At 52.8% G+C, this 56921-nt stretch carries 55 protein-coding genes (2 of these 55 cut by a window edge); 18 read left to right on the forward strand and 37 right to left on the reverse strand.

Annotation, left to right across the window (positions count from 1 at the left end; genetic code table 11):
- Positions 1–25: the 3' portion of a DNA polymerase III subunit delta gene (gene holA / locus JWZ98_RS06230; RefSeq protein WP_205453668.1), read on the forward strand. The gene continues 1004 nt to the left of window position 1, outside the view; only the last 25 of its 1029 coding nucleotides appear in the window; its start codon lies beyond the left edge, outside the window; it ends in the stop codon at positions 23–25.
- Positions 26–78: 53 nt separating this feature from the next.
- On the opposite strand, the gene pepA is transcribed toward holA, so the two are convergent.
- Positions 79–903, reverse strand: a complete 825-nt coding sequence (gene pepA, locus JWZ98_RS06235; protein WP_205453669.1) for a flocculation-associated PEP-CTERM protein PepA — start codon at positions 901–903, stop codon at positions 79–81.
- Positions 904–1459: 556 nt separating this feature from the next.
- Here pepA and cysK point away from each other — a divergent pair.
- The 3 genes from cysK to JWZ98_RS06250 all read left to right on the forward strand — a co-directional run bounded on the left by cysK (position 1460) and on the right by JWZ98_RS06250 (position 3394).
- Positions 1460–2410, forward strand: coding sequence for a cysteine synthase A (gene cysK, locus JWZ98_RS06240; RefSeq protein WP_205453670.1), 951 nt, complete (start codon positions 1460–1462; stop codon positions 2408–2410).
- A 136-nt stretch (positions 2411–2546) separates the two neighbouring features.
- The gene (locus JWZ98_RS06245; RefSeq protein WP_205453671.1) at positions 2547–2963 is read left to right on the forward strand and encodes a YeeE/YedE thiosulfate transporter family protein; all 417 of its coding nucleotides are present in this window, start codon (positions 2547–2549) and stop codon (positions 2961–2963) included.
- 14 nt (positions 2964–2977) lie between these two features.
- Positions 2978–3394 (forward strand): DUF6691 family protein, encoded by a 417-nt coding sequence (locus tag JWZ98_RS06250; protein ID WP_205453672.1) that lies wholly within the window; start codon positions 2978–2980, stop codon positions 3392–3394.
- Positions 3395–3418: 24 nt separating this feature from the next.
- Here the strand turns inward: JWZ98_RS06250 and JWZ98_RS06255 are convergent, their stop codons facing one another.
- The 6 genes from JWZ98_RS06255 to JWZ98_RS06280 form a co-directional block, all read right to left on the reverse strand.
- Complete coding sequence (locus JWZ98_RS06255; RefSeq protein WP_205453673.1) at positions 3419–4777, reverse strand: DASH family cryptochrome; 1359 nt, start codon at positions 4775–4777, stop codon at positions 3419–3421.
- A 61-nt stretch (positions 4778–4838) separates the two neighbouring features.
- The gene (locus JWZ98_RS06260) at positions 4839–5384 is read right to left on the reverse strand and encodes a glutathione peroxidase (RefSeq protein WP_240348241.1); all 546 of its coding nucleotides are present in this window, start codon (positions 5382–5384) and stop codon (positions 4839–4841) included.
- 71 nt (positions 5385–5455) lie between these two features.
- The gene (ureG, locus tag JWZ98_RS06265) at positions 5456–6073 is read right to left on the reverse strand and encodes an urease accessory protein UreG (protein ID WP_205453674.1); all 618 of its coding nucleotides are present in this window, start codon (positions 6071–6073) and stop codon (positions 5456–5458) included.
- 241 nt (positions 6074–6314) lie between these two features.
- Complete coding sequence (locus tag JWZ98_RS06270; RefSeq protein WP_205453675.1) at positions 6315–6989, reverse strand: urease accessory protein UreF; 675 nt, start codon at positions 6987–6989, stop codon at positions 6315–6317.
- Positions 6979–7410, reverse strand: coding sequence for an urease accessory protein UreE (ureE, locus tag JWZ98_RS06275; RefSeq protein WP_171694564.1), 432 nt, complete (start codon positions 7408–7410; stop codon positions 6979–6981). Before ureE ends, JWZ98_RS06270 begins: the two co-directional genes overlap by 11 nt.
- Positions 7411–7818: 408 nt before the next feature.
- Positions 7819–9486, reverse strand: a complete 1668-nt coding sequence (locus JWZ98_RS06280) for a hypothetical protein (RefSeq protein ID WP_033158907.1) — start codon at positions 9484–9486, stop codon at positions 7819–7821.
- 575 nt (positions 9487–10061) lie between these two features.
- On the opposite strand from JWZ98_RS06280, the gene JWZ98_RS06285 reads away from it, so the two are divergent.
- A complete protein-coding gene (locus JWZ98_RS06285; RefSeq protein WP_129871365.1) occupies positions 10062–10418 on the forward strand; it encodes a hypothetical protein in 357 nt (118 codons plus the stop codon).
- 85 nt (positions 10419–10503) lie between these two features.
- Positions 10504–11073, forward strand: coding sequence for a hypothetical protein (locus JWZ98_RS06290; protein ID WP_033158909.1), 570 nt, complete (start codon positions 10504–10506; stop codon positions 11071–11073).
- A gap of 94 nt (positions 11074–11167) precedes the next feature.
- On the opposite strand, the gene ureC is transcribed toward JWZ98_RS06290, so the two are convergent.
- From ureC to JWZ98_RS06355, 13 genes are all read right to left on the reverse strand, one after another.
- On the reverse strand, positions 11168–12871 hold the full coding sequence (ureC, locus tag JWZ98_RS06295; RefSeq protein ID WP_205453676.1) for an urease subunit alpha: 1704 nt from the start codon (positions 12869–12871) through the stop codon (positions 11168–11170).
- Positions 12868–13185, reverse strand: a complete 318-nt coding sequence (locus tag JWZ98_RS06300; RefSeq protein ID WP_205453677.1) for an urease subunit beta — start codon at positions 13183–13185, stop codon at positions 12868–12870. Before JWZ98_RS06300 ends, ureC begins: the two co-directional genes overlap by 4 nt.
- Before the next feature lie 9 nt (positions 13186–13194).
- Positions 13195–13497 (reverse strand): urease subunit gamma, encoded by a 303-nt coding sequence (ureA, locus tag JWZ98_RS06305; protein WP_026601519.1) that lies wholly within the window; start codon positions 13495–13497, stop codon positions 13195–13197.
- Between the two features lie 348 nt (positions 13498–13845).
- Positions 13846–15411, reverse strand: coding sequence for a DUF262 domain-containing protein (locus tag JWZ98_RS06310; protein WP_205453678.1), 1566 nt, complete (start codon positions 15409–15411; stop codon positions 13846–13848).
- 540 nt (positions 15412–15951) lie between these two features.
- Positions 15952–16803, reverse strand: coding sequence for an urease accessory protein UreD (locus JWZ98_RS06315; protein WP_205453679.1), 852 nt, complete (start codon positions 16801–16803; stop codon positions 15952–15954).
- Positions 16804–16823: 20 nt separating this feature from the next.
- Positions 16824–17126 (reverse strand): hypothetical protein, encoded by a 303-nt coding sequence (locus tag JWZ98_RS06320; RefSeq protein WP_205453680.1) that lies wholly within the window; start codon positions 17124–17126, stop codon positions 16824–16826.
- Positions 17127–17221: 95 nt separating this feature from the next.
- Positions 17222–17995 (reverse strand): ABC transporter ATP-binding protein, encoded by a 774-nt coding sequence (locus JWZ98_RS06325; RefSeq protein WP_205454399.1) that lies wholly within the window; start codon positions 17993–17995, stop codon positions 17222–17224.
- Positions 17995–18714: an urea ABC transporter ATP-binding protein UrtD gene (gene urtD, locus JWZ98_RS06330; RefSeq protein ID WP_346015198.1), complete on the reverse strand. Its 720-nt coding sequence runs from the start codon at positions 18712–18714 to the stop codon at positions 17995–17997. Before urtD ends, JWZ98_RS06325 begins: the two co-directional genes overlap by 1 nt.
- Before the next feature lie 86 nt (positions 18715–18800).
- Positions 18801–19919 (reverse strand): urea ABC transporter permease subunit UrtC, encoded by a 1119-nt coding sequence (urtC, locus tag JWZ98_RS06335; protein ID WP_205453682.1) that lies wholly within the window; start codon positions 19917–19919, stop codon positions 18801–18803.
- A 379-nt stretch (positions 19920–20298) separates the two neighbouring features.
- Positions 20299–20649: a hypothetical protein gene (locus JWZ98_RS06340; RefSeq protein ID WP_205453683.1), complete on the reverse strand. Its 351-nt coding sequence runs from the start codon at positions 20647–20649 to the stop codon at positions 20299–20301.
- Between the two features lie 486 nt (positions 20650–21135).
- Positions 21136–22713 carry an urea ABC transporter permease subunit UrtB gene (gene urtB / locus JWZ98_RS06345; RefSeq protein ID WP_240348346.1) on the reverse strand — a complete coding sequence of 526 codons (1578 nt, stop codon included), beginning with the start codon at positions 22711–22713 and terminating at the stop codon, positions 21136–21138.
- 242 nt (positions 22714–22955) lie between these two features.
- The gene (gene urtA / locus JWZ98_RS06350) at positions 22956–24257 is read right to left on the reverse strand and encodes an urea ABC transporter substrate-binding protein (protein ID WP_205453684.1); all 1302 of its coding nucleotides are present in this window, start codon (positions 24255–24257) and stop codon (positions 22956–22958) included.
- A 161-nt stretch (positions 24258–24418) separates the two neighbouring features.
- The gene (locus JWZ98_RS06355) at positions 24419–25669 is read right to left on the reverse strand and encodes a hypothetical protein (protein WP_033158976.1); all 1251 of its coding nucleotides are present in this window, start codon (positions 25667–25669) and stop codon (positions 24419–24421) included.
- A gap of 183 nt (positions 25670–25852) precedes the next feature.
- Between JWZ98_RS06355 and JWZ98_RS06360 the strand changes: the two genes are divergently transcribed.
- The 6 genes from JWZ98_RS06360 to JWZ98_RS06380 all read left to right on the forward strand — a co-directional run bounded on the left by JWZ98_RS06360 (position 25853) and on the right by JWZ98_RS06380 (position 33036).
- On the forward strand, positions 25853–26596 hold the full coding sequence (locus JWZ98_RS06360; RefSeq protein WP_205453685.1) for a hypothetical protein: 744 nt from the start codon (positions 25853–25855) through the stop codon (positions 26594–26596).
- Positions 26597–27127: 531 nt separating this feature from the next.
- Positions 27128–27649, forward strand: coding sequence for a hypothetical protein (locus JWZ98_RS06365; protein WP_033158918.1), 522 nt, complete (start codon positions 27128–27130; stop codon positions 27647–27649).
- A gap of 83 nt (positions 27650–27732) precedes the next feature.
- On the forward strand, positions 27733–27942 hold the full coding sequence (locus JWZ98_RS23490; RefSeq protein WP_343221768.1) for a transposase: 210 nt from the start codon (positions 27733–27735) through the stop codon (positions 27940–27942).
- Between the two features lie 49 nt (positions 27943–27991).
- Entirely contained in the window at positions 27992–28273 is a 282-nt protein-coding gene (locus tag JWZ98_RS23495; protein WP_343221769.1) for a hypothetical protein, read from the forward strand.
- A gap of 453 nt (positions 28274–28726) precedes the next feature.
- Entirely contained in the window at positions 28727–32104 is a 3378-nt protein-coding gene (locus JWZ98_RS06375) for a response regulator (RefSeq protein ID WP_205453686.1), read from the forward strand.
- Complete coding sequence (locus JWZ98_RS06380; protein ID WP_101051682.1) at positions 32101–33036, forward strand: response regulator transcription factor; 936 nt, start codon at positions 32101–32103, stop codon at positions 33034–33036. Before JWZ98_RS06375 ends, JWZ98_RS06380 begins: the two co-directional genes overlap by 4 nt.
- 69 nt (positions 33037–33105) lie before the next feature.
- Here the strand turns inward: JWZ98_RS06380 and fabG are convergent, their stop codons facing one another.
- The 6 genes from fabG to JWZ98_RS06410 form a co-directional block, all read right to left on the reverse strand.
- Entirely contained in the window at positions 33106–33894 is a 789-nt protein-coding gene (gene fabG, locus JWZ98_RS06385) for a 3-oxoacyl-ACP reductase FabG (RefSeq protein WP_205453687.1), read from the reverse strand.
- Positions 33827–34783 carry an ACP S-malonyltransferase gene (gene fabD, locus JWZ98_RS06390; RefSeq protein WP_101051678.1) on the reverse strand — a complete coding sequence of 319 codons (957 nt, stop codon included), beginning with the start codon at positions 34781–34783 and terminating at the stop codon, positions 33827–33829. Before fabD ends, fabG begins: the two co-directional genes overlap by 68 nt.
- Positions 34784–34785: 2 nt before the next feature.
- A complete protein-coding gene (locus tag JWZ98_RS06395; protein ID WP_101051677.1) occupies positions 34786–35754 on the reverse strand; it encodes a beta-ketoacyl-ACP synthase III in 969 nt (322 codons plus the stop codon).
- Positions 35751–36779, reverse strand: a complete 1029-nt coding sequence (plsX, locus tag JWZ98_RS06400; protein WP_101051676.1) for a phosphate acyltransferase PlsX — start codon at positions 36777–36779, stop codon at positions 35751–35753. The genes JWZ98_RS06395 and plsX overlap by 4 nt, the downstream gene beginning before the upstream one ends.
- Before the next feature lie 210 nt (positions 36780–36989).
- Positions 36990–37172: a 50S ribosomal protein L32 gene (gene rpmF / locus JWZ98_RS06405; RefSeq protein WP_033158926.1), complete on the reverse strand. Its 183-nt coding sequence runs from the start codon at positions 37170–37172 to the stop codon at positions 36990–36992.
- 1 nt (position 37173) lies between these two features.
- Positions 37174–37692, reverse strand: a complete 519-nt coding sequence (locus tag JWZ98_RS06410) for a YceD family protein (protein ID WP_033158927.1) — start codon at positions 37690–37692, stop codon at positions 37174–37176.
- A 69-nt stretch (positions 37693–37761) separates the two neighbouring features.
- On the opposite strand from JWZ98_RS06410, the gene JWZ98_RS06415 reads away from it, so the two are divergent.
- Positions 37762–38340 carry a nucleoside triphosphate pyrophosphatase gene (locus JWZ98_RS06415; RefSeq protein ID WP_205453688.1) on the forward strand — a complete coding sequence of 193 codons (579 nt, stop codon included), beginning with the start codon at positions 37762–37764 and terminating at the stop codon, positions 38338–38340.
- Between the two features lie 43 nt (positions 38341–38383).
- Here JWZ98_RS06415 and JWZ98_RS06420 read toward each other — a convergent pair whose 3' ends face one another.
- The 9 genes from JWZ98_RS06420 to JWZ98_RS06460 all read right to left on the reverse strand — a co-directional run bounded on the left by JWZ98_RS06420 (position 38384) and on the right by JWZ98_RS06460 (position 46426).
- The gene (locus tag JWZ98_RS06420; protein WP_171694584.1) at positions 38384–39247 is read right to left on the reverse strand and encodes an HDOD domain-containing protein; all 864 of its coding nucleotides are present in this window, start codon (positions 39245–39247) and stop codon (positions 38384–38386) included.
- Complete coding sequence (locus JWZ98_RS06425) at positions 39248–39823, reverse strand: transglycosylase SLT domain-containing protein (RefSeq protein WP_033158930.1); 576 nt, start codon at positions 39821–39823, stop codon at positions 39248–39250.
- A 24-nt stretch (positions 39824–39847) separates the two neighbouring features.
- Positions 39848–41044 (reverse strand): formate-dependent phosphoribosylglycinamide formyltransferase, encoded by a 1197-nt coding sequence (purT, locus tag JWZ98_RS06430; protein ID WP_205453689.1) that lies wholly within the window; start codon positions 41042–41044, stop codon positions 39848–39850.
- The gene (locus JWZ98_RS06435) at positions 41041–42633 is read right to left on the reverse strand and encodes a DNA mismatch repair protein MutS (protein WP_205453690.1); all 1593 of its coding nucleotides are present in this window, start codon (positions 42631–42633) and stop codon (positions 41041–41043) included. Before JWZ98_RS06435 ends, purT begins: the two co-directional genes overlap by 4 nt.
- Positions 42634–42666: 33 nt before the next feature.
- Entirely contained in the window at positions 42667–43650 is a 984-nt protein-coding gene (gene hemH / locus JWZ98_RS06440; RefSeq protein WP_205453691.1) for a ferrochelatase, read from the reverse strand.
- Positions 43651–43652: 2 nt separating this feature from the next.
- Positions 43653–44198 (reverse strand): GTP cyclohydrolase I FolE, encoded by a 546-nt coding sequence (folE, locus tag JWZ98_RS06445; protein WP_033158934.1) that lies wholly within the window; start codon positions 44196–44198, stop codon positions 43653–43655.
- A 39-nt stretch (positions 44199–44237) separates the two neighbouring features.
- Complete coding sequence (gene dusA, locus JWZ98_RS06450) at positions 44238–45242, reverse strand: tRNA dihydrouridine(20/20a) synthase DusA (RefSeq protein WP_205453692.1); 1005 nt, start codon at positions 45240–45242, stop codon at positions 44238–44240.
- Positions 45243–45723: 481 nt separating this feature from the next.
- Positions 45724–46032 carry a hypothetical protein gene (locus JWZ98_RS06455; RefSeq protein ID WP_205453693.1) on the reverse strand — a complete coding sequence of 103 codons (309 nt, stop codon included), beginning with the start codon at positions 46030–46032 and terminating at the stop codon, positions 45724–45726.
- A 205-nt stretch (positions 46033–46237) separates the two neighbouring features.
- Positions 46238–46426 (reverse strand): hypothetical protein, encoded by a 189-nt coding sequence (locus JWZ98_RS06460; protein WP_171694590.1) that lies wholly within the window; start codon positions 46424–46426, stop codon positions 46238–46240.
- Positions 46427–47117: 691 nt separating this feature from the next.
- Here JWZ98_RS06460 and JWZ98_RS06465 point away from each other — a divergent pair.
- From JWZ98_RS06465 to JWZ98_RS06480, 4 genes are read left to right on the forward strand one after another with little or no spacing between them, the layout of a single operon-like run.
- Complete coding sequence (locus JWZ98_RS06465) at positions 47118–48137, forward strand: hypothetical protein (RefSeq protein ID WP_101051673.1); 1020 nt, start codon at positions 47118–47120, stop codon at positions 48135–48137.
- Positions 48134–48592: a hypothetical protein gene (locus tag JWZ98_RS06470; RefSeq protein ID WP_205453694.1), complete on the forward strand. Its 459-nt coding sequence runs from the start codon at positions 48134–48136 to the stop codon at positions 48590–48592. The genes JWZ98_RS06465 and JWZ98_RS06470 overlap by 4 nt, the downstream gene beginning before the upstream one ends.
- Positions 48589–51237, forward strand: coding sequence for a hybrid sensor histidine kinase/response regulator (locus JWZ98_RS06475; RefSeq protein ID WP_205453695.1), 2649 nt, complete (start codon positions 48589–48591; stop codon positions 51235–51237). Before JWZ98_RS06470 ends, JWZ98_RS06475 begins: the two co-directional genes overlap by 4 nt.
- Before the next feature lie 42 nt (positions 51238–51279).
- Positions 51280–53067: a sigma-54-dependent Fis family transcriptional regulator gene (locus JWZ98_RS06480; RefSeq protein WP_205453696.1), complete on the forward strand. Its 1788-nt coding sequence runs from the start codon at positions 51280–51282 to the stop codon at positions 53065–53067.
- Positions 53068–53073: 6 nt separating this feature from the next.
- Here JWZ98_RS06480 and lolA read toward each other — a convergent pair whose 3' ends face one another.
- Positions 53074–53700, reverse strand: coding sequence for an outer membrane lipoprotein chaperone LolA (gene lolA / locus JWZ98_RS06485; protein WP_205453697.1), 627 nt, complete (start codon positions 53698–53700; stop codon positions 53074–53076).
- Between the two features lie 2 nt (positions 53701–53702).
- The gene (mrcB, locus tag JWZ98_RS06490; protein WP_205453698.1) at positions 53703–56030 is read right to left on the reverse strand and encodes a penicillin-binding protein 1B; all 2328 of its coding nucleotides are present in this window, start codon (positions 56028–56030) and stop codon (positions 53703–53705) included.
- A 159-nt stretch (positions 56031–56189) separates the two neighbouring features.
- On the opposite strand from mrcB, the gene JWZ98_RS06495 reads away from it, so the two are divergent.
- Positions 56190–56921, forward strand: the 5' portion of a protein-coding gene (locus tag JWZ98_RS06495; protein ID WP_205453699.1) for an NrdH-redoxin. The gene runs 510 nt beyond the window's last position; only the first 732 of its 1242 coding nucleotides appear in the window; its start codon is at positions 56190–56192; the stop codon falls past the right edge of the window.

A 56921-nucleotide genomic window follows, 5' to 3' on the forward strand; every position in this document is an offset into this window, starting at 1 on the left:
AGGTATCCGCGCAGTGGAATATTAAAGCTACTGTCCAAAAGAAATTTGAGCGGTAGCTTTAAGATGGAATTGAATGCCTTAACCAGTGATTTTTTTACGTTTGCCGGTACTGAGTAAACCAAGCAAGCCGCTACCAAATAACCATACGGCGGTTGGTACGGGTACCGCTGTCAGTTGCATGTAACCGTCGGATACAAATTTTTGACCGTCTGCATGTCCCTGAACGCTGTTAAAGTTAACACTTTGCAGTCCTTTAGTGGTAATGGAAAAGAATGCGTCTGCACCGCCGATTGTATTTGGACTATACACAGCCTGGTCGGAACCCGATGCAGCACCAGCAAAATTCAGGGTTAGTTCTTGGCCTCCAGTACCTTTGAACAAACTGCCGTTTCCGGAGTTTATACTCCCCCAAAGAATTCGTTGTGAGTTAACGTCAGAAAAACCGGTGTCGTTGATGAAGCTGTGATCAGGAGTAGTGTCAAAATACAGTGCTACGTCGCCTGTCATGTTATCCACAGACTGGGTATTACCGTCGATGCTGTTGGAATAGTTACCAAAAAAATGAGCTACCGCAGTCAATTCATACGTTGATCCAAGGCTACCGTTTGAGACGGCGACGAAGCCTAGGTCGTGTGACCTCACATAGGATTGATACCAACCCTCTACCGTTCCAGATGTGGCACTATTGGGTGTGAATTTTATCATGGCGGCGCCAGGGGCAAAATCGTAGCTGTCAAACGGTCCAATTGCGGGCCCTTCATCACCGGCAGCTCCTGGTGCTAACTTATAATCTGCAGTACCAACCCATTGTGTACTCGCGATCGCAGCAGGGGCGGCAATAACCAGTCCTGCCGTTAAAATTGCATTTCGCTTGAGATGCTTGCTTAAAGTTTTACTGCTCATTGCTGTACCTCATAAAAGTTAGATTGTATTCCCCCAAAATGCGGTTATAGCTGATTTTGTGAACCAACACAAATTACAGTTCTATTACTGAAACTCCCCGAATGGGCTTTCAGTTTAGACGCAATGGAAAGCGCAAATCATCTGAGCCGGGGCTCACTACAAAATCGTGTGCAATGTTCAATAAAAACAGCGTCCTGCTTGTACAAGATTTTTCTGGAAAATGCCCGCTAGAAGTCGTGGGAAGCTTGATAAAAGCCGGTTGTTCTAAAAAGCAAATGATCGACGATACACTGAATCGTCGGAATCTTTACGCCGGGTGTTCTGGGGCAATTAATGATTTCCCAAGGTGTCGATGGCAACGATTGTTGGTATTGTTGTTAAATGGGCCCGAAATGACGAAGCCAGGAAATTTGGCGGCGTTACTAAACACAAACACAAACACAACTGCAGCCATTTTGTTTGAAAGACTATCCGTTAATCGTCTTAGAATCCGTCACAATAGCCCGGATCATTTTTATCATGCAAAGTAAACCTCTTATCCCACAGGAAGCCCTCGATGCCTGCTTGGTACGCAGATAATTCCCAATCGATAGGCAGGACGCCTTTAGTACGGATCAATCATATTAGCCAAGGATTGAACGCGACCTTGTTGGTGAAAATTGAAGGCCGTAATCCTTCTTATTCGGTGAAATGCCGGGTCGGTGCGGCGATGGTCTGGGCGGCGGAGCGTCAAGGCCTGTTGACGCCGGGCAAGACTTTATTGGAAGCCACCAGCGGTAATTCCGGTATTGCATTGGCTGCGGTGGCGGCTGCGCGTGGCATTCCGATCACATTGACGATGCCGGACAACATGAGCCAGGAGCGCCGCACGTTGTTGTTGGCGTATGGCGCGAACCTGCGGTTGACCGATGGCGCGCTCGGCATGCGCGCGGCGGTGGAGCAGGCCGAGGCTATTGCCGCAGCCGACCCTGAGCATTATCTATTGCTGGAACAGTTTAAAAACCCGGCCAATCCGGCGATACACGAACAAACCACCGGCCCGGAAATTTGGCGCGATAGCGGCGGTCAGGTCGATATATTCGTAGCCGGCGTCGGCACCGGCGGCACGATTACCGGTGTGTCGCGTTATCTGAAAAAGCATTGCGGCAGGCCGGTGCTCAGTGTCGCGGTCGAGCCGGCCGGCAGTCCGGTCTTAAGCCAGACTCGCGCGGGCTTACCCGTGCAAATTGGGATACACGGCATTCAAGGCATAGGTGCCGGCTTTGTACCGCAGAATTTGGATTTGTCGTTGATTGATTTGATCGAGCCGGTGGAAGACGCCGAAGCCATTGCCTATACACGACGGCTTGCCAAGGAAGAAGGGATTATGGCCGGGATTTCCAGTGGCGCGGCGCTTGCGGTTGCGGTGCGGCTAGCCAAGCGTCCGGAACATGCCGGCAAAGTCATTATCGCGATGCTGCCGGATTCCGGTGAGCGCTATTTGAGCTCGTCTTTGTTTGGTGAATAACCCCCGCTGTCAATGTGAACAAGCCACGTGCTATAAGTGGCTGGGCCGGCCAACTTAAATCGGGCGTTAAAGCTAGTAAATCTGGTTTGGTGTTGCGGTTTCTGCTTCAATAGCCCATTTTTGGCAAGAATGACGCATGAACGATTTGACGATTTTATCCGCGCTGGCCGGGGGAGCCATGATTGGGCTGGCCGCCGCTTTGTTGTTGTTTACCCATAAGCATACCGCCGGGATTTCCGGCATCGCGGCGGGCATGCTACCGCCTTGGAACGAGAGCAGTGTCTGGCGCGGTTGGTTTCTGGCCGGCCTGCTGGTCAGCGCGCCCCTATATCGCTTGAGCGGCGCAGACATTACGTTGGATTTGGCAGCCTCGCCTGGTTTGCTGGCAATTGCCGGCCTGCTGGTGGGTTACGGCACCCGGCTAGGTGGCGGCTGCACCAGTGGGCACGGCGTTTGCGGTATCGCCCGCTTGTCCATGCGATCCATCGTCGCGACGCTGACTTTCATGCTGACAGCCGGCATTACGGTATTTATTGTTCGGCATCTGCTCTAAACCGGAAATTCTCGATGAAAAATACTGTTTATTTATTTGCCTACGGGCTGTTGTTTGGGCTGGGCTTGATCGTGGCTGGTATGAGCAACCCAGCCAAAGTATTGGCGTTTCTGGATGTGGCCGGGGCTTGGGACCCCAGTTTGGCCTTGGTTATGGCTAGTGCCTTATTGACGCTGGGACTGGCGCGCTACTTTATGCATCGCAATAACGACGCGGCGGATCGCGAGCAAGAACCTTCGGCTATCGTGCCGGCCGGGATTGATGCCAAACTGATTGCCGGAGCGGCGATATTTGGTGTCGGTTGGGGCTTATCCGGCTTTTGTCCGGGGCCGGCTTTGCTAGGGTTAACTGCTGGCGTGTTGGGTAATTATGCGTTTGTTGCGGCAATGTTTGCCGGGTTTTGGTTATTTCGCTTGTTGCATCAACGCTAACAAGCCACTCCTATCAGTTAAGGATTAAGCCCTTAGGATTGATGCCAATTTCGCGTTAGCCGGGTCCACGGGCCAATCTGCGGCATCAACAGAATCCAATGGCAAATTGCGGACTTCAGCCTGCCACTTGCGGATAAACTTGCCGTCCGGATCATACAGTCGGGTTTGTTTTTCCAGATCAAAATGCCGCTGACCGCGCGGGTCCGCACCCACACCGGCCAGATATTGCCAATTTCCCCAATTGCTGGCCACATCGTAATCCAGCAATTGCTGTTCAAAGTAAGCCGCGCCGAAACGCCAATCCACCGCCAATTCATTGACCAAACAACTGGCGACGATTTGCCGGCCGCGATTGGACATATAACCTGTCGCGTTCAGCTGTTTCATGCAAGCGTTTACTAATGGATAGGGCGTGTAACCGTGACACCATTTTTGAAAACGTTCCGGATAAAAGCAGGTTAAAGGTTTGCGTGGTTTAATGCCGCGAAACGCAAACAGCCGCTTGCCGTGCTGGAGGGCGTACCATTGAAAATACTCTCGCCAGAGCAATTCAAAATACAGCCAATAGGTGGATTCATTGGCGCCATTCTCCTCTTCGTAACGGCGCAAACTGGAATAGATTTTTCGTACCGACAGATTGCCATGGGCCAGCCAAGGCGAAAACTTGCTGGAGTTTTCCCAGCCGTCCAGTTCGTTACGCAAGTCTTTGTAACGGCTGGGGTAGCTGCTGCGAAAATACGCTTTAAGCTGTTTTTTACCGGCGGTCTCGCCGCCATGAAACGCCAGCTCCGGATCAAGCGCCGAAGAGGCCGGTAAATACACCGGAAAATTCAATAGCCAAGCCGATTTCGGCTCGGGGCTGGGCGGCAAAGCATCGGGAGGCGGTAAGGGATGATCGACCGGCAAGTGTTCGACTAGATCTTTGAATGGGGTGAAGGCCTGCGGCAATTGGGTAAACGGTAAATCCTTCAGGTTGAACAGGGTTTGCGTGTCGGATTCGACAAAACGCAAACCCGGCCAATGTTTTTGCAGCGCCAGCCATTGTTGCCGCTCCTGAAAACCAGCATGGCGGCTGCGATAAATCACCGATACGCCATGCTTAGCCACTAGCTCTCCGATGGCCGCAAGCGGTGTTTCGTAACAAACCAGCAGATGTTGTCCGACTTGCTGGAGATTTCTATCCAGGTCTTGCAGGGCTTCTTTTAAAAATCGCCAACGCTGCGCCGACAAATTAGCCATCCCGTATGGGTTGGGCGCCAACCAGGCAGGGTCCAGACAATACACGCAAAGCAACTGATCTACGACTCCGCTGGCTTGTTGCAGGTTGGCGTTATCATGCACCCGCAAATCATTACCAAACCAGTAAAGGCCTATTCTGCGCATTGCCGTCTCGTCCTGATAAAAAATGCCGGCATGCCGCCGGCGAGAGCTGAGGTTTACAACACTATTTAGCGGATAGCAAGGCGCTGATCTTAGAATCCAGCTGTTCCGGCGTCACAGCGCTGGGGAAGGCCGCCACGCTGTTGCCGCTGCGATCAATCAAATATTTGTGAAAATTCCAGGCCGGCGCCTGACCGGTGGCTTTAATCAATTTTTGGAAGAAACCGTTCGCTGCCGCGCCTTTCACCTGACTTTTTTCCAGCATGGGGAACGTGACGCCGTAATTGATGTAACAGACGTTGGCAGTTTTTTCCGCTTCGCTGAACTCCTGATTAAAATCATTGGACGGAAAGCCCACCACCACCAGGCCCTGATCCTTATACTTTTGATATAAGGCTTCCAGGCCCTTAAATTGCGGGGTGTAGCCACAGTTACTCGCGGTGTTCACGGCCAGAATCACCTTGCCTTGAAACGCCTGGCAAAAATCGATTTGCTCGCTGGAACGAAGCTTGGACATCTTGTAATTCAGCAATTCCGGGCAAGGCTCGGCGCCGGCTACCGACACGGAGCACGCCCAGAGGCTGGCGACTAAAAACGCGGTTTTCATCATGGTTCCTCCTGATTCGTTATCCTTGAGCATACCAGTACTGGTTAAAAGTCAACCTTGGCTGACTATCGCCATTAATGCGTTTGCAGCATGCCTTGCTTGACAATAAAGTCAGCGACGGCTTCCAATCCATTGCCGGTTTTGATATTGGTAAACACAAATGGTCGTTCGCCGCGCATCTTTTTGGCATCCCGGTCCATCACTTCCAGCGACGCGCCGACGTAAGGCGCCAAATCAATTTTATTGATCACCAATAAATCCGAACGGGTGATGCCGGGGCCGCCTTTACGCGGTATCTTGTCGCCGGCAGAGACATCGATCACGTAAATCGTCAGGTCAGCCAATTCCGGGCTGAAGGTCGCGCTGAGATTATCTCCGCCGCTTTCCACCATCACAAAATCCAGCTCCGGCCAGCGTTCGATCAAATCGTCAACCGCGGCGAGATTCATCGAGGCATCCTCGCGGATGGCGGTATGCGGACAGCCGCCGGTTTCTACGCCCAGAATGCGTTCCTCCGGCAGCGCCTGACTGCGAATCAAAAACTGCTGATCCTCGCGGGTATAAATATCGTTGGTGACCACGCCGATTTCGTAATCGTCGCGCATCCTCTTGCACAAGGCATCCACCAGCGCTGTCTTACCGGAACCCACCGGGCCGCCGATGCCTACTCTTAAAATTTGTTTGTCGTTCATATTGTCTCCAGTTGCCCCGACACTATCCGGGATTTAAAAATGCCAAATCTCGATTCCACTGCGCTGCGTTGAGGCAGTGTTTATCGGTTGGTGCGAATTATTCCAGCCTTTAAAAACCGTTCGCCCTGAGCTTGTCGAAGGGTCTGCCACCTAGGGCTTCGACAAGCTCAGCCCGAACGGAATACCTGCGATAAAGAGCTTAGGGTGGACACGATAAGTGCCCACGCGAAACCTCATGGCATCACGACCGAAACAGCCGTGAATACTGCATTTCGTGCCGGCTACTGGCCAAGGCCAAACCAAAACAACTGCCGCCGATCTCATCGTCTTTCAATTGCGATGCGCTCTCGACCAAGCCCGGCAACTCGGCGGCCAGACCTTGTAACAACTGCTGCCCGGCCACCTGGCCCAGTGGTACCAATTTAATCGCGCCCAACACCTGATTTTCCAGCCAGCCCCATAAATAACCGGCTATCGCATCGGCTTTATCGATTTGCCAGCGTGTCGCCGCCAACGCAAACAAGGTCGCCAACGTAGCATCGGGCCGTTTTTGCCAAATCTGCGCTTCCGGCATCTCTAACTTGACCAACAAGCGCGCCAGGGCCTGCCCGGTTTGCCTGTCTTCGGCGCGCAATTCGGCAGTTTCGCGGTAAGCGGTTAGGGTTTGACCCCAATGCGTGACAGCCTCGATGTCATTAGTCTGCCAAGCGTCGTACAGCCGCGCCAACAACGGTGCGTCGACCTTGCCTAAACCGTTGTGCAATAAACCACGCAGCCAATCGCCGGTTTGCTCGGCATTGGTTACCCAGCCGTCGTGCACCGCAGTCTCCAGACCCTGTGAATAGCTGTACATCCCAATCGGCAAACTGGGGCTGACCAGTTGCAGCAGCCGCAGCAGGCTTAAATTAGTGACCATGACTATGGTAAGCGCCGGCTTCCGGCTCGAACGGCAGGGTGTCGTGCTCGACGGCTAAACCCAATCCGATCAGCATTTGATCCAGTACATAGTCGGTCAAAAACCGCAATTCGCCGGGCAGGATTTGCAAGGCTACGTGACGATTGCCCAAGTGATAACAAGCGCGGGCAAACAGCAACGGATCGGCGCATTTCACTACCGACAGTGGTTCCGGCGCGGCGTTGATTCGTACCTTGAAACCCTGGCCGTTGGTGAGGATTGCGCCGTGTCTCAGGGTTTGGCCCCTTGGCAGGAACACGCCGACTTGAATACCACCTTGGGTGGTGGCGGGTTGCCGGGATTTCTGCCGGGCCTCGAAGGGGAGGGTGAGGGTGTCGTCTGGGGTTTCTTCGGTTTGGGTGGTTTCGGTGAGTTTTAGCATTGTTTGGTTTGGTTAGATTTTGCTTGTCACGCTGGTTCCCAAGCTCGAGCTTGGGAACGATGTCTCGAAAGCTTTAGCTTTCTTTGAATAATGTGTGTCGCTGTCGCGACGGGTGTTTGGGCGTCGGGTCTCGGCCCGACAGCCGAGTAACTTTTCTTTGCTTGGCCAAAGAAAAGTCACCAAAAGAAAGGCCATCCGGAATTCCGCCTTTATCCTGCGCTTCTCGCTTTTGCCGAGGGTTTTCGGAAGGGCCATCCCTGGCCCTCCGAAAACGAGCGGCATCCCTGCCGCTCCCCTGCGGGCTATTCTCGCCAAAAGCTGCGATGCTCGGGGCGGAATAACGGGACCAAAACCATCCCAAATTCATAAGTAGATCGTAAAAACGTAGAGGCCGGAACTCGCATCGACTTAACTATAATCGACCGAGTCATCCAACAGAACTAAAACCGTAGTTAAAATACCGGTTAACATAAAAGCTGATTTTTCAGTTCGTATCAATTCCTTGTCTAAATAGGTATGGTGAGCAAAATAGTTTCTTGCTAAAAGACAGGATAAGAATGCTTTCAACAAACAATTGCTCCTTTCATCGGCGCATTCAATGTTCATGATTTCACCGATAGGGTCGTTCGATTTTTTTGGTTGAGTATATTGGCCGGCTTTTGTATATTTTCGCCGGTTATCATTTATTTTCTGCTCGAAATAATCAACGACGCTATCAGATATATTTCTTTGTCTAGCAAGTTCTCTTATGTAATCAGTCAACCCTTTTTTATCATTCTCTTCCGAAATATTTTCCTCTCGGTCATAACCCAGCGCGTAACGAAGACAACTTTCGGCTCGTATCGCCAGTAACGAGTAATAATCAAGTGGACGTAATGTTCTAAATTCCAAATTACTTTTTTGTTTTGGGTTACGTTCTAAGTTTTCGTGAAGCTGACGAAATGCATTTAAAAAACTACCAAAAAGATAATTAGCCGATTGCAACCTATCTACCAAATTCTTGAGTATTTGATCTGTTGGAAGTACATATTCATAATGTTTTTTATAAAAAGGCAAATAACGTAAAAAATATCGTTTATCTTCAAAAAACTCATAGGGTAAAACTCTACTTAACTCTGCCCATTCTCGTTCACCAAAAGACGAATAGGCCCATTTATCCAAATAGAAGGCGAGGTCATTATCGTTCAGAATGTAAAGCCATTCCAAAGCAAGCCTAATGTCTTTCTGAAGATAAGGCCAAGCTTGGAGAGTCCATTTACTGTGCTTTTCGTTAGCCCACAACCAACGTTGTGCCAACCTAAGTAATTTTGTTTCGATAGCTTCTTCAAGTATTTCTGCATTGATACCTAAATGCTCAGCTAATTGTTTCGCACCTTTTATTTGTAGATTTTGATCGTCATTGCCACACAAAGCGTCGCGAAACGCGCGGTAATGAGAGAGCCATGTCATCGGCTCAGCCAATCCACCCCAGTGATTAGACTCACTGAGTACATCAGTAGGCTTTATATCGTTTTGCTTAAGTTGTGTAGCGTACCGTATAACGGATTCGGCACGTTCTTCAATATCTGGTGTATTGAGAATAGGCTGAAAATAATCGGCTCTACATACAACGTCAATCAGTGCATAGGCTTGCCAATGAAAAAAATAGTCAGCATAGGGAGTTATTGAGATCGAACGATAGGGATGAACAAATGCGTCTGGTATTGGTGTGGTTCGGTAATTATTTTTACGAAGCAAATCATAACTCGAAGCGGTAGCTTGGAAAAAAGGATGCAAAAACCAAAGCGGGCTTTGATCTTTTTCAACGCACCATTCCGAAGCCCACAAGCAATCTTCAGTATCAAATGCAGGTTTCGTAGAATCTATTTCAGCAGGACATAAAGGGAAATTTTGCCAAGCTAAAAAATACCCAACTGGAAAAACAACTCGGTGTTGGGGTACAAGCCATCCCCACTCTTCTAGCTTTGACAATGGATGGTTTTTCAGAAAATCTTTAAGACCTAGGTCTTCTAACCAGGATACAAACGTACCTTTCGAGCCTTGCTGAATAGTAAGAAGTGGTGGTTTAGCAAACATTTAAATCCTACAAATTATTCAATAACCATTCATACAACGATGGGTTTACTCCCGTTATTCCGCCCCGAGCATCGCAGCTCTTGTGCCCCGTGGGTATTTGGTGAGATTAGCCCGTAGGGGAGCGGCAGGGATGCCGCTCGTTTTCGGAGGGGCTGGGAAGCCCCTTCCGAAAACCCTCGCCGAAAGCAAGACGCGCAGGATTAAGGCGGAATGTCGGGTGGCCTTTTCTTTGGATACTTTCTTTTGGCCACGCAAAAGAAAGTATCGCGGTTGTCGGTCCGCGAACCGACATATAAAACATCCGTCGCGACAGCGACACAAAACCCCAGCAAAGCTATATCCTCATAAAACTGTGAAAAACCTCACACTTCTTCAGCCAGAAAGTTAACAGAGAAAACCCTTCAGTTTCCCTAAATTATCACCGTCCCCGCTAATTACGCCGCCAGTAAAACCACAGCGTAAATGCCTAAGGACACGCTGCCCTTGAATTTTCAGGTAGGCCAATTTTTTACCCGAGAAGCAAGTACAGCGTTAACTCATCCACTCTCGTGTTTAATTTACAAAAGGTGAAGGTCATGAAAACTATCAAAAATCTGTTTCTAATGCTGTCTGTCATTACTGCTTCCATGTTTGGTGCCAGTGCGGCCAATGCGGCGACTTGTTCCGCCGGTTGGGTGAATGTCACCGGTGTTTACGAATATAACGTTAACGGTACGACATACGGTTATATCTACACCGTGCCGGAACACAACGTACTGCCAGCCTATACCAACTATTTCGTCACCTATAACAAAGAGGCTTTGATTCAGGCCAAAATGGCGCTGCAAAACCATCAAACTTACTATTTGTATGGTGACTCAGGCACTGCTGCCTGCCCAACCTCCGGCTCTTATCGCTACTTGGGTACTTTATCCTATCTGTACGAGTACTAATCGCGGCATCCGATCATGCGGAATCTTTGGTCTGGCCCATCCGACCGAGATTCCGCTCTGAGTAACATCAACCTAGGTCAAGATCATGAACAAACTTGTCTCAATACTGGGTGTGGCTAGCGTTTTTGCGAGCGGATATTTTGCCGGTCAGCAATTCCCCGGTCGCGGCGACAGCCATTCAGCGGCGCTGCCGGAGAATACCGCTTCAGTTTCCGCGCCAGTTATCGCGGTCGGCGCTAACAGAAAGCTGGATATGTCGCGGACAAACGTCCCGGTCTCTAAGGAAATTCGGTTGCCCCCTCACGAACAGCAACGGCAGGCGCTCGCTAATGGCTTGTCTCCCGAAGATGAGGTTGCGCGTAGCGAAGCCAATGCCGACTTGATTGCGTCGATGCGAGCCAACCACTTACCGGAAGAGCAGGTCGCTCAATTGGAGCAGACTCTGAAAGATCAAGAGTCCGCCACGCCCGTTCAGCCTGAAGAGCCGGTATCCGAACGAACCAACGCGGAATTGAGCGCCGAGCTACGCGAAAGCCTAAAGCAATCCGGTGCTCCGCCGGAAATCATCAATGCCATGGCTCAGCCACTCGAAGCCGGCGCAACCACCACGGACGAACCGGTTCTACCGCACAAAAACCATATCCCAGGTTCCTAGTTTTAACGGATGGCAAACACTGCCATCGCTTCAGTTGCATACAGTTTGTTTTCGGCAGGGCCACGGATGGCTCTACCGAAAACCCTGACCCTTCTCAAAACAGGAAATACCGCTGCGCCATCGGCAACACCACCGCCGGTTCGCAAGTCAACAACACCCCATCCGCCTTGACCTGATAAGTCTGCGGGCACACCTCCATCACCGGCTTGTAGTCGTTCAATTTCATATCCGCCTTACCGATGTTGCGAGTATTGCGCACCGTGCCGACCCGTTTCTGCAAGCCCAATTGCCCGGCAACACCCGCCGATACCGCCGCTTGCGGCAAAAAGATCATCGAGGTGTTGGCGGCGGTGCGGCCGAAGCTGCCGAACATCGGCCGGTAATGCACCGGTTGTGGGGTAGGGATGGAAGCGTTGGCATCGCCCATCGGCGCGGCGGCGATAAGGCCGCCTTTGATCACCAAGCTGGGTTTGACGCCGAAAAAGGCCGGTTGCCACAACACCAGGTCGGCCAGTTTGCCGGCTTCGATGGAGCCCACTTCGTGGCTGATGCCGTGGCTGATGGCCGGGTTGATGGTGTATTTGGCGATGTAGCGTTTGATGCGCTGGTTGTCGCTGCTCGCCGGGTCGCCGGCTAAGGCGCCGCGCTGTGCCTTCATTTTATGCGCGGTCTGCCAGGTGCGGATCACCACTTCGCCGACCCGGCCCATGGCTTGCGAGTCGGACGAAATCATCGAAAACGCGCCCAGATCATGCAGGATGTCTTCGGCGGCGATGGTTTCGCGGCGGATACGCGATTCGGCGAAGGCCACGTCTTCCGGGATGCTGGGATCAAGGTGATGGCAGACCATCAACATGTCCAGATGCTCGTCGACGGTGTTGACCGTGTAGGGCCGGGTTGGGTTGGTGGACGACGGCAGCACATTGCCCAAGCCGCAAGCCTTGATGATGTCCGGGGCATGGCCGCCGCCGGCGCCTTCGGTGTGGTAAGTGTGGATGGTGCGGCCCTTGAAGGCGGCGAAGGTGTCTTCGACAAAGCCCGATTCGTTCAAGGTGTCGGTGTGGATCGCCACCTGCACGTCGTAATCCTCGGCCACGCCCAGGCAGCAATCAATCGATGCCGGCGTGGTGCCCCAATCTTCATGCAGTTTCAGGCCCATCGCTCCGGCTTTGATTTGTTCTTCCAATGCACCGGGCAGGCTGGCGTTGCCTTTGCCGAGCAAACCAAAGTTCATCGGCAGGCCGTCCAGCGCGGTCAGCATTTGTTGCAGATGCCACGGCCCCGGTGTGCAGGTGGTGGCGTTGGTGCCGGTGGCCGGCCCGGTGCCGCCACCGATCATCGTCGTCACCCCGGAACACAGCGCTTCCTCGATCTGCTGCGGGCAGATGAAATGAATGTGGGCGTCGATGCCTCCGGCGGTCAAAATCTGACCTTCGCCGGCGATGACTTCGGTGCCGGGGCCGACGATGATGTCCACGCCGGGTTGAATGTCCGGATTACCGGCCTTGCCGATCTTGAAAATGCGGCCGTCCTTAACGCCGACATCGGCTTTGACGATGCCCCAGTAATCGATGATCAAGGCGTTGGTAATCACCAAATCCACGGCTTGATCGTTCCCCAATTGACTTTGGCCCATGCCGTCGCGGATTACCTTGCCGCCGCCGAATTTCACCTCGTCGCCGTAGACCGTGTAATCGGCTTCTACTTGCAGAATCAAATCGGTGTCGGCCAGCCGCAAGCGGTCGCCGGTGGTGGGGCCGAACATGTCGGCATAAGCCGCTCTCGAAATCTTGCTCATGCGGTTTTCTCCAATGCGCCCATTACCTCGCCTCTAAATCCGTAAACCTCGCGCTTGCCGGCAAATGCCACCAACTGCACCTCGCGTTGCTGGCCCGGCTCAAAACGCACCGCAGTGCCGGCTGGAATGTCTAGGCGAAATCCGCGCGCAGAATCGCGGTCGAAATGTAACGCCGGGTTGGTTTCGTAAAAATGATAATGCGAGCCGACCTGAATTGGCCGGTCGCCGCTGTTGGCAACCAGGACTTTGACCGTAGTGCGGCCGGCGTTAAGTTCGATGTCGCCGTCGGCGGGGAAGATTTCTCCAGGAATCATGTTTTGCTCCTATACGATGGGGTCGTGTACGGTGACTAACTTGGTGCCGTCCGGGAATGTGGCCTCTACCTGCACCTCGGTCAACATCTCGGCGATGCCGTCCATCACATCGTCGATGCTTAATAACGTTCGTCCATAAGCCATCAACTCGGCCACGGTCTGACCGTCGCGGGCGCCTTCCATGATCGCGGCGGAGATATAAGCCACGGCTTCCGGGTAGTTAAGTTTCAAGCCTCTGGCTTTGCGGCGCTCGGCGAGGAGGGCGGCAGTAAAGAGGAGGAGTTTGTCTTTTTCTCTTGGGGTTAATTGCATGGCGTTTGTCTTGTTTTTTGTGTCGCTGCCGCGACGTTTGTTTTAATGTCGGGTCTCGGCCCGACAACCGAGATACTTTCTTTTGTTTGGCCAAAAGAAAGTATCCAAAGAAAAAACCACCCCATGCCGCTTGTAACCTGCGCGCCGAAGGGTTTGAACGGGGTTTTCGGAAGGGCTATCCATAGCCCTCCGAAAACGCGATGCATCCCTGCATCGCCCCTGCGGGCTAATCCGTCCAAACCCTCCGGTGCTCGGCGCGGCATCAGGGGGCTAACCATCCCGGAATCAAAAGTTCTAGAATTCAACTCTGCAGAACCGATTGCGCTTAGTTGATTGGATTGGCTTAGCTTAGGATATTTCTGGCAACGACATCCCTTTCTGAGCAAAGTATTCTTTGAATCCATGGTTGCAAAAGTGGTGTACCAATTGAGCATTGGTCGGTCCCGAATGTCCTCCATCAGAACGGCGCTGAATATGGTCATCGCTCGCATGCGAAAGCACAAGACGTGCTCTGCAAATAGCACAGGGCCGAGCTGATTCCAAACTCGCTATGATGCGAGCTGCGCTACGCGTTTCTTTCCATGGGCTTGATTTGGCATTTCCGTCGTTAGTTTTAGCCATAACCAAAGCCGAGACGCTTTTCAAAATATCAGCATCACTATTTCCGGCTTCTAATCCATCCAGAATTTGTCTGAGCAAGTTTTTAATTGGCTCCAAACTCCGCTTCCAGCCACCATATCGGCTGAGAATTTGCTGTCCAAGATTATCCTTTCCGATCAGCATTTCTTCTAATTTAGCTCGATGCAAGGTGAATTTGATCAACTCATCTTTTTGAATCAACTCTTGCACGAACAGCACTACCGCCAAAAACATACTAGGGCGATGATTTCCAGTTGTACCCCAAAAATAAACCGCCGGGTGCAGGCTAAGTGAGGCTGGTTCGTTACCAGCTATATACTTAACTACTCCCCATACCTGAGCAAGTACCCGAGAAGTTTGAGTACCATCAGTATCGGGAGGCATGTCGTTTGTACCGGCTTTGATACCGGTGATCATGTTTACTAATTCAACTGCTAGCCTCAGTCCATTAGCTGTTTGCGCCATGCCCGCTGGTTGCAATTCAACGTGAGAGTGGGGTTTGGCATCTTCTGGCTCAAAGATGGCGTCGTATATGTTTTTGGCGTACTTTTCAATGATTGCCACATTTTGTGCATCAAAAGTGCCCCAGTACGCGTGCCCACGACCAGCACTCACTAATGCGCGTGCAGCTATGATATTGGGCGCTTTACGCTCTAGAATCATGTAACGTTCAGTTGGGTCAATCTCTACAGAGCGTTGATTGATGTCCAAAAAAGACTGCAACGCAACATCCGCGTCACCCACCACCCATTGAGTTTCAATTGGTTGGGCAATGTTCGTGCTCCAAGCAAGTTGTTCAGGCGTGCGGTTTGGAAGTCGGGTTAATTTTTGAAGTTCGGCGTACTCTAAACCTTCAGCTTTGATTTGTTCGCGACACTTACGAGCAGCATCGCGTTGCGATTTAGCTATTTGGTGTTTGAAAAATGCTTGCGAAATTGGCCCGTCACCATAGTCATCATTTACCCAAGCAACAAAAACACTCAGTCGGTGAGCTCCGTCAATAACAAAAGTTGATCCGTCGGCTGACCACAAAATAACTGCGGGAATTAGATGGCCATTGCGAAAGCTACGCACCAACGACACTACGTTGTCTACCCCCCAGTCATTGGTTTCACGTTGAAATAGTGGTTTCCTCAAAAGCCCGTAGAAATGCCGACCTAACTCTAACTCCGTTACTTGGATCACACCCTTGCTAGCTTTTGGATTTTTGGCCTCCACGTCATCTCGTGGGATCAATGCGTCAAGGTTAACGGTTTCTTTTTGTTTTACTGCCATCTGTTTTTATTCCATAGCAAGTATCAAGAGTGACTTTCACAATTCCTTTTCAGGGGCTGAAGCGCATCGCTCGCGACTGATGCGCCTCCTAACGTCGGCAGCATCCTACAATAATCAGGTTGTTTCGGCTTTTAAAATCTCCAGGTTTTCTTTCAACGCAGGACGGGGTTAATCCCCTGATGCCGCGCCGAGCACCGGAGGGTTTGGACGGATCAGCCCGCAGGGGAGCGGCAGGGATGCCGCTCGTTTTCGGAGGGCTAGGGATAGCTCTTCCGAAAACCCCGTTCAAACCCTTCGGCGCGCAGGATATAAGCGGCATGGGGTGGCCTTTTCTTTGTATACTTTCTTTTGGCCAAGCAAAAGAAAGTATCGCGGTTGTCGGTCCGCGAACCGACATACAAAAAGCCGTCGCGGTAGCCACACCAAGTTCAAAGCCCTCCGCCATCCATGGGTTCTGGATTCCGGTAATCCATGCCGGAATGACGTGTTCATTTAGACCGCTCCAAATCGATAAGACGACACCAGACAAAACAAACATGCTTACGTCGCCCAAATCCTGGGAGCACAAACGGCCTTCCCAACAACATCCCCCCTCACCAATCCCCAAACAGCTTCAAAAAACGATTTCAACAAATCCGCCCTACGATCCAATCCCCGACAAATCAACAAATCCTCTATCAAAGTCACCCCGCGATTGGGTTCATCGCCAATCAATTCCTGTACCGCTGCCAAATGCAAAGGCGTAGCCGGATACACAAACAGCGTCCCGCACGCCGAATGCCCAAATAAACCCCAGCGGGCTAGGAAAGCTTCTGCGTCCAGGCGCAAACGTTCCAGATAAAACAAACGCCCGGCGCGGCTGATGCGCCAATTCAAGGTCGCAGAGCCATTTTCAAAGCCTTCACCGGCGGCCGGGCGGCCTAAGGCCAATATTTCCCAGCCGATGAAGTGGGCCTGTTCGGCCAGATTGATATTCATGCTGGAATTTAAGCGGGCACCTTCGTAAACGATGGTTTCTTGAGGTAGCCATTCGAGGCTGGCGTGCTCGGCGACTGTTAAATTGATTTCTTGCCGCGCTTCGCCGCCGCCGCTGCGATAAAACTTGCCGGCAGCGGGGGTGGTGATCAGGGCTTGGGCGTCGGGTTCGACATCGGCGTAAATGCTTAATTGATCGCCGGCCACAACGCCGCCGGGCGGGTGCAGCAGGTAGACGTGGCAGACGCCGCCTTCCGGGTAGAAGGGTCGCTGCACGGTCAAGGGTCCACGATGCTCGCTTCTAGCTAAGACGGTTTTATCGCCACGTTGGCTAAAGCCCAGTCTTAACTCTGCCTCCCATGCCGCTCCGGCAGTGGTGGCCTGGGGAATTGCCGAAGGGGCCGAGTGTGTGGACATAGAGTGTGCGGTGGGGGTTATCAGTTTTTGGTTTTTGGCACGATCGCCGGTTTCTCCGACAAGTGCACTTGCTCAGATTTTTGGGCGTGCCGTTGCCGGGAGAGGTGCAATATAACTGGACCAAATACAAATCCCAAAATTAATCCGCCGATCAGCAAAGCGGGTAAATCGGGGATTTCGAAAAAGGGATGCAGGGCGGCTTGGGTCAATTGCATCAGGTTGCCGCCTTCCATCATGGCGTCGTAACTCGTATGCGCCTCGCTACGCATTGACCAAACCAATAACAACGCCCCGATCGCCAGCCAATATTGTTCGGATTTCATGATTATATCTCCGTCATCCCGCTGTGAACTTGTTTGATGGGCGATGCCCGTCTTGTCGATTTGCGATTCTGCCCTCGTGATGCGTTGCGGGCTTGCTAAACCGTCAAATACCGCTTCACCATATCGTCCGCCAATTCCTCCATCGCCCCCACCGCCACATGCCGTCCCCTATCCATGATGCAAAACTGGTTGGCCACCTTGCGCGCAAACGGCAGTTTTTGTTCGACCAATAATACGGTTACGCCCAGTTCTTTGTGGATACGGTCGATGGCTTGATGGATTTCGCCGGTTTCCGGTTTGGGAATTGGTGTGGCTACGCCACGCGACTTGTTCAGGCGAATGATCACGTCGCCGATTTCGCTGACGATGTTGGGCTGGATGCCTTCGGTAGGTTCGTCCAGAATCAATAAGCGTGGATTCAATACCAGCGCCCGGCCAATCGCCAATTGCTGTTGCTGGCCGCCGGACAGGTCGCCGCCGCGGCGTTTCAGCATTTGCTTCAGCACCGGGAAAATTTCGAAAATGCTGTCCGGGACTTTTTTAATGCCGTGCTTGTGGGCGGCGCGCAGGCCGGTTTTCAGGTTTTCTTCCACGGTCAGCAGCGGAAAGATTTCCCGGCCCTGCGGCACGTAGCCGATACCCAGTTCGGCGCGGGATTCGGCCTTGGCTTTGGCCAGTTCCACGCCGTCGAATTGGATGCTGCCGTCGGCTACCGGCAGCAGGCCCATGATGGCTTTGAGTAGCGTGGTTTTGCCGACGCCGTTGCGGCCCATCAGGCAGACGCAGGCGCCGGCCGGCACGCGCAAATCCAGGTCCCACAAGGTGTGGCTGGCGCCGTAGTATTGTTGCAGTGCGCTAATGTTTAACATCATCCCCCCAAATAAACTTGTATGACGCGCGGATCGTTTTGGACTTCGTCCATGCTGCCTTCGGTGAGCACCGAGCCTTCGTGCAGCACCGTGACTTTGCGGGCGATGCTGCGCACGAATTCCATATCGTGCTCGACCACCACGATGGAATGCTTGCCTTGCAAGGACAGCAGCAATTCAGCGGTACGTTCCACTTCCTGATGAGTCATGCCGGCGATGGGTTCGTCGACCAGCATTACTTTTGGGTCCTGCATCAGCAGCATACCGATTTCCAGCCACTGCTTCTGACCGTGCGACAGCGCGCCGGCCAGTTGCCGCTGTTGTGCGGGCAGGGCGATGGTTTGCAGTACGTCCTGGATGCGGTCGCGTTGCTCGCCGTTGAGTTTATGGAACAGCGTCGGCCAGGTACGTTTGTCGGTCCGTAAGGCCAGTTCCAGGTTTTCGAACACGGTCAAGGCGTCAAACACACTCGGTTTTTGAAACTTGCGGCAAATGCCGGCCTGGGCGATGGCCGGTTCGTCCAGTTCCAGCAAATCGATGGTCTGGCCGAAGAATACCGAACCGCTGTCGGGCTTGGTTTTGCCGGTAATGACGTCCATCAAGGTGGTCTTGCCGGCGCCATTGGGGCCGATCAGGCAGCGCAATTCGCCGTCGTCGATGTAGAGGGATAAATGGTTTAGCGCCCGGAAGCCGTCGAAACTGACGCTGACGTCTTCCATGTACAGAATCGGGCCGTGGCGGGCGTCGACTTCGCCGTCCAGCGGCAAGCTGGCGCCGCCTTCTGTGGTAGTTGCAGCCGAGATCATCATGCCGGTTGTCCTCCGGTAGCGTTAAGTGTAGGTTTGGGTTTGCTGCGGCGGCGCAGCAGGCCGACGATGCCGTCGGGCATTAACAAGGTGACCAGGATGAAGGCGCCGCCCAGGCAAAACAGCCAGGCGTCCGGCATCAGCCCGGTCAACACGGTTTTGGCGTAGTTGACCAGCACCGCGCCGATGATGGCGCCGTACAAGGTGCCGCGGCCGCCGACCGCCACCCAGATGACGATTTCCAGCGAGTTTAGCGGCGAGAATTCGCTGGGGTTGATGATGCCAACCTGCGGCACGTACAGCGCGCCGGCCAATCCGGCCAGCATCGCCGCGAACACGAACACCCACAGTTTGAATAATTCCACCCGGTAACCCAAAAAGCGCACCCGCGATTCCTGATCGCGAATCGCGGTGACCACCCGGCCCAGTTTGCTGTTGACGATCCAGCGGCACAGCAGCAGGGCGCCGATCAGACTCAGGCCGGTCATTAATAATAAGACGGAGCGGACCGCTTCCGATTGAATGTTGAAGCCCAGGATGTCTTTGAAATCAGTGAGGCCGTTGTTGCCGCCGAAACCCATTTCGTTGCGGAAGAAGGCCAGTAATAAAGCGTAGGTTAGTGCCTGAGTGATGATGGATAAGTAGACGCCGGTGACCCTTGAGCGAAACGCCAGCCAGCCGAACACGAAGGCCAGCAAACCGGGCGCGAGGAACACCATCAGCATCGCGAAACCGAAGTTGCCGAAGCCGTACCAGTACCAGGGCAGTTCGGTCCAGTTCAGGAACACCATGAAGTCGGGTAACTCGGCATTGCCGTAGACACCGCGAGTACCGATCTGGCGCATCAGATACATGCCCATCGCGTAGCCGCCCAACGCGAAGAAGGCGCCTTGGCCGAGGACCAGAATCCCGGCGTAGCCCCAGACCATGTCCAGTGACAGGCCGAGCAGGGCGAAGGTGAGGTATTTGCCGATCAGGGAGACTGAGTAAGCAGAGAAGTGCAAGGCCGAGTCTTCGGGGAAGATTAGGTTGCAGAGGGGGATTAATAATGTGATGGCCGCCAGGGTGATTAGGACTGTGCTGTAGGTCTTGTCTTGGCTTAGGTTGATTAGTTTCATACCGTCTTCCGTTTTAGTGTGTCGCTATCGCGACGATTTGTTTAATGCCGGTTCGCGGACCGGCGACCGCGATACTTTTCTTTGCTTGTCCAAAGAAAAGTATCCAAAAGAAAAGACACCCGGATGCCGCTTGTATCCTGCGCGCCGAAGTTTTTGAATGGGGTTGACGGAAGGGGCTTCCTGCCCCTCCGTCAACGCGATGCATCCCTGCATCGCCCCTTCGGGCTATTCCATTCAAAAACTCCGGTGCTCGGAGCGGCATACGGGGTTAAAACCATCAGCCGCCCAAATTTGCGTAGGGTGGGCAATTTTGCCCACCGTCGGTTTTAGCCAATTGCAGATATGCTCGTAATTTTTTAAATCCGCCATCTTTTTAATATTATTTGTATCTGTCCAAAACCGACACATGCCTGTTTTTCGTGTTCTCAAATTTATCTTTAACCAAATCTTGGATGTTTTTATTCTTATCAGTATTGGGTTTATTATGAATTGCGTGTTTAATGGCAAAGCTAACCCCGATTCCTAAAACAAAAATTCCAGAGGCGACAATAATTAAAGAAATACTTTGACTTGCCTTCATTTGCACCATTGACTTTCCGGCAAGTGCAAGAGCAGCTCCAATTTGTATGATCTTTAAAAACTGAAAATCCCTTCTTATGATGAATCCAATTAAGAATCCAAAAAGTAACGGGGTTAATACATAAAGTATTAGAATTTCGTTTGAATTCATTTAACTATGTCCTGTTAGTGTATTATCGATAACGAACACAATTATGAATCAATTTCAAAATCTATCATCGTTCTCATGCTATGCACGGGAACCAGAATTTCCTTCGTCACACAACCCATCCACTTTGAATCTTGCGAGGGATTTAATCCCCTTTGCCGCGCCGAGCACCGGAGGGTTTGAACGGAATAGCCCGTTAGGGGCGACGCATGGATGCGTCGCGTTGCCTGCAGGGGCTGGGAAGCCCCTTCAGGCAACCCCGTTCAAACCCGAGGAGCGCAGGGATCAAGCGGCGGTGGGGTGGCCTTTTCTTTGGATACTTTCTTTTGGCCAAGCAAAAGAAAGTATCTCGGCTGTCGGGCCGAGACCCGATTTCAAAAACCACCGTCGCGATAGCGACACAAATCCGAATTCCAAAGCCATCAACCAAATCAAAAGCCATCGTGTTGGGTTACGGCTGACGCCTAACCCAACCTACATATATTTGAATCACGATTCCGCCGCCCTTCCTTTCTGCGGAAACAACCCCCTAGGCTTCTTCTGAATAAACAAAATAATAAACACCAACACCAATATCTTCGCCAACACCGCCCCGGCATAAGGCTCCAACACCTTATTGGCAATGCCCAACGAGAACCCGGCCACCAAGGTACCGAACAAATTACCAACCCCACCAAACACCACCACCATGAATGAATCCACAATATAGGCCTGGCCCAAATTCGGCCCGACGTTGGTGATCTGGCTTAGTGCAACACCTGCAACCCCGGCAATGCCGGAACCCAAACCAAAGGTCATCGCATCGACCCGCGAGGTGGGGATGCCCATCGCTCTGGCCATGCCACGATTTTGTGCCACGGCACGAACTTCCAAACCCAGCTTGGTACGCTTCAGGATTTGCAACAGCGCGGTAAACACCAGCAGGCAGAAGATCAGGATGTAGAAGCGGTTCCAGGTCAGCGACAGAAAGTCGTTGATTTGCCAGGAGCCGCTCATCCATTCCGGAGTGGCGACGCTGCGGTTCAGCGGCGAAAAGATGGAGCGCACGGCTTGTTGCAGGAACAGGCTGACACCGAAGGTCGCCAACAAAGTCTCCAAGGGCCGGCCATATAAGAAGCGGATGATGCCGCGTTCGATGGCGATGCCGACCAGGGCGGCGACCAAGAAGGCCATCGGTATCGACAGAATCAACGCGGTGCCCAGGTTGTTGGGCATGATTTGTTGCATCACGTAAGTGGTATACGCCCCCAGCATCATCAGCTCGCCGTGGGCCATGTTGATGACACCCATCACGCCAAACGTAATCGCCAAACCAATCGCGGACAACACCAGCACCGCACCCAAGCTCAAGCCAAAGAACACGGTTTCGGCGGCGGCGTAGGCTTGCATGCGTTCGCGGATTTTGATTAGCGCCGCCTCGGCCAGGTTGCGCACGTCGCTGTCGGCTTCCAGGAAATTGCCGTCGGCATCCTTATCGATAATGGCTTGCAACTTGTTGACTACGTCCTGGCTGTCCAAATCTTTTAACGCGCCGATAGCGGCGATGCGTTGGTCTTTTTCCGGGCTGTTGATGTCTTGCAGTAACAGCATTTTATTGATGGCGGTTTTTATCTCGGCGTCGGTTTCGGTTGCCAGATGATCGCGCAGCAAAATTACCGCTTTGTCGTCTATATCGTTGGCCAATGCTTGTACCGCGATCAGGCGCAGCACCGGATCGGTATCGTTTAACTGCAATTGGGCGATGGTTTTGCGCAGCACGCCGCGGAGTTTGTTGTTTAAATTGATTTTGCCGACCGCGCCGCGCTCGACGTCGGCTAAAGCCGCGCCGCTGAGCGGATCACTGAGTTGGTAACCGGCCGGGCTTTCCTGCGCAAACACCAATTTGGCTTCGGCTTTGAAGTCGAACAATTTGCCGTCTTGCAGGGCTTGCAATAGTTTCAGGTTATTGCTGTCGCTGCCCAGAGTTGCGATGGCTTGTTCGCGCTCGGCCATACTGCCGGTGCGCAGTTGCTCCAAGGCGTTGCCGGCGTCTTGGGCCAGTGCGGGTTGCGCGGCGAGGAATATCATCGCCAGCAAACAGCCGGCAAGTTTTGGAAGCCGTTTAAAAACGCCGCCGGCTGTTAATCCGGTCTGAGTAGAAGTGGTAGTCATCATGCTCAAGAAGCTGTCCTTGGGGGAACGGTTGGCCGGGCGCGAGCCGGGCGGCGTTTTTAAACGGGTTCTGAAACGGAGTGTGTGCATCGTCTGTCCTCTTTTGGGGGGCGAGGCCCAAGGCATCCTGCCGTGAACCTCGCGGGTAACATCCGCTGTTAATAGTTCTGTCCTGAACACTTTTTGGTTTTGGTGTTGTAGTTGCCGCAGCTGATCGGCGCGGTCCAGTCGGCGATGATAGGTTTGCTGTCAGGCAGGAAGTCCGACCAGGCGTCGCCATCGACCAGTTTGTTGGTTTGCCAGACGGTGACGAATTGGCCGTCGTCTTGAATTTCGCCGATCAACACCGGTTTGCTGATGTGATGGTTAGGCAGCATTTTCGACATACCGCCGGTCAGGTTGGGGTACTCGACGCCAATCAGCGCTTTTTGTACCGCGTCGGAATCCGTGGTGCCGGCTTTCTCGACTGCTTTCACCCACATGTTGAAACCGATGTAGTGCGCTTCCATCGGGTCGTTGGTCACCCGTTTTGGATTCTTGATGTAGTCCTTCCACTGTTGGATAAAGGCCGCATTTTTGGTGGTATCAACGCTCATGAAGTAGTTCCAGGCCGCCAAATGACCGACCAGCGGTTTGGTGTCCATGCCGGAGAGTTCTTCCTCGCCCACCGAGAAGGCGATGACCGGGATTTTTTCGGCGGAAATGCCTTGGTTGCCCAGCTCTTTATAGAACGGGATGTTGGCGTCGCCGTTGATGGTGGAAACGACAGCAGTTTTCTTGCCGGCCGAGCCGAATTTTTTGATGTCGGCGACGATACTTTGCCAATCGGAATGACCGAACGGGGTGTAGTTGATCAGGATGTCCGCCGGTTTAACGCCTTTGGATTTCAAGTACGCTTCCAGGATTTTGTTGGTGGTGCGCGGATAGACGTAGTCAGTACCGGCCAACACCCAACGTTGTACTTTCAGGTCGTTCATCAGGTAGTCGACCGCTGGGATCGCTTGCTGGTTAGGCGCGGCGCCGGTGTAAAACACGTTTTTAGACGACTCTTCGCCTTCGTATTGCACTGGGTAAAACAGGATGCTGTTCAACTCTTCAATGACCGGTAACACCGATTTTCTGGAAACGGACGTCCAGCAACCGAAGATGGACGCGACTTTGTCCTTGGTGATCAGCTCGCGGGCTTTTTCCGCGAACAAGGGCCAGTTGGAAGCCGGGTCGACCACCACGGCTTCCAACTTCTTGCCGAGCAAACCGCCTTTTTTGTTTTGCTCGTCGATCAGCATCAACATGGTGTCTTTCAGCGTGGTTTCGCTGATGGCCATCGTGCCGGACAGGGAGTGCAGCACGCCGACTTTGATGGTGTCTTCGGCGCGGACCGAGGTGGCGGCGCCGAATAGCGCGGCGGACAAGGCCGTGACAGTCGCCAGTTTACGGAAGGAATTGCTCAGTAGTTTCATCGTTATAATCCTATGTCGAGAATAAATCGTGGGTGAATCAACAGCCCGTTTTTCGTAGGGAGGGCATGCAATGCCCACGCTTGAAGGCTCCGCGTGGGCACCTATTCGCTGCCCACCCTACGGTTTGTCACGTTGGCGTAAATTTGCGTACCCAACCGTCGTTAAATTTGCCATTGAAAGCCGACCATGACCTGGCTGGCGTTCTCGCCGCTGGCGGTGGATTTGTAGTTCAAGCCTTTGGTCAACAAATCTCCGTATTGGTAGCTGGCGAAAATCTTGGCATTGTGGCCGTCGATGATGTAATTGACGCCGCCTTCGTAAACCTCGCGGTTGGGGCTGTTATCCGGCGACACATTGACGTAACGCAGATACGGTTGGAATTGGCCGATGCCGATCTTTTGCGGGAACAGATACATGCCGCTGACATCATAGGCATTGCCTTCGAACATCGAGAACTGGGCCGGCGCGCCGACACTGCCTTCCGCGTCGCGGATAGTTTGGCTATACGGGCCGGTAATGCCGTAGTTTTTGTACTCGCCGTTGAGGGTAACCACGCCGCCGCCCGGCAACACTTTTTCCATCAACACGTCGGCGGTGGTGCCGCGGAAGCTGCCGGGCGAACCCAGCGCACCGGCGCCGTCTTCCTGATATTGGTTCGCTACGCCGACAGTTAAAATGTCGCCGCCCTTGCCGTAGTAAGTGCCGGAGGTGTAGTAGCCGGGGTTCTTCTCGACATCCCAGAAGTTGTAGGCAAAGCGTTGCGCGTAAAGGATATTGTCGTCGACATTAGCACCGCCGCGCAGGCCGCGGAAGAAACCGGCCGCGTATTGAAAGCGGCCGTCAAATACCGCGCCCCAGAAGGTGGCACCGTCGTCGCGGCCAAAAGAGCCTGCGGATGTGCCGTCGGATTTGATGACCAAGTTATAGTCGGACGGCTCGAACGGCGTGCCGGCGGAGAAGATGTTATACACCGCGCTGTAGAATGGACCGTTCATTTCCCGGCGTTCCGCAGGGACCAGCATCCGGCCTACCCATAAATTGGCGTAGGGCGTGACTTCGAATTTGCCGATCGCATCCAGCACCCGCACTTCGCCGCCGTTGCCGCAGGTTTGGCAGTCGGTGTTGAACTCGACTTTCAGATATTTATGAATCTGGCCGTTGATGTATAAACGGATGTTGTCCAGATTGAAATCGTTGCTCCATTTGTCGGCGTTCGCGCCGACCGAGCCTTCTTGGGCGCGGAAGCTGGTTCTTAAACCGGCACCGACGCTGACCCATTTGGTGTCGTCGATTTTAAACGTCGCGCCTGCCTGCGCTTCGGGCGCCTGTCCCAGGGCGATGGCGCCCAGGGCTGCCCCGCTTAGCAAGCCGATGGCCCGGCCGCTTAGTTTTTGTGGGTTAAAACCAGTCATTTGCATTCCCCTCTATCTGGATTAAACAAGCCATTGCCGCTGGCCATGGCGATTGAAAACGTCGGGGAGATTGTTGAATTTTGCAGACAGCGCCACAATCGGGTAAATGACTCATCAGTCATTTGACGTATGGCCGGCAAATAAGGGTTTCCGTAGAGTGCGGCTTAACTTGGGAGATTGACGATGATGAAAATAACATCCGCTAGAGGTCTGTTTTTGCTGCTGGGTCTATTGGGCTTCGTGCCATGCCAGCCGACGCTGGCAGCGCCGACGGCCGACGCTGTTAAACCGCTGCAGGCTATTGAGTTTGGATTAGCGCCAGACAATTTGCAGCAGTTCGCCACGCCGATTGACGTTGCGGCAATCGGCGAACGTGTCCGCGCCAATTTAACCGAGTGGGAATTTCCACTCGCCGGCAAAGGCACTTACAGCCATAGTTTGCAGGCCAAGCTCGGCAAGATAGCCCGCCGGGAAACGCCGGTGGGTTTTTCGTTTTCGTCTGGCAATTCCGACCCGCGCGCGACCGATTTCCAAAAAGCCGACGTGTTGCCGATTACCTGCACATTGCGCGATGCCGGCAATCAAGCGGTGTTGGTGGAACGCGAGTCGACGTTTAGCGCGCATGCTTTGGATAAGGATGTTCTGCCGGCGCGCATCGTCGATAAACTGGTCGATCAGATTGGTACGGCTTGTTTGGATGTGTTGGAACATGCACCGCAGCCGAAGCAAGCTGGTCGAGTGAAAACCGAGTTATTCAAACCGAAGTGGATGCCGGATGTGCGGGTGGAGGTTAGGGAGGTGCCGGGTGCTGTTGATGCGAACGGCGTGGCGCAGCCTGCCGCTGTCGGTGACGAGCCGAAGAAGGAGATTATTATTCATAACCAGGGGACGCCGGTGATATTTCAGTTTGGGTATGAGAGGAAGTGATGGATTGTCATGCTCGCAGGGATGCGGGCATCCAGGAGCCAGGGATGGTGGATGGGGCATTTGTGTTAAAGGAGTTGCTAAGCGATATTCGGGGTAGGTTCCTTCTCCTTCAGTACCTACAGGGCATAAAGGAGAAGGTTAGGATTGGGGGGTGAGAGGGTGTCGCTGGTGCGACGGCTGATTTGAAGTCGGGTCTCGGCCCGACAGCCGAGATACTTTCTTTTGCTTGGCCAAAAGAAAGTATCCAAAGAAAAGGCCACCCGGAATTCCGCCTTAATCCTGCGCGTCTCGCTTTTGGCGAGGGTTTTCGGAAGGGCCATCCCTGGCCCTCCGAAAACGAGCGGCATCCTTGCCGCTCCCCTGCGGGCTATTCTCGCCAAAAGCTGCGATGCTCGGGGCGGAATAACGGGAGAAAACCCGGAACGGGATTGGGAGTGATTGGATGATTTTGTATGTTTGATAGTGTGTAGTGATGTAGGATGGTGGAAAAAAATTACTTAATCTTTACGTTTTCATCAATCGCGACTGAATATGCAAGATAGACTCTTAAAGTACTCATTTTTAATTGTATTTTTAATTTTCTTAATGTATCTGGCTGTTTTAATTTTATTGACATGGCCCATATCTGAGTTGTCAATTGGTAAGTCTGGAGTTTTTGGAGATAGCTTTGGTGCTCTTACCGCTCTTTTTACTGGATTGGCTTTCGCGGGTACTTTAAGAACGATTCAAATGCAAAATGAAGAGTTAAGGCTTCAGAGACAAGAAATTCAACAAAATAGATATGAATTTGAAAGAACCGCATCTGCTCAAGAAAAAACAGTTCGCCTGACGGCAATTACAATACTGATTGCTGAATATGATTCAAAACATGATTTTAATAAAGAAAAAATAATGAGGCTAAATCAGCAGTTATTGTCAGGAATAACTACAGAGGCTATAAGAATGACTTATTCAAATGAGTTAAATCATTTGGAACAAGAAAATGAATCAATATCCAATAAAAAACTAATTTTAGTTAAAGAGCTAGAAACTATCGTTTTAGGAACGCAGTAACGTAGGGTGGGCACACGCTTTTCGTGCCCACGCGAGAACACCACAAACCCGAATTAAACGCCAAAAATTAACGCCTCAAATTAATGTCCCGTTACCGCAGCCCGCAAAATCCCGGTGCAACGTATTTTTTCACGGTGGTGGCGTATCGGCGGCAAGCGATTTTGTGCGATGAACCGGTGCGGGAGGCTTTGCGCAAGGCGATTTCAATCACCCGCGCCAAACGGCCGTTTACCATAGACGCCTGGGTGTTGTTGCCGGACCATTTGCACTGCATTTGGACATTGCCCGGTTGAAGATGGGGATTATGCAACCCGTTGGAGCGTGATCAAACGGCAGGTGAGCATGGCTTGTGGCGAAGCGTATCGGCGGGCCGAATGGATCAATGTGTCGAAACAAAAGCATCTGGAATCGACATTGTGGCAACGCCGGTATTGGGAGCATCAAATACGCGATGAAATCGATTTTGCCCGGCATATGGATTACGTCCATTTCAACCCGGTGAAACACGGATATTGCCGGCAAGTCAGCGAGTGGCCTTATTCGACGTTTCATCGTTACGTTAAGGAGGGTGTTTATTCGAGGGATTGGGGTGATGGCGTTGATATTACGGTTGCGGGGGAATGAAAGGTTTGTCCGCGTGGGCACATAAACCGTGCCCACCCTACGAAATCCGCACATTTAGCCATTTCAGCCATGTAGGCCGGAATAAGCGTTAGCGTTTCCGGCAAACGTTGAACGCCAGAAACGCCTAGCGGCTATTCTGGCCTACGAATTGGTTTCCTTGATTGGACCCAATCCGTTTTGATAGTGCGATGGTTTTGTCCCGTATGCCGCGCCGAGCACCGGAGCTTTTGAACGGAATAGCCCGTAGGGGCGATGCAGGGATGCATCGCGTTGCCGAAGGGGCAGGAAGCCCCTTTCGGCAACCCCGTTCAAAAGCTTCGGAGCGCAGGGTATCAGCGGCATCCGGGTGGCTTTCTTTTGGTGACTTTTCTTTGGCCAAACAAAGAAAAGTCACTCGGCCGTCGGGCCGAGACCCGACTTCAAAAACACCCGTCGCGTTAGCGACACAACCAAATGAAAGCCATTCACCAAAATATCACCAAAATCCGCCGCGACTACAACGCTTTAGTCGCCAACGAAACCCTGGAAGACTACGCGCTCAGGTACGCGCCGCGCAGCTTCCGGAAATGGAGCGAATTCCAGGTCGCCAACACCGCCTTCGGCTCGACCTCGTTTTTGGTGCTGGAAGCCATCGGCGGCTTTTTGTCTATCAATTACGGCTTTACCAATGCCTGCTGGGCGATTTTGATCGTCGGCATCGTGATTTTTATCACCAGTCTGCCGATCAGTTATTACGCCGCCCGCTACCATATCGACATCGATTTACTGACCCGCGCCGCCGGCTTCGGCTACATCGGCTCTACCGTTACCTCGCTAATCTATGCCTCGTTCACCTTCACGCTGTTCGCGTTGGAGGCCTCGATCATGTCGCTGGCGATTGAATTATATTTTCAGATTCCGCTCGCGCTTGCGCATGTGGTCAGTGCGGTAATCGTGGTGCCCTTGGTGACGTTTGGGATTACCACCATCAGCCGAATGCAGTTATGGACGCAACCGGTATGGTTGGCGCTATTGATTGCGCCTTATATCGCCGTGGCCCATGCCGAGCCGGAAGCGCTAATGACTTTGCAGGCGTATTTCTGGATCGCCGGCAGTGGGGAAGGCTTCGATTGGCTGTTGTTCGGCACCGCGACTACCGTGGCATTTTCGATGGTGGCGCAAATCGGCGAGCAGGTGGATTTTCTACGTTTCATGCCGGATAAAACCAAGGCTAACCGGTTTAAGTGGTGGGCAGCGATGCTGGCGGCTGGGCCGGGCTGGGTCGTGTTTGGGGTGATTAGGCAAATAGCGGGTGCCTTGCTGGCGCATTTGGCGATACGCCACGGCATCAGTCCCCAGCATGCCCACGAACCGACGCAAATGTATCTGGTAGCCTATAACGAGCTATTCGAGAATCCGCAATGGGCCTTGGCGACCACGACCTTGTTCGTGGTGTTGAGTCAGATCAAGATCAACGTTACCAATGCTTATGCCGGCTCGCTGGCTTGGTCGAACTTTTTTTCACGCTTGACGCATAGCCATCCGGGCCGGGTGGTGTGGTTGCTGTTTAACGTCCTCATTGCCTTGTTGCTGATGGAGTTCGGCGTATTCGGCGCGCTGGAAAAGGTGTTGGGTTTGTTCTCGAATATGTCGATAGCCTGGATCAGCGCGGTGGCGGCGGAGTTGATGATTAATAAACCTTTGGGGCTCAGCCCGAAGGAAATCGAATTCAAGCGTGCGTATTTGTCCGATCTTAATCCGGTGGGAATGGCTGCTACTTTTGTGGCGTCGGTGGTGTCGATTCTGGCCTATGTCGGCCTGTTCGGCGAATGGCCCAAGGCTTTTTCGGCGTTTATCGCGCTGAGTCTGGCGTTTGTTTTGGTGCCGGCGCTTGCCTATTGTTGCGGCGGTAAACATTACCTGGCCCGCGACCGAAAAAAACACAATCGTAAAGCCCACGATAAATGCTCGATTTGCGAGAACGAATTCGAGCACGACGACATGGCGTATTGTCCCGCCTACGCCGGCAGTATTTGTTCGCTGTGCTGCACACTGGACGCCCGTTGCCTGGATGCCTGCAAGCCGGGATTTCGCTTCGACGATTATCTGGAAAGCCTGGCCAAGCGCCTGATGCCGGATTTTATTGGGATTACCGCGCGCTTGCGCCTGTTGCGCTTTGGTTTGTTGTTTGGGTTTCTGACCATCCTGACCGGGATTTTTATCAGCATTATTTATTATCAGGATTTAATCAGTGTTCAGCACAATCAGCCGGCTTTTGGTTTGTTGATCAACAATTTCCTGAAGATTTACGCCTCGTTGTTGGTGTTTATTGGGTTGTGTACCTGGTGGCTGATTTTGAATGCCGAGAGCCGGCGGGTGGCGCATGAGGAAACTGCCAAACAGACCCAGTTGCTGTTGCAGGAAATCGAACAACACAAACAAACCGATCTGAAGTTGCAGCAGGCCCGGCGTATGGCGGATGCCGCCAATCAGGCCAAAAGTCGGTTTTTGAGCAATATGAGCCACGAGATTAGATCGCCGCTAAACAGCATAGTCGGCTATGCCCACATTTTGCACCAGGACCCCAATATCCCCGAAAACCGTAGGCAGGCGGTGGATACCTTGAAGCGCAGCGGCGAGCATTTGAGTGCGTTGATCGAAGATATTTTAGACATCGCCCGTATCGAGGCGCGCAAATTCGATTTTAAGTACCAACCCATCGATTTCCCCGGGTTTATCGAGCATTTGGTACATGTTTTCAAAGCGCAAGCAGAAGACAAGGGCTTGAGTTTTAATTGCCAATTGACCACAGTGCTGCCGCAGCGCATACGCGGCGACGAAAAGCGGGTAGGGCAGATTTTGATGAACCTGCTTGGGAATGCCATCAAATTTACCAGCCAGGGCGGTGTGGTGTTTCGGATCGGTTACAGCAGCGGTGTAGCCAGCTTTCAGGTGTCCGATACCGGCAGCGGTATTGATGAACAGCAATTGCAAAACATCTTTCAACCCTTCACCCGGCTGGATACCCCGACAGGCAATGCGGTGTCGGGTAGTGGCCTGGGATTGACGATCTGTAAAATTCTCACGGAGGTGATGGGCGGCGAGTTGACGGTGCAAAGCAAGGTTGGCGAGGGCTCGACGTTTAGTGTGCGGTTGTTGTTGCCGAGCTTGGGCGTAGAAAATGAAGCCGAACCTCTGGCACCTATCATCGGCTATCAAGGCGCGCGCCGGCGGATCATGGTGGTGGACGACCAGCGCGAACATCGCGAATTGCTTTTATCGTTGCTGGAGCCGCTGGGGTTTTATCTGGAGGAGGCCGATTCCGGCGAGGCTTGTTTGGACAAGGTGGCGGCACAGCAGCCGGATCTAATTCTGCTGGATATTTCGATGAGCGGTATCGATGGTATCGAAACGGCGATGCGTTTACGCGAACGTGGTTTGCAGATGCCGATTCTAGTGCTGAGCGCCAACGCCTATCCTGGTGATCGGCTGGCAGTGTTGAATGCCGGCTGTAACGATTTTCTGTCCAAGCCGATTCAGGTAACGCAGTTGATGAGCAAGCTGAAGTTATATTTATCGCTGCACTGGATCTATCGGGACGACCCAGGGCAAACGGTTCCCGAAAAAGCGGCCGAGCCTATGCTGATGCCGCCGCCGGAATTATTGCAAGCCTGTGTGGAATGCGTGCGGATCGGCGACTTGTTGGGATTGAAGAAAGTGTTGGAACAGCTCAGGCAAGCCGAGCCGCGTTACAACGCTTTTTTTGCCAAGCTGACAGCCTTGGCAAATGAATTTAGGGTAGGCGAAATCCGAAAACTATTGCAGATGCACAAACAGGAGGTGTCCCGATGATGGAAGTATCCGCCAGCAATGGCACGGTGTTGATAGTCGACGATACGCCCGGCAATCTGGCTCTGCTATCCGATACGCTTTCCGAGGCCAATTATCGGGTGTTGGTGGCGACCGACGGTTGTTCGGCCATCGAGCAGATTCAATATGTCAAACCCGACATCATTTTGCTGGACGTGATGATGCCGGGCATAGATGGTTTCGAGACCTGTAGCCGTTTGAAAGCCGATCCGGCCACCGCGCCGATTCCAGTGTTGTTCATGACTGGGCTTAGCGAATTGGACGATTTGCTGCGCGGCTTCGGCGAGGGGGCGTTGGATTACATCGTCAAGCCGATTCGGCCGGCCGAGGTGCTGGCGCGAATTGAAGTGCATCTGACCCAATCGCGCAATTTACGGCGGGCCGAGAGTTTACTAGATCATCACGATTTCGCCGCCGTGGCGGTGGATGCGGCGGGCGGCATTGTCTGGCTGACGCCGGCGGCTCGCGAATGGTTGGACGATTTTGCCGAATTACAAGAAGGAGGGGCGCAGCAGACTGCGGATAAGCTGTTGCCGGAAAGCATGCGTGGCTGGTTTCAACGCTGGTTGCGGCAAAGCGGGCGCAGCGAGGTGGCAGCCGAAACGGAAGCGCATCGTCTGGCGCCAGGCTTTGCGTTGCGGGTCGGCGCCTGCCAGAATCCGGATGAATATCTGCTGTTATTACAGCGCGAAGACGCGCAATGGACGCCGGAAACCCTGCGCGACAAGCTGAAGCTGACCTTTCGTGAGGCCGAGATTTTAATGTGGATTGCCCGCGGCAAGACTAATAAGGAAATCGGCATCATCCTTACCACCAGTCCCAGGACCGTGAACAAACATCTGGAGCATATCTTTGAAAAGCTCGGTGTGTCGACACGGGCTGCGGCAGTGGCGATGGTGTTGCAGCGGGGGTGATCAAGCAACAAAAAAGGCCGGCAACCCATTGAGTTGCCGGCCTTTTTTGTTTGAAGCAATGTGCCGGCTTTACGGCATGTACATGCCACCATTCACATGCAAGGTCTCGCCGGTGATGTACGAGGCTTGCTCGGAGGCCAGGAAAGATACAGCGTGGGCGATTTCTTCCGGCTGTCCCAAACGGCCCAAAGCAATCGAGCCCAGCAGGGCATTTTTGATGTCTTCCGACAGTTCCTTGGTCATATCGGTATCGATAAAGCCGGGTGATACCGTATTAACGGTAATGCCGCGTGAACCCACTTCTTTGGCCATGGATTTGGCAAAGCCGACCATGCCGGCCTTGGCCGCTGCGTAGTTGGTTTGGCCGGCGTTGCCGGTGGAACCGACCACCGAGGAAATATTGACGATGCGGCCGTAACGGACTTTCATCATGCCGCGCAATACGGCTTTGCTCATTCTGAAGATTGAGGTCAGATTGGTGTTGATGATGTCGTCCCATTCCTCGTCTTTCATTCGCATCAGCAGGTTGTCGCGGGTGATGCCGGCGTTATTGACCAGAACCGCCGGTGTGCCGTATTCGTCGCCGGTGGCTTTGATAAAGCTGTCGATGTCAGCGGAATCGGCGACATTGAGTTTATAACCTTTACCGTTGTCGCCCAGATAAGCTGAAATCGCCTCAGCGCCGCTATCGGAGGTGGCGGTGCCGACCACAAAAAAGCCGTCGGCGACCAATTTTTCGGCAATGGCCCGGCCTATGCCGCGGCTGGCGCCGGTAACAATGGCGAGTTTTTTATCCACGGAGTTGCTCCACAACGTTGTCAATGGTTTCGGGGTCGTAAATGGTGTAATGCGTTGCATCAGGCGCTATGCGTTTGTTTAAACCGACTAATACTTTGCCGGGCCCGCATTCAACAAAAGCGGTGACGCCTTGTTCGTGCATGAATTTGACGCTTTCCACCCACCGCACCGGTTTGAACAATTGTTCTTTCAATGCATAGCGAATCACTTCCGGCGAGCCGTGCGATTTGACGTCGGCGTTGTGGATCAGCGTGCTATTGGGCATCTCGACGTTAAGGCTTTGCAATATTTCGTTTAATTTGTCGGAAGCCGCTTCCATCAATGCGCAGTGGGACGGCACGCTAACCGGTAGTTTTAATGCACGTTTGGCGCCCAGCGCTTTTAAGGCTTCCATCGCTCTTTCCACTGCGGCGGTTTCGCCCGCAATCACCACTTGGCCTGGGGCATTGAAATTGGCGGCAGCGACGATTTCGCCATTGGCGACTTCAGCGCAGGTGTTAACGACTTGATGATCTTCCAGGCCCAGAATAGCCGCCATCGCGCCTTTTCCGGCCGGTACCGCTTCCTGCATCAGGCGGCCGCGCTCGGCGACCAGGCGAATGGCGTCTTCATAACCCAGCGCACCGGAACAGACCAGGGCGGTGTATTCACCCAAGCTATGGCCGGCCATCCAGGCGGGTTTGATGTCGGTTTTTTCGCACCAGGCCCGCCACACCGCAACGCCGGCCGCCAGCATCGCCGGCTGGGTGTTATGGGTTTGGTTCAAGTCGGTGTCCGGGCCGTTGGCGACCATGTTCCACAGATCGAAACCGAGTACGTCTGAAGCTTGTTCGAAAGTTTGCTTGACCAATGGGTTGGCGGCGGCCAGGGTGCCCAGCATACCGACGGCTTGCGAGCCTTGTCCGGGAAATACGAATGCCAGATTGTAACTTTGTTCTATCGTCGTCATGATTAGTACCTGATTAATGCGGAACCCCAGGTAAAACCGGCTCCAAAAGCTTCCATTAATACGGTTTGTCCGCGTTGAATACGGCCGTCGCGCACGCCTTCGTTAAACGCCAATAACACGGAGGCGGAGGACGTGTTACCTTGGTTTTCCAGGGTTAGAATCACTTGGTCCATCGACATGCCCAGCTTCTTGGCGGTGGCGGCGATGATGCGCGTATTGGCCTGATGCGGCACCAGCCAATCGATGTCGCTTTGCCGTAAGCCGTTGGCTTCCAGGGTTTCATCGACAATCCTGCCCAAGGTGTTGACTGCCACCTTGAAAACTTCGTTGCCGCGCATGCTGATGTAAGCTGGCTCGTTTTGCTTAGCGACTGCCGCTACTTGCGGATTGGGGCAATACAATAAATCTTCGTAGCCGCCATCGGAGTGGATATGCGTGGACAAGATGCCAGGCTTATCGCTGGAGGTCAGCAAAATCGCGCCGGCACCGTCGCCGAACAGGATGCAGGTGCCGCGGTCGGTCCAATCGACGATGCGTGAGCAAATCTCCGTGCCTACTACCAGTACGTTTTTGGCAAAACCGGTTTTCAGGTATTGGTCGGCGATGCTGAGTCCGTAAACGGAACCCGAGCAGGCGGCCTGAATATCGAAGCCGACGCATTGCTTGATGCCCAGGCGCTCCTGCAACAGGCAGGCCGTACTGGGATAGACGCGATCCGGTGTGCCGGTGGCGACGATGATCATGTCGATTTCGTCAGCGGCAATTCCGGCTGCGTCAATGGCTTGTCTGGCGGCGATTTCCGCCATGCTGGAAGCGGTTTCGTCGGGACCGGCTATGCGGCGGCTTTTGATGCCGGTTCTTTCGTAGATCCAGCTGTCGGATGTGTCCACCGTGGCGGATATATCGTCATTGGTGCGGATGGTTTCGGGCAGATAGCCGCCCGTACCGATAACATGAGTCCAGCGTGTCATTCATCAACCTTTTGGGCCAGCGCGAGTTCTAGTTTTTCGCTGATTTTACGAATAAGGCCCTGTGCGACTTCGACTTCCGCCAGATGAATGGCGGTTTCGAAAGCCAGAGCGTCGGCGCCGCCGTGGCTTTTGATCACCAAGCCGCGTAGGCCGATGAAACTGGCGCCGTTGTAGAGGCGCGGGTCTATACTGTCTTTGAAGCGTTTCAGAACAGGATACGCGATCAATCCGGCTAATTTGGTCAGCCAGTTTTGCGAAAAACTGTCTTTCAGTTTGCTGCCTATCATTTTCGCCGCGCCTTCGATAGATTTTAGGGCGATGTTGCCGACGAAACCGTCCGAGACGATTAAATCGACTTTGACGCTGCCGGCGTTAATCGAATTGCCTTCCACGTAACCGATGTAATTCAGTCCGGAGCTTTCCAGCAATTTAGCGGCGGCTTTGACTTGTTCGTTGCCTTTCATGTCTTCTTCGCCGATGTTTAACAAGCCGATACGCGGACGCTCGATTTTTTCCACGGCCTTGACCACTTCTTCGCCCATCACGGCAAATTGGTAGAGTTGTTCGGCGCTGGAATCGACATTGGCGCCTAAATCGAGCATGTGGGTGTGGCCGAAAGTAGACGGCAATGTGGAAATAATCGCCGGGCGTTCGATGCCGGGAATCATTTTCAGCACGAAACGGGCTGTCGCCATCAGCGCTCCGGTGTTACCGGCGCTGACGCAGGCGTCGGCCTTGCCTTCCTGGACCAGATTAATCGCCACGCGCATGGAAGAATCTTTTTTGTTCTTCAAGGCTTTTTGCGGCGCTTCGTCCATTTCGACCACTTGCGAGGCGTGTTGAATACTGATCCGACCTTTGAACTCGACCAGCGCTTGGGATAGCAGGTTACCAAGAACCGCTTCATCGCCCACCATGATCAGATTTAAGTCCGGATTTTTTCGTAAACAGGCCAGTGAAGCAGGTACGGTAACTTGAGGACCGAAATCCCCGCCCATGGCATCAATTGAGAGAGTTGAGCTCACGCTTAGGACTAACTCCAGAAGTTGAAAGGAGCCAACAGCTGTCCAGCGACGTGTTGGCTTACTCAGAGACTATCAATAAATCAAATATTACTGCCCGTCATGCTGACGATTGCGCGGTAAAACGCGATGTTTGCGGCCCGTCTTGGACTAAGGGCTGCTCGACTCGATTTGCGAATAAATTACGAGTCGGCCTATGGCAGTTTAAAACGATTAATCTTCGTCGTTGCCGGCAATGATTTGACGGCCTTTGAAGAAACCGTCCGGCGTCATGTGGTGACGCAGATGGGTTTCGCCGGTCAACGGATCCTGAGACAGGGTTTTACCGACTAATGCATCGTGTGAACGACGTTGACCGCGTCTGGAACGCGATACTTTGCTCTTTTGTACTGCCATTTCAATCTCCAGTTTTTTTAAGTTTTGCTAAAACAGAAAAAGGGTTGTTAGCCTTAGTCTGACTATCTGTTGCGCTGTAATCGGCATCTTCCGAACGGTTGTGGGCGAGACAATTGTGTTCATGCCGAGGGTAGTCGGGCAAAGCCAGCAGGATTTCGTCTTCGATCACCGTGTTCAACGATACGGTGTCGCCGTCCAGCAATAGCGGTTCGCAATCGTCCAGTTGCTTTGCTTCCTGTAGCGAAGCAACAACAGCCAATTTAAAATCGATATCCAACGGCCAAGCCAGTGCTTGTAAACAAGACTGACACGCCAATTCCACAACACCCTCGATATGGCCGGCAACGACAATGCGTTTACCTTCCTTACCAAATTCGACCTTGGCGCTAACACTGCCACCATGATCGATCACGCTACCAGACAAGCGCTCGAGCGCAGCGATTTTTATATCCCCGGAAAACGCGCCGCGTCTTTCGGCGAATAATAAGGGATCGATAAGGTCGGGAAACTTGTCTGACATAACTGTACAATGATACAGATAACTAACTGTTGCGTCAAACGCACACCGACTCAAACCACTACCTAGCCGATGACCGCCATAGTCCTTGCCTCCAGTTCGAAATACCGTTGCCAGTTGTTGGAAAAACTGGGTCTTGCTTTTTTAAGTTGCAGCAGTGACGTCGATGAGAGCCCGCAAGCCGGCGAATCGCCCTATGCTTTGGTGCGCAGATTATCGCTGGCGAAGGCTGAAGAAGTCGGCAAAACGTACCCTAATCATTTAATCATCGGTTCCGATCAGGTTGCCGTGCTGGACCAAGAGATATTGGGAAAACCCGGCGGGCGCGACGCGGCAATTCAACAACTTGCCAAGCAATCCGGCAGGACCGTGCAATTTTATACTGGAGTCTGCGTTTTTAATAGCGTATCGGGCCGGCACCTGAGCGATATGGATGTTTGTAGTGTGCAATTCAAAACGCTGACCTCGTCGCAGATTGAAAAATACATTGATTTGGATCGGCCCTTCGACTGTGCCGGCAGCTTCAAATCCGAGGGTTTAGGGATCGCGCTATTTAGTAAAATTGTCGGCGAGGACCCCAATGCATTAGTAGGATTGCCCTTGATAAAATTGGTGGCTTTACTCGACAAGTTTGGGGTCAATATTCTCTGATTTACCGCGACTTACGGTAGCAAAAAATGCTTGCCAGTACCGTTTAGTGAAATTTTTTGTTCGGTCCGAGTAATTCAAACATCTGCAAAAACTCCTCTTCCACCTGCTCCATTATCGAAATGGTTTGCTCTCGTGTCAGACGCACTAGCGTTAACGATTGGTTAGAAAATTCAGCTACGGCTATTTCCAAGCCATCGGCTTGTTGGCCGCTATCGACCAAGCGCGCCGCCATATGCAGCAAATGCGCGTCCAGTTTGTGTATTTGTGCATCGGCAGGATTCAGATAACAGCCTATGGTTTCGTAGAGGGATTCCGGTAAGCCCCAGATTTTTAGTAATTCCCCGCCGACCTCAGCATGAGTGAAACCAATCAGTTCTTGTTCGAAACCGGCCAACAAAGCGCGGTTGTGGTCTGCGGCAAGCAATACGCTTAGATATTGCTCGGGCATTTTTTGACTGAGTATCAGTGAGCCTATGTCGTGTAAAAGGCCGGCCAGAAACAGTCTTTCGGTATGCAGAACGGCGCTGGCTTTAGCTAGCATCCGGGCAATCACCGCGCAATGTATACTGCGCATCCAAAACGAGGTCATGTCGATCAGCTCGTCGGGAATTTTTCCGAAGCGATCAACGACCGTGGTAGCCAATACCAGATTACTCAAGTCGTCGATGCCTATTACGGTAACGGCGCGGGAAATGGTGTCGATTTTGGCTTGAAAACCGTAGAAAGGACTATTCACTACCCGCAGTAACCGGGCGCTCAGAGCAGGATCCTTGGCGATCACCTTGCCGATGTCCGCCAGCGAATAACGCGAATCCCGAATCATTTCGCTGAGTTGAAAATAAATATCGGGCAGGGAAAACAGTTCGGTCGAGCCGGCAATCAATTGCTTGATGGCAGCGGCTTTCAATTAACTCTTCCGATACAGCGCCATGACGTGCTGCACATAATTGCGGGTTTCGGGATAGGGTGGCACGCTATTATTGTATTTCATCACCGCACCTTCGCCGGCATTATAACCGGCTACCGCCAAGGTTAGATTGGAGTTGAACATCGCCAGTAAATCTTTCAAGTAGCGGGTGCCGCCATCGACATTCTGTTCGGCATCGCGTCGGTCGGTGACGCCATAGCGGCGCGCGGTATCCGGCATTAACTGCATCAAGCCCACCGCGCCGGCCGAGGACACCGCATTGGGGTTATAGGCTGATTCGGCTTGAATCACTGCGTGCAGCAGTTTGGGGTCCATTTGATGTTTGGCCGCGGCCTTGGCAACTAAGTCGTTGAACTTGAGCTTGTTGCCCGACATGAACTTTAGGTCGTGTTTATAAGTACGCGGTCGGGTGCGAATGATCAAGCGGTAATCAAAGCCCTTTTTCGGTTCGTCGGTGTAATACACCCGACCGCTAGGATCGGTGTATTTAAAAATGTCGGCCCCCGCATCGGTGATGAGCGCTATCGATAGTGTGGCAATCAACAGGGGTTTCATCGCGTCACCTTTTACCGATTGGACTCATTCAGTCACACGAATTAGGCTGGCGGCCTGTAACGCTTTAGCGCGAGCATCATTGACGTTGTCGGCCGTGGCGAGCGCCACACCCATGCGCCTTGACACGAAAGCATCCGGTTTGCCGAACAGGCGAATGTCGGTGTCTGCGACCGCCAATGCTTGTGCCAAGCCTGAATAGCTCACGGCTTTGGCGTCTATGCCACCTAAAATCACCGCGCTGGCGGCGGTTTTATCTAGCGCCGTGTTGACCGGCAGGCCAAGAATGGCGCGGGTATGCAAATCAAATTCGCTCTGCCGCTGGCTGGCCATCGTCACCATGCCGGTGTCGTGCGGTCTGGGGCTGACTTCGCTAAACCAGACTTGATCGCCGGCTATGAATAATTCCACGCCAAACAAACCCAAGCCGCCTAGTGCGGTAGTCACTTTATCGGCGATTTGCTGAGATAACTCAATGGCCTTGCTGCTCATGGCCTGTGGTTGCCAGCTTTCCCTGTAGTCGCCGTTCTCCTGGCGGTGGCCGATGGGTTCGCAGAAATAGGTTTTTACTTGGCCGTCGCTGTTCAGGGCGCGCACGGTGAGTAAGGTGATTTCAAAATCAAAATCAATCTTGGCTTCGACGATCACCTTACCCGTATCGGCGCGCCCGCCGGCCTTGGCGTAATCCCAGGCGGCTTGTAATTGGTCCGCGCTTTTCACCATGGACTGGCCTTTGCCGGACGACGACATCGTTGGCTTGATAAAACACGGATAGCCAATGCCGCTATCGACTGCGGCTTTCAATTGCTCGAAGGTCTCGGCAAAAGCGTATTTCGATGTCGGTAGACCTAGTTCAGCGGCTGCCAGCTCGCGGATGCCTTCACGATTCATAGTCAATTGAATCGCCCTAGCATTAGGGACAATAGTGGTTTCACCTTGAGCTTCAATCTCCGCTAAGGCCTCGGTGGCGATCGCTTCGATTTCGGGGATGATGTAATGCGGCTGTTCGCGGGCAATCAGGGTTTTTACTGCTGTCGCGTCGGTCATATCAATCACGTGGCTGCGATGCGCCACCTGCATAGCCGGGGCACCGGCATAGCGGTCAACCGCAATGACTTCCACGCCATAGCGTTGCAGCGAAATGGCGATTTCTTTGCCTAATTCGCCGCTGCCCAGCAATAAAGCTTTGGTGGCGCTGCCGCTGTCAGGGGTGCCGATTTTCATGATTTTGCTAAATAGTTATCGATGTCTTGTTTGGAGAAACCAATTTTCTTCGCGACCCGGTCGGCGTGGCTGACTCTGGAAATGCCGGCGATCAATTTAAAAGTCGGCAAGTCGTCGGCAAATTCCACTTGTTTGGGGACTGCGATTTTTCGTTTCACAAACTCGTCCACCAATTGATGGTTGTGGGTAATTAAAATGGTGCTGTTGCCTTTCCGGTAAAATCCGTCCAGCACGTCGATAGACGACTGCATCTTCTCTTCAAAAGTAGTGCCTTCTGCCATTTCGTCAAGCACCACCAAGCTTTTTGCGCTGCTGGCCAAGAAAATATCGCGGGTACGTTTCAATTCCGTACCGAAACGGCCTTCGCCGTCATCGAGATGGCTGATCTCCGGGCATTGATAGAAAATCCGGTCCGCCACGCTTAAATTGGCAGCCTGGGCAGGTATGAAACAGCCGATCTGCGCCAACAATTGAATTTGCGTGGTGGTTTTGCAAAATGCGGTTTTGCCGCCGCTGTTGGGGCCGGTCACGCACACCAGGCGTTCTTCGTCCATGCTGAAATCGTTGCCGACGTAGGCGGGATTTTTCTGGCCCAGTACCGGGTTTTTTGCGGCGACTAATTTGATGTTATGCCGTTCGCTGGCGTTCAGTTCCGGCAATACCATATCGCTGCCGAAGTCTTCGGCGTATTTAATAAAAGCCAATAACTCATCCAACTGTCCCAGGCCGTCCAGCATATCGCCGAGCGCCTGCGAATTTTTATAAATGTTACGCAGGGGTATGATGCAGTTGTCTCTATCGTAGCCGCCAATGACTGGAATATAAGCCAAGGCTAAGGGCAGGAAAAACACCGAAGCCACCGACAAACCGTCACGGGTGACCTGGAACATATCGGTTGGGAAAATCTGCATCAAGCCCCAGATCGCAGCGATCAGTAGAGCGATCAACATCGGTTTGAACAGGGTGGGGCGGAAAATCGTCGCCGGTGAGAAGGAGTTTTTGCGCTCTTCTTTGCTTTGCAGGCCTTTTTCGCTGTTGTAGACCGGGCCGACCATCAACGAATATTCGTTACTGTGCGAAAAATTGCCGATTTTCTCGAAGACGCCTTGCAGATAAGGGCTTTGCGGCTTGCCGGAGTTGTAGATCGCACCGACCAGATTCAAGACCACGCGCACACCACGAACATATTGTTTGTAGCCGTAACCTTCGATTTGATTATCCTCTCGAGCCGTGCCGAAACCGCCGAGAAACTCGCCGAACAATAACAAGTAAAGCCGGTTTTCCGAGGCGGCGGCATTGGCGATAATGTTTTCCACATTGGCGCGCACATCGGGATTGTCTTGAATTTCCCGCACCGCGGCTTGTTTGGCGGCTATCGCTTCCAGATCGTCCAAGGGTTGGCTTAGCGAACGATACAACACCGATTTACCGGCGGTGGTGCTGGCGTAATTGACGTAATCGAACAATTCGTCCACTTCTATGGTGTTAAACGCGCCTTGGTCGATGACGCCTTCACCGGTGGGCAAGGGGTGGCTCGAGCGCACCGTCGGCCATTCGTCGTTCCAGCTTTGTAAGATGTTTTGTTGCATATTACCCCCGGTTTTTTAGTGGCCGTGCTTTATTTAGTGCACGGTTTTAATTAAATCAAGCATCACCTCGACATGAGCGTCGCTGTCGTTTAAACACGGAATATAACGATACGTCTCGCCACCGGCTTCCAGAAATATCTCTTGGTTGGCGATAGCGATCTCTTCCAGCGTTTCCAGACAGTCTACCGAGAATCCCGGACAAATCACGTCGACATTTTTGACGCCTTGCTGCGGTAGTTCTTGCAACACTTCCACGCAGTACGGTTTCAGCCATTCGGCTTTGCCGAAGCGCGATTGAAATACCAATTTCCATTGTTCGTCCTTGAGGCCTAATTGCTCGGCAAGCAGGCGACCGGTGGTTTGGCATTGATAGAAATACGGGTCGCCCCATTCGGTCAGTTTGGCCGGTAAGCCGTGAAATGACAGCAACAGCAATTCCGCTTGGCCGTTGGCTTGCCAATGCTGGCGCACCGATTGCGCCAGGGCTTCGATGTAACTGGGGTGTTCATGAAAGTCGCTGATGAAGTGCAGGCCGGGCATGTGCCGCCAACTGACAAATTCCTCGGCCACCACGTCGAAAATCGAGGCGGTCGTGGTGGAGGAATATTGTGGATAGAGCGGCAGGATAACGATTTCGTGGACACCTTGCTTCTGAAAGTTTTGCAATTTTTCCCGCAAGGCCGGTTTGCCGTAGCGCATCGCGCAATCGATGATTAAATCGGCGTCGTCTATACCGGTAAAACCTTGCAATTTGGCGGTCAGCTTTTCGGTGAATACGATCAAGGGCGAGCCTTGCTCGGTCCAGATCGATTGATAGGCATGCGCCGATTTTTTCGGGCGAAACGGCAGCACGAACAAATTCAGGATTAGCCACCACAAGGGCCTGGGCAGATTGACCACCCGCGGGTCGCCGAGAAATTCGCGCAGGAAGCGGCGTACGTCGCCGGTTTTTGGGGAGGCGGGCGAGCCCAGATTGACCAGTAACACCCCGATCTTTTTTTGGCCGGTTTCAGTCATGGTTACTTGCGATTGATCAGGTTCAGGAATTCGGAACGGGTGCTGATTTCTTCTCTGAAAATCCCCAGCATGACCGATGTGGTCATCACCGAGTTTTGTTTTTCCACGCCGCGCATCATCATGCACAAGTGCTTGGCTTCGATGACCACCGCTACGCCGCGGGCGTCGATGGCGGTTTCCACCGCTTTGGCGATTTGCCGAGTCAATTGTTCTTGAATTTGCAGCCGCCGACCGTACATATCAACGATACGGGCTAGTTTGGACAAGCCCAAGACTTTGCCTTTAGGCAGATAACCGATGTGGCATTTGCCAATAAAGGGCAATAAATGATGCTCGCATAAGGAGTAAAGCTCGATGTCTTTTACAATCACCATGTCTTCGGTATCGGCTTCAAATATCGCGCCGTTCAATACTTCTTCCAGGGTTTTTTCGTAACCGTTATTCAGGAATTTGAAGGCTTTAGCGGCACGTTTCGGCGTGTCCCGCAAACCTTCCCGATTCACATCTTCGCCTATTGCTTGAATGATTTTGGAGAAATATTCTTCCATTGCCGCCCTCGAGTAAAAAAATGTCGTGAGTATACAGCATCAAACTGTAAATTCTAAGGCGTCCAAAACCACCTGGCTACCGGCGCCAAAACGGGTGGCGTTTTCGCTGAGATGGCGGCGCCAGGCCCGCGCGCCATCGACCCCATGAAACAGCCCCAGCATGTGTCGGGTGATGCAATGCAGTCTCACGCCTTGTTGTAAGTGCTGCTCTATGTAAGGCAACAGGGCTAATACCGTTTCTTGCCGCGACGGAATGGGATGATCGTCGCTAAACAAGCGCCGGTCTACTTCTGCTAGTAGATAGGGATTGTGATAAACCTCCCGGCCCAGCATGACTCCGTCAAGTTGCGCTAATAAATCGAGCGAGCTATCCAAAGATTCGATGCCGCCGTTGATAACAATATTCAGCATCGGAAAATCTTGCTTCAATTGCAACACCACGTCATAACGTAGCGGCGGTAGGTCGCGATTTTGCTTGGGTGAAAGCCCGGATAGCCAGGCTTTGCGGGCGTGCACGATAAAGGTCTCGCAACCGGCCGCCGCTACAGTGCTTATGAAGTGTGTCAGTTCTGCGTAAGAATCGCGATCATCGATACCAATCCGCGACTTTACCGTCACAGGCATCGATACCGCTTCGCGCATCGCTGCCACGCACTCCGCTACCAGTTCAGGTTCTGCCATTAAGCAGGCGCCAAAGCGGCCATTTTGCACGCGATCGCTGGGACAGCCGACGTTTAAATTGATCTCGTCGTAACCATAGTCGGCGGCAATTTTGGCGCATTCCGCTAAATCGGCTGGATTGCTGCCGCCTAGCTGTAAAGCCAGTGGGTGTTCCTCTGAGCTGAACTGTAAATGCCGGTCGCGGTTGCCGTGCAAGATGGCGCCGGTGGTGACCATTTCCGTGTATAGCAAGGCATGGTCGGATAAAGTACGGTGGAAATACCGACAGTGTCGGTCAGTCCAATCCAGCATGGGGGCCACTGAGAATCGGTAGGCCAGGTGTTTGTCAGCTTGGGGGGCGGTATGGTCGCGGTCAGCGGTCATGGGTGGTTCTGGTGGTTGGGAATCAGGATTCAAATTGATGAGTTTATTATACTTTGCCGGGCTGAATAAAAACCGCAATAGGAAATCAGCCCGTGCTGAAGGCTGAAACAGAAAGGCGATAGGAGAATATCAGTGTGCTTTATCGGCGTAGACTTTATTGGTCAGTTCTTTAAACCAACGCGGCCTGAAAATCACTAGGTATAAACCGATGCTGCTGGTAATCGGGATGGCGCTGACACTAAACAGCATGAACACGATAAAGACAATCGTACAGTTGATTCTGCTCAGGCTTGTCGGATGCGTATTGGCCCGCTGCTATTAGATGAAGCTAAAAGTTAACACCTTACATCTAAATGCTGCAGTCAGAAAAAAATCCTTGGTGCCGTGTTGACGCCGCCTTGACGAGTGACTTGGGATTCGGGATGGCTATCTGGATTGTCCGCGCGGACGATTCAAAATTATACGGATTGCCGAGAAACACTCATTTGTATTGTTTGCTAGCTTTGTTTTCGGTCAGGCTACCAACGCATTTACTGTAAGTTTGTTTGGTATGAAACTGATGGAGCGAATTGCTAACCGGCTGGACCAAAGCACGAGTGCCGGGTTTTAGGGGGCGAGAGGCAAGTGCGTTAATCGTTTCCATGCTGCCTATGCATTGCTTGGGTTTTGGCATGGTTGCGGCGGGGGCGTTTTGGGTGGCCAGAAATACGCCGATTATGATCAGTACGAAGCTTATGCCGCAGCGCTTCAGTTCGCGTATACACGTTTTCAGGATGTCTTCGGAATTCATAGTTTGTCTCCTTATGTTGGGGTTATAAAAACTTAGCGAGCTGATGTGCATGTTTTCAGGTATTCGCGCCAATCGGTTCGCTGTGGGCAGCTAAGGCGCTGAATAACGACGCCATTTCGCGATCCGGTTGAACGTGGCCTCGAGCCTACGATGGTTATCGGCAAACTTTCATTGTGGCGCGGCCAGCCTTATAACAAGGCCATGCTTAAACCAATCTGAAGTGAATTTTTGCCACGCGGTTTTTTGTATGTATTTCTTGGTGAATTTCCAGTGCTTCACTACGCATCTGGGCGCAAAATGCACAGAGGCCTTCGTGGGCGGTATGTGACTTTTCATGGGCTGACAATAAGTCGCCGCACCTTTTGCAACGAGTAATCTGCTGGAGTGTTTTCATGGTGATCACCTCGTAATCCGAATGTCTGAAAATAATGCGCTATGGGTTTGTTTTCCGGCTCTTCGTCATCGCAGAGCTACGCTATACAGGGCAAAACCAATGCCACTACAAAACCGCGCGCACCTTAATTATTCTAAGTAATTGTTTATGCATTATTTTATGAGCTGGCAATGCTGGAAAACAGTGAAAAAATGCACAAGAAATTGTTGATTTCAGCACTAAATATCGTATCGCTTACGAAATGTCGTACAAGGTGTCAGGGCCAGTCGATGATCCAGGAGCGTTAGAGGCTTTTACAGGTTTAAAGTTGGTATGAATTTTTAGGTTAATGGCTGCCGCTACTGGGGTAGCTCCAGCGCTGGCTCGAAGATTTGTAATCGGCGGGCAAATGCGGGTTTAATCAAATCTACCTCTGTCTTGAATGATGCTGCTCAGGTGCTTGATCTGCACTTAAGTTTTGACGAAATATCGTCAACCATTCAAAAATATGTGATACATTTCGCTTTAAACGTATCGGGAAAATATTCCCAATTAACTGGGTAGTATGAGTGTGCTACCGATGAAATGCTTGAGAGTCCGCATGCGGCAACGATACTATCCGGCCATATTCAAAACGCTAAACGCTGCTATCGTTTCCTATGTCTGCGCACTCGCAGCCCTAGTGCCTGCCTCTGTAGTTGCCGGGGGCCATATGGGACATATGCCCAGCCATGGCACCACCGGGCTGCCGGGTGATTTGTTATTGTTTCCGGCTGTGACCGGCATCGAACGTTTCGATCAAGAACCGCAGAAAAAACTCAGTACAGGTGACGTTATCCCCGAGATTAACGTGTTTTACACCACCGACTATCAGCGCTTCCGTTTTCTCGGCGAATGGCTGGTCAGCACCAAAACCCATAATCTGGAACGCTTTCAATTAGGCATGCATGTTGGCGACGAAGCCACGCTGTGGTTGGGGCGCTTTCATAACCCGATCGGCTATTGGAACATGCAGTTCCACCACGGCGCGTTTCTGCAAACCACGATCAGCAGACCCGGTATTATGGCTTTCGAAACGGCGGGAGGCGTGATTCCCAATCATTTGACCGGGTTTTTATGGGAAGGCGTCCACGATCTGGGTGAGGGCGGCTTGTATTACACGGTTGGCGCTGGTGCGGGCCCGCAAATTAATAAAGGTTTGGAAGCGTTCAATCTGGTGGAGCCGGGAGGTTCCCGCCGGCCTGGTGTGTCGTTTCGGTTGGGCTACCAACCTATCAGCTATGGGGTCGACGAATTCGGCATTTCCGGGGCCTACAATCAAATTCATTCCGACGAACTGGCCGTTAAAAACGTTAATCAGTTCGTCGCCAGTGCATATGCCGCTAAGCAAATCCAATCGCTAAGGCTATTAAGCGAAATTGTCTATGTGAACAATACCTTGGAAAGCCCGTTGGGCGGCAAAACTTACGACGATTTTCTCAGCGCTTACGGGCAAGTGGAATGGGACCTCAATCCGGCCTGGACTGTGGTCGGGCGCGTAGAAGGCACTTTTGGCGGTAGGGACGATCCCTACCTGGCGATGTTTCCTAAATATGTCGAGGACAGGTTTCTCGGTGGCATACGCTATAAACTCAACCACACGAATGCCCTAAAGCTAGAAGCCTCCCGCGATCATTTGCGCGACGATCATTTCGGGCAAGTGATGTTTCAATGGAGCGCGGTGTTCCCATGAAGCTGCTGCGCGGTCTTTGCATCATTGTTTTGCTATTGCTGCTTGGAGCGCAGAGCCTATGGGCTATCACTCGCCATTCTCTGGTATTGGCCACCAGCGCCAACTCGTCCATGCCGGCTCTAACCGTGCAAGAAGCCAGAAAATTGTTCTTGGGCGTGCCGCTGGAGAAGGGCGGCGAACACCCCGTGCCCTTATTGAATATCAGCGATCCGTTAATTTTCGAAGTATTTCTGCAAAAAGTGGCTTTCATGTCGGCTAATGCCTATGAAAGTCAAACCATATCAGTGGTTTTCCGCCTCGGCGGTAAGCGTCCGGAGAGTTTTAACGATCTGAAGAACTTGGTCGAGACCTTGCAGCAGAACCCCGGCACGGTGACCTATTTGTGGGAAGATCAAGTCCGGGCCAATCAAGGCCTGAAAGCGGTTAACGTGTTATGGCAGGGAGCCCTGGAATGAGTCGATTTTTTCATAGTTTTAACGGCCGAATGATTCTGGCTGTGGTCGGCATTCATTTACTGCTGGTGCCGGTGTTGTTGTTCGGCATTTATCGGGTGATTAAACCCAGTTTGGAAGCGCAGTTTGTCAATTATGTCCGCTCCGATGCCTTGCTGTTCAGTAATCTGGTTACGCCGAGGCTGGAGCATAGCAAGGCCGGCGAATTGCAAGGCTTGTTAGGCGAATTTCTGTTAAATGGCCGTTTGGCGTTTGCGGAAATCGCCACCGAGCGCGGCAATATTCGCGCCGACATCGAACTCAACGCTCAGCAGCAATTTCAGGAAGATTTTTTCTTCGGCGAGCACGACGACGATATTTATTTTCTGGCCGTACCGATTCTAAATCCGGAAGACGGCTCGCTGGCGATGTTAAGGCTGGGCTACGACGAGCGGCAGATTCAACGCGACATCGCCACCATCTATCAGCGTAGCGCCTATTTTGTGGCGGTTTACATGGGCTTGACGCTGTTGGTGGTTGGACTGTTCGGGCGCAAACTGGTCATGCCGCTGGAACGCTTGCGCGACGAAGCCGAACAAATCGCTGCCGGCAATCACACCGGGCAATTTAATTCCGGCACCAAGATTACCGAAGTGGCGGCGTTGGCCGAGCATTTGGAAAAAATGCGCCAAGCCTTGCTTTCCGCCCGCGACGCGGCGTTGCAGGCCGCCGGCGCGAAGAGCGAGTTTCTGGCGAATATGAGCCACGAAATCCGCACGCCGATGAACGGTATCATTGGCATGATAGGCTTGGCCTTGCGCACCGAACTCACCCCGCAGCAGCGCGAGTTTCTGGGGATGGCGAACAGCTCGGCGGATGCTTTGCTGCGCATAGTCAACGATATTTTGGATTTCTCCAAGATCGAGGCGCGTAAGCTCGAACTCGATCATGCACCGTTTAAAGTCCGTGAAAGCCTTGGTGACACCTTAAAACTACTGGCCGGCCACGCCCACGAAAAAGACCTGGAACTGATGCTGCGTATCGATCCGGAAACCCCGGACGATTTGCTTGGCGATGTGGGTCGCTTGAATCAGGTAATCATCAATTTGGTCGGCAATGCCATCAAATTTACCCAGCACGGCGAAATCGTGGTGCAGGTCAAGCCTGAATCGGTCGACGAAAATAAAGTTTGTCTGCTGATTGCAGTCAGCGATACGGGTATTGGTATTTCCCCCGATAAGCAGCAGCTAATTTTCGAAGCTTTTGCGCAAATAGACGCGTCTTCCACGCGTAAATTCGGCGGTACCGGCTTGGGATTGTCGATTTCTTCGCGCCTGGTCGAGTTGATGGGTGGGCATTTATCGTTGGAAAGCGAGGAACATAAAGGCAGCACTTTTTTCTTTACCGCCGTGTTTGACCGGCACACTAAAAGTGAGCTGGATGCGCCTTTTCAACCCCTGATAGACGTCAAAAACCTGCCGGTGTTGATCGTGGACGACAATGCCATCAATTTACGCGTATTCTCGGAAATCTTGAATCATTGGGGAATGCGGCCGACTACCGTCGATAGTGGCGAGGCCGCCATCGCCGCATTGCGGAATATGGCGGAAACCGGGGAAGCCTATGCCTTGATTTTGCTCGATGCGATGATGCCGATCATGGACGGTTTTATGGTGGCGCAAGCCATCAGAGAAGATCAACGCTTCGAGCCGGTGACCATCATGATGTTGTCGTCTGCCGACCGCCCTGACGATTGCGAACGCTGCCACGATTTGGGCATTAATCTTTACGTGCGTAAACCCGTCAAACATTCCGAGTTATGGAATGCCATTCAATCAGCGTTGGGTAAATCCGCCAAAGCCTCTGAAGCCTCGCCAACAGTATTGGCCGAGCCGCCTCGTAAATTAAGAATTTTGTTGGCGGAAGATAATCCGGTTAACCAATATATGGCGGTGGTATTGCTGGAAGAACGCGGCCATACTCTGAAGGTGGCCAACAACGGCCAGGAGGTACTGGATATATTGGCTACCGATATTTTGTTCGATCTGATCTTAATGGACGTGCAGATGCCGGTGATGGACGGTTTTCAGGCTACCGAAGCGATTCGGGCCAGCGAGCGCGAGACCGGTAAACATATGCGGATTATCGCGATGACCGCGCACGCCCTGAAAGGTGATAGGGAACGCTGTTTAGCCGTTGGTATGGACGATTACATCGCCAAACCCGTGCAGGAGCAGGATTTGTTGGCAATGGTGGAGTGTTGGAATATGGCGGGAACAGAGCAAGCGGATAAGCACAGCATGGCGTCGGCGCTGTTGGCTGAGCCGGCGCTGGATTGGCAACAAGCCTTAAGCCGGGTGCGCGGTAGACAGCAGATGTTGTGCAAAATGATGACTTTATTTCAGGAACAGTCAGCGCCGCTGCTGAATGACATGGCCGATGCGATACAGCGTCAGGATGCCGAATTGTTACGGCTATCCGCACATACCCTGAAAAGCTCGGCTAACAGCATCGGCGCCTTCCCGTTCGGCAAGATAGCCCAGCAGCTGGAGACTATGGGCCACGAGGCTGCCTTTACTGATGCGGCCGCCAGTTACGAGTTACTGCAACAAGCCAGCATTCGGCTGGAGCCGGCTATTCAGGAATATTTGCACGAGTTTCAGGAATGATGCTGCCGCCAGTATTTGGGATAGGTTAAGAAGGAGATAGGCATGACTCATAAGCGCCAGCGCGATAAACCGTTAATCTTGATGCTGGACGACAATCCGGTTAACTTGGAAGAGTTGGCAGGCTTGGTCGATGAAGCCGGCTTTGACGTATTGCGTGCGGAAACGGGCGAAATTGCCTTGGTCCAAGCCGTGGCCCAATTGCCAGACCTGATTCTGCTGGATGTGCTGATGCCGGGCATGGACGGTTTTACCGTCTGCCAGACCTTGAAAACCATTCCGACGACGCGCGATATTCCGGTGTTATTCATGACAGCCTTGGCCGATACCGCCGATAAATTAAAAGGTTTTCAAGTCGGGGCGGTGGATTACATCACCAAGCCGTTTCAATACGAAGAAGTGCTTGCCCGCGTGCAAACCCATCTGACGCTGCAAAAGTTGAAGCTGGAGTTGCAAGAAAAAGAGCAGCGCCTGTCGCGGATTTTCGAGAACGCGATGGATGCGATTCTGACGCTGGATGACATCGGGCGGATTACCTTATTCAACGCGGCGGCCGAACAGATGTTTCGCTGTAAAGCCGCCGACAGCATTGGCCGGGCGGTGGATAGATTTTTGTCGCCCGAGCTTTACAAAACGCTAACCAATTTTCGCAATGGCGTGCCGGCCGAGCAGGCCATTTGGGTGTCGGAAGGCATGAGTGCAGTACGCGCGGATGAGAGTACTTTTCCCATTGAAGCCACCATTTCCCGCGTGGAAGCCATTGGGCAGAAACTGTATATCCTAATTTTGCGTGACATCAACGAACGTAAAGCCCGGCAACAGGCCGAAGCGGAATGCAACACCCTGCGCGGCATCAATCTTTATCTACAAGAAGAGGTATTAGCCAGCCGCGATGGCGAGGAATTGATCGGCAATTCTCCGGCATTGCATCAAGCGATGGATCTGGTCAGGCAGGTAGCCAACACCGACGCAACGGTGTTAATCACCGGTGAAACCGGTACCGGCAAGGAATTGATTGCTCGGGCGATTCACAATCTCAGCGCTCGCAAAGACAAAACCTTGGTGAAATTAAATTGCGCGACGATCCCGGAAAATCTCGCCGAAAGCGAGTTGTTCGGTCACGAAAAGGGCTCGTTTACCGGGGCGATCGCCCGCAAATTGGGACGTTTTGAACTGGCTAACGGCGGTACCTTGTTTCTGGATGAAATCGGCGAATTACCGCTGGAGATGCAGGCCAAATTATTGCGGGTGCTACAGGAAGGCGAATTTGAACGGGTGGGCGGCACGCAAACGCTGACTTGCGACGTACGGGTCATCGCCGCTACCCACCGGGATTTGGCGCAGTTTTCCCAACAAGGTAAATTTCGGGCCGACTTGTATTACCGTTTAAATGTGTTTCCCATCAATTTGCCGCCGCTGCGCGAACGCAAGGAAGACGTGCCGTTTTTGGTGAAGCATTTCATCGATAAGTACGCGGCAAAATTTGGTAAGAAAATCCAGTCGATTCCGGAGCGGATGATGGCCGATCTGCAAAGTTATTTCTGGCCCGGCAATATTCGCGAGCTGCAACATATCATCGAACGTGCGGTGATTTTAACCAAGGGCAGTCAACTGGCCGCCGTGGATTGCGTGAATCTGATGGGGGCCGGCGGCGCGCCCAACGCTGCACCGATTGTCACGCTGGACGAAGCCGAGCGCGCGCATATTCTGAAAGCGCTGGAAGCCACGTCCTGGCGAATCGCCGGTAATCAGGGGGCGGCGAAGATTTTGGGGGTGCCATCCACGACTTTGCGGTCGCGGATGGAGAAGCTGGGGATTAGTAAACCAGCCTGATACTGGTTAGTTTTCAAAGACATCCACGCCTTTCGGCGCTTTGAAATTAAACAAGGCGTCGTCCAGCTTGGGATTGAGCTGGATGTTGGAAAAATAAATACGGGTTAATTGGCCGAAATTGTCGCTCAGTTCCATACCGCCCAATTGGTTGGCGTTCAGGCCGATCAAAATGTACCTGAACCCGCTTTCTTCGTTCTTCGGCGACAGTTTCACCCAGTTCATGCCGTCGTCTTCTTTGCCTTGTTCCTGCAAGATGAATTTTTCCTCTATATCCACTTCGCCGGTCAATAACAATGCCGGCGTGGAACCCAGCGAATCGTCCAACTGTTTGACCGTCACCTGTTCCAGGTCTGCATCGTAAAACCAGACTTTGCCGGTATTGGACACAATCTCTTGCACAAAGGGTTTTTGGTAGTTCCAACGAAATTTGCCGGGTCGGCTCAGATAAAATTTACCGGTGCTGTTTTGCGCGGGGCGGCCGCTTTTATCGAAACTGGTTTGCTTGAAATCCGCCGTCAAGGAACTGCTGCTGGCTAAAAAGCTTTTCAATCGGGCAATCGGTGTTTCGTCGGCCCAGGCTGACGAGGTGGTGGCGATCAGGAAAATCAGAGCAAAAATGTGTTTAAGCAACATAGTTAAAAAGGGTTCAGGTTATTAAGCCAGCTTTCGCCGGATTCCGGGCTTGCTCCGCAGTCGGCAAATTGGCTGGGTCCGGAGCCATCCACGAACGGCATGAGTTTGGCGCCGGGGCAGCCTTCATTGCTGAGCAAACCGCTGGCAGCGTCTATCCAGGTCATCTGTACATTATCCGGAGGTACCAGGCTGACCGGCTTCTTCGACACTTGCCGCATCAACTCGGACCAGATTTGCAAGGCGCCGGTTCCGCCGGTCAAACCGGTTGGTTTGTTATCGTCGCGGCCTACCCACACCACCGATAGAAAATCGCCGCTAAAACCGGCAAACCAGCTGTCGCGTAATTGGTTGGTAGTACCGGTCTTGCCGACTAAAGCCATGTTCTGCGGCAGATAGTTATACGCAGAATGGCCGGTGCCGGCATACATCACTTCCTGCAAAATGGTGTTGGTGATAAAGGTAGCGGCCGGATCGACGGCTTGACGCACGGTAAAAGGATAACTTTGCAGGGCCTTGCCGTCAGCGGCATTGACCGCACGGATCGAGCGCAGTGGTGTGGCAAAACCGTCGCCGGCCAAGGTTTGGTAAAGCTGCGTGACTTCCAGCGGCGTCAGCGGTTGCGCGCCCAGTAGGAAGGACGGAAATAAATCCACCGGCCGGCTGACACCCATGCTTTTTAAAGTGTTGGCGACTTTGGCCAAACCAATGTCCATGCCAATCCGCACAGTCGCCATATTGTAGGAGTGGGCCAGGGCGCTATGCAGTGGCACAACGCCGTGTTCCTGGTTGTCGTAGTTGTCCGGCGACCAGGTTTTGCCCCTTTCGGCTGGAATTTCCAGGCGGGTATCGCTGATCGGCGTGGCGATGGTGTAGCGGTCCGGGTATTCCAGTGCGGTCAAATACACTACCGGTTTAATCAGCGAACCTATCGGCCGCACCGCGTCCAAAGCGCGATTGAAACCGGTGTCTTCGGCGTCGCGGCCGCCGGCGAGGGCGACAATCTCGCCGCTGTCACGGCGGGTAACGATGGCGGCGGTTTCCAAATCGTTACTTTTCGGACTTTTTTCTAGGTGTTTCAGCTTGCTGGCGATGGATTTTTCCAGCGTGTCCTGAATGCGGGTGTCCAACGTCGTGACGATGCGCAAGCCTTCCGAGGTCAGATCGTCTTCTTTATATTCTTGTTTCAGTTGGCGTTTCACCAGATCGATAAAGCCCGGATAGCGGTTGGCGGAGCGATGAATCACTGTCGCCACGCCTATCGGTTGTTTTTTGGCTTCGTTCAGTTGCTGTGCGTCGATAAAACCTTCCGTATGCATCGCATCCAGGACGATGTTACGGCGCTCTAAAGTGTGTTCCGGATTGCGGCGTGGATCATATTCCGACGGTCCGCGCACCAGGGCGACTAAGGTGGCGACTTGATGCAGGTTCAGGGTTTTTAACGATTGGCCAAAATAAAATTCGCTGGCCAAACCAAAGCCATGCACCGCGCTGGCACCGTCTTGGCCCAGGAAGATTTCGTTGAGATAGGCTTCCAGAATTTCGTCTTTGCTGTAGCGATATTCCAGAATAAACGACATCAAGGCTTCTTTCAGCTTGCGGCGTAGCGTGCGTTTGGGATTCAGGAAAAAGTTTTTCACCAACTGCTGGGTGATGGTGCTGCCGCCTTGCACCATGCCGCCGGCTTTCACGTTGGACCACATGGCGCGGACGATGCCTTTGGGCGAGATGCCGAAATGGTTGTAAAAGTCCTTGTCTTCGGTGGACAGCAGGCCTTGCACCAGGGTTGGCGGCGCTTCGTCCAGTTTGATCAGAATTCGGTCTTCCTTGCGGGTGGGATAAAAGCTGCCGATTTGCACCGGGTCCATGCGCACGATGGCCAAGCTCTCGCCGGTGGCGGCGTCAGTAATACCGGCGATGCCGCCGCTCGTGAAACTCACGCTGATATTGCGGCTTTCCTGAGGCGTATTGCCGAAATTAAAGGCGCGGGTGCGGATGTTGATCTGGCCGCCCTTAATGGAATAGGAGCCTTCGCCGGCCAGTTGGTTGTCCTGGCGGTAATGCAATTCCAGCAATAAGTCTTCCAGGTTTTTGCTGGAAATTTCGTAACCGGCGTAAAGTTCGACGGGGCTGGCATAGACGCGGGCAGGAATCGACCAGCGCTTGCCCTCGAATTGCTGGCGTACCGTGTAATCTAGGTAGCTAACATACACCGCCAATACGAAAGCCCCGATCAGCAGCAGTGAAACCAACGCGCGTTTCAGCCACGATGCCTGGGGTTGCGATTTTCTGCGTCTAACGGTCGATTTGCTGCTTCTGGGTCGTCTAGGCATTAAGTCGGTATCTGATCTCGCCGGCGGCAGTTAGCGGCGGCTGTGTGAATGGGGCGAAGATGGCACCTGCTGGTTCGGCGCAGTTCATTTAGCTTGCTATTATCTAATAAAATGCCCACTCCCGCACAGATTGCTGGCGTTATTGAGGAGAATAGGCGAGTGTTGATACTGAAACTGTTTCGAAAATGCTTGGCCCAGCTACCGTCGACACTGATGCGTTTTGGTTTGCTGCTGGGGTTTGCGCTGGCAACCATGCCGATTGTCGGCGCGGTTGAAAACCAGATCGATATCGAAGCTTTTGTCCGTAACGGTTGTCCGCATTGCCAACAAGCCGAGCATTTTTTGGCGGCGCTGCAAGGCGAACAACCCGGTTTACGGATAGTTATTCGCAATATCTCTGCAGAGCCGACCGCCTTGGGGCGATTGCAGCAGATTACCGAATCCCGGCAAGCCGGGCCAATCAGGTTGCCGACATTTTTGGTGCGTGGCGAATACATCGTCGGTTATTCCGCAGAAGCCGATAGTAGCGGTTTGATTAGAAATGCCTTGCGTGCCGGTGCGCCGCCGAGTGAAGTGTCCGATGCGGAGGCCGGTAGCTGCGAAGTACAGGTCAGCGAGTCGTGCGACGTGCCGGTTAGCCAGACGGCGCCGACCGAACCTGCGGTGTTTGCCGTGAATTGGTTTGGCAGGCGCATCGGTCTTGACGAGGTTGGTTTGCCGGCTTTTACACTAGCCATGGGCTTGCTGGATGGCTTCAATCCCTGTTCGATGTGGGTGTTGATTTTGATGATTTCGATGCTGGCACCTACGAATAATCGGCCCCGGATGTTGGCGGTGGCCGGCACGTTTGTTGTCGTCGAAGGGATGGCTTACTTCGTGTTTATGGCCGCC

This window comes from Methylomonas sp. EFPC1, from assembly GCF_016925515.1.
Taxonomy (GTDB): Bacteria; Pseudomonadota; Gammaproteobacteria; order Methylococcales; family Methylomonadaceae; genus Methylomonas; species Methylomonas defluvii.

Excerpts from the sequence above, each read along its gene's own strand:
- JWZ98_RS06435 (WP_205453690.1), bottom strand. The coding sequence starts at position 42,633 with ATGCAACAAAACATCTTACAAAGCTGGAACGACGAATGGCCGACGGTG.
- JWZ98_RS06290 (WP_033158909.1), top strand. The coding sequence starts at position 10,504 with ATGAACAAACTTGTCTCAATACTGGGTGTGGCTAGCGTTTTTGCGAGC.
- lolA (WP_205453697.1), bottom strand. The coding sequence starts at position 53,700 with ATGTTGCTTAAACACATTTTTGCTCTGATTTTCCTGATCGCCACCACC.
- JWZ98_RS06280 (WP_033158907.1), bottom strand. The coding sequence starts at position 9,486 with ATGTTTGCTAAACCACCACTTCTTACTATTCAGCAAGGCTCGAAAGGT.
- JWZ98_RS06380 (WP_101051682.1), top strand. The coding sequence starts at position 32,101 with ATGATGGAAGTATCCGCCAGCAATGGCACGGTGTTGATAGTCGACGAT.
- JWZ98_RS06270 (WP_205453675.1), bottom strand. The coding sequence starts at position 6,989 with ATGGTCACTAATTTAAGCCTGCTGCGGCTGCTGCAACTGGTCAGCCCC.
- JWZ98_RS06455 (WP_205453693.1), bottom strand. The coding sequence starts at position 46,032 with ATGAATTCCGAAGACATCCTGAAAACGTGTATACGCGAACTGAAGCGC.
- urtB (WP_240348346.1), bottom strand. The coding sequence starts at position 22,713 with ATGATATTCCTCGCCGCGCAACCCGCACTGGCCCAAGACGCCGGCAAC.
- JWZ98_RS06315 (WP_205453679.1), bottom strand. The coding sequence starts at position 16,803 with ATGTCCACACACTCGGCCCCTTCGGCAATTCCCCAGGCCACCACTGCC.
- urtD (WP_346015198.1), bottom strand. The coding sequence starts at position 18,714 with ATGGAAGACGTCAGCGTCAGTTTCGACGGCTTCCGGGCGCTAAACCAT.
- purT (WP_205453689.1), bottom strand. The coding sequence starts at position 41,044 with ATGAAAATCGGCACCCCTGACAGCGGCAGCGCCACCAAAGCTTTATTG.
- JWZ98_RS06255 (WP_205453673.1), bottom strand. The coding sequence starts at position 4,777 with ATGCGCAGAATAGGCCTTTACTGGTTTGGTAATGATTTGCGGGTGCAT.
- fabD (WP_101051678.1), bottom strand. The coding sequence starts at position 34,783 with ATGACGACGATAGAACAAAGTTACAATCTGGCATTCGTATTTCCCGGA.
- JWZ98_RS06360 (WP_205453685.1), top strand. The coding sequence starts at position 25,853 with ATGATGAAAATAACATCCGCTAGAGGTCTGTTTTTGCTGCTGGGTCTA.
- dusA (WP_205453692.1), bottom strand. The coding sequence starts at position 45,242 with ATGACCGCTGACCGCGACCATACCGCCCCCCAAGCTGACAAACACCTG.
- cysK (WP_205453670.1), top strand. The coding sequence starts at position 1,460 with ATGCCTGCTTGGTACGCAGATAATTCCCAATCGATAGGCAGGACGCCT.
- hemH (WP_205453691.1), bottom strand. The coding sequence starts at position 43,650 with ATGACTGAAACCGGCCAAAAAAAGATCGGGGTGTTACTGGTCAATCTG.
- ureC (WP_205453676.1), bottom strand. The coding sequence starts at position 12,871 with ATGAGCAAGATTTCGAGAGCGGCTTATGCCGACATGTTCGGCCCCACC.
- JWZ98_RS06460 (WP_171694590.1), bottom strand. The coding sequence starts at position 46,426 with ATGAAAACACTCCAGCAGATTACTCGTTGCAAAAGGTGCGGCGACTTA.
- JWZ98_RS23490 (WP_343221768.1), top strand. The coding sequence starts at position 27,733 with ATGTCCCGTTACCGCAGCCCGCAAAATCCCGGTGCAACGTATTTTTTC.
- ureG (WP_205453674.1), bottom strand. The coding sequence starts at position 6,073 with ATGAACGACAAACAAATTTTAAGAGTAGGCATCGGCGGCCCGGTGGGT.
- JWZ98_RS06355 (WP_033158976.1), bottom strand. The coding sequence starts at position 25,669 with ATGACTGGTTTTAACCCACAAAAACTAAGCGGCCGGGCCATCGGCTTG.
- JWZ98_RS06260 (WP_240348241.1), bottom strand. The coding sequence starts at position 5,384 with ATGATGAAAACCGCGTTTTTAGTCGCCAGCCTCTGGGCGTGCTCCGTG.
- JWZ98_RS06250 (WP_205453672.1), top strand. The coding sequence starts at position 2,978 with ATGAAAAATACTGTTTATTTATTTGCCTACGGGCTGTTGTTTGGGCTG.
- urtA (WP_205453684.1), bottom strand. The coding sequence starts at position 24,257 with ATGAAACTACTGAGCAATTCCTTCCGTAAACTGGCGACTGTCACGGCC.
- JWZ98_RS06320 (WP_205453680.1), bottom strand. The coding sequence starts at position 17,126 with ATGAAATCCGAACAATATTGGCTGGCGATCGGGGCGTTGTTATTGGTT.
- JWZ98_RS06465 (WP_101051673.1), top strand. The coding sequence starts at position 47,118 with ATGGGACATATGCCCAGCCATGGCACCACCGGGCTGCCGGGTGATTTG.
- JWZ98_RS06300 (WP_205453677.1), bottom strand. The coding sequence starts at position 13,185 with ATGATTCCTGGAGAAATCTTCCCCGCCGACGGCGACATCGAACTTAAC.
- JWZ98_RS06475 (WP_205453695.1), top strand. The coding sequence starts at position 48,589 with ATGAGTCGATTTTTTCATAGTTTTAACGGCCGAATGATTCTGGCTGTG.
- mrcB (WP_205453698.1), bottom strand. The coding sequence starts at position 56,030 with ATGCCTAGACGACCCAGAAGCAGCAAATCGACCGTTAGACGCAGAAAA.
- JWZ98_RS06325 (WP_205454399.1), bottom strand. The coding sequence starts at position 17,995 with ATGTTAAACATTAGCGCACTGCAACAATACTACGGCGCCAGCCACACC.
- JWZ98_RS06395 (WP_101051677.1), bottom strand. The coding sequence starts at position 35,754 with ATGACACGCTGGACTCATGTTATCGGTACGGGCGGCTATCTGCCCGAA.
- JWZ98_RS06470 (WP_205453694.1), top strand. The coding sequence starts at position 48,134 with ATGAAGCTGCTGCGCGGTCTTTGCATCATTGTTTTGCTATTGCTGCTT.
- JWZ98_RS06365 (WP_033158918.1), top strand. The coding sequence starts at position 27,128 with ATGCAAGATAGACTCTTAAAGTACTCATTTTTAATTGTATTTTTAATT.
- JWZ98_RS06375 (WP_205453686.1), top strand. The coding sequence starts at position 28,727 with ATGAAAGCCATTCACCAAAATATCACCAAAATCCGCCGCGACTACAAC.
- ureE (WP_171694564.1), bottom strand. The coding sequence starts at position 7,410 with ATGCTAAAACTCACCGAAACCACCCAAACCGAAGAAACCCCAGACGAC.
- rpmF (WP_033158926.1), bottom strand. The coding sequence starts at position 37,172 with ATGGCAGTACAAAAGAGCAAAGTATCGCGTTCCAGACGCGGTCAACGT.
- JWZ98_RS06310 (WP_205453678.1), bottom strand. The coding sequence starts at position 15,411 with ATGGCAGTAAAACAAAAAGAAACCGTTAACCTTGACGCATTGATCCCA.
- JWZ98_RS06245 (WP_205453671.1), top strand. The coding sequence starts at position 2,547 with ATGAACGATTTGACGATTTTATCCGCGCTGGCCGGGGGAGCCATGATT.
- JWZ98_RS06425 (WP_033158930.1), bottom strand. The coding sequence starts at position 39,823 with ATGAAACCCCTGTTGATTGCCACACTATCGATAGCGCTCATCACCGAT.
- JWZ98_RS23495 (WP_343221769.1), top strand. The coding sequence starts at position 27,992 with ATGGCTTGTGGCGAAGCGTATCGGCGGGCCGAATGGATCAATGTGTCG.
- JWZ98_RS06340 (WP_205453683.1), bottom strand. The coding sequence starts at position 20,649 with ATGAATTCAAACGAAATTCTAATACTTTATGTATTAACCCCGTTACTT.
- JWZ98_RS06285 (WP_129871365.1), top strand. The coding sequence starts at position 10,062 with ATGAAAACTATCAAAAATCTGTTTCTAATGCTGTCTGTCATTACTGCT.
- JWZ98_RS06480 (WP_205453696.1), top strand. The coding sequence starts at position 51,280 with ATGACTCATAAGCGCCAGCGCGATAAACCGTTAATCTTGATGCTGGAC.
- pepA (WP_205453669.1), bottom strand. The coding sequence starts at position 903 with ATGAGCAGTAAAACTTTAAGCAAGCATCTCAAGCGAAATGCAATTTTA.
- JWZ98_RS06410 (WP_033158927.1), bottom strand. The coding sequence starts at position 37,692 with ATGTCAGACAAGTTTCCCGACCTTATCGATCCCTTATTATTCGCCGAA.
- JWZ98_RS06415 (WP_205453688.1), top strand. The coding sequence starts at position 37,762 with ATGACCGCCATAGTCCTTGCCTCCAGTTCGAAATACCGTTGCCAGTTG.
- fabG (WP_205453687.1), bottom strand. The coding sequence starts at position 33,894 with ATGCAACGCATTACACCATTTACGACCCCGAAACCATTGACAACGTTG.
- ureA (WP_026601519.1), bottom strand. The coding sequence starts at position 13,497 with ATGCAATTAACCCCAAGAGAAAAAGACAAACTCCTCCTCTTTACTGCC.
- urtC (WP_205453682.1), bottom strand. The coding sequence starts at position 19,919 with ATGAAACTAATCAACCTAAGCCAAGACAAGACCTACAGCACAGTCCTA.
- folE (WP_033158934.1), bottom strand. The coding sequence starts at position 44,198 with ATGGAAGAATATTTCTCCAAAATCATTCAAGCAATAGGCGAAGATGTG.